At 41.2% G+C, this 55,196-nt stretch carries 66 protein-coding genes and 1 tRNA gene (1 of these 67 cut by a window edge); 29 read left to right on the forward strand and 38 right to left on the reverse strand.

The genetic code is table 11. From position 1 onward, the window contains the following. Positions 1-29 precede the first annotated feature (29 nt). Both TERMP_RS04155 and TERMP_RS04160 read right to left on the reverse strand, forming a co-directional pair. Positions 30-755: an electron transporter gene (locus TERMP_RS04155; protein ID WP_013467108.1), complete on the reverse strand. Its 726-nt coding sequence runs from the start codon at positions 753-755 to the stop codon at positions 30-32. Then, complete coding sequence (locus tag TERMP_RS04160; RefSeq protein WP_048159755.1) at positions 745-1,296, reverse strand: glutaredoxin family protein; 552 nt, start codon at positions 1,294-1,296, stop codon at positions 745-747. Before TERMP_RS04160 ends, TERMP_RS04155 begins: the two co-directional genes overlap by 11 nt. 134 nt (positions 1,297-1,430) lie before the next feature. Here TERMP_RS04160 and TERMP_RS04165 point away from each other — a divergent pair, with 134 nt between their 5' ends. Then, positions 1,431-1,955: a CBS domain-containing protein gene (locus TERMP_RS04165; RefSeq protein WP_013467111.1), complete on the forward strand. Its 525-nt coding sequence runs from the start codon at positions 1,431-1,433 to the stop codon at positions 1,953-1,955. After that, positions 1,919-3,175 (forward strand): cation:proton antiporter, encoded by a 1,257-nt coding sequence (locus tag TERMP_RS04170; RefSeq protein ID WP_013467112.1) that lies wholly within the window; start codon positions 1,919-1,921, stop codon positions 3,173-3,175. The genes TERMP_RS04165 and TERMP_RS04170 overlap by 37 nt, the downstream gene beginning before the upstream one ends. On the opposite strand, the gene TERMP_RS04175 is transcribed toward TERMP_RS04170, so the two are convergent. From TERMP_RS04175 to TERMP_RS04195, 5 genes are all read right to left on the reverse strand, one after another. Continuing rightward, the gene (locus TERMP_RS04175; RefSeq protein WP_013467113.1) at positions 3,162-3,512 is read right to left on the reverse strand and encodes a thioredoxin family protein; all 351 of its coding nucleotides are present in this window, start codon (positions 3,510-3,512) and stop codon (positions 3,162-3,164) included. The genes TERMP_RS04170 and TERMP_RS04175 overlap by 14 nt on opposite strands. 57 nt (positions 3,513-3,569) lie before the next feature. Then, positions 3,570-4,220, reverse strand: a complete 651-nt coding sequence (locus tag TERMP_RS04180; protein ID WP_013467114.1) for an iron-sulfur cluster assembly scaffold protein — start codon at positions 4,218-4,220, stop codon at positions 3,570-3,572. Next, positions 4,221-4,442 carry a sulfurtransferase TusA family protein gene (locus TERMP_RS04185; RefSeq protein ID WP_013467115.1) on the reverse strand — a complete coding sequence of 74 codons (222 nt, stop codon included), beginning with the start codon at positions 4,440-4,442 and terminating at the stop codon, positions 4,221-4,223. It abuts the gene before it with no gap. Next, entirely contained in the window at positions 4,439-5,587 is a 1,149-nt protein-coding gene (locus TERMP_RS04190; protein ID WP_013467116.1) for a cysteine desulfurase family protein, read from the reverse strand. Before TERMP_RS04190 ends, TERMP_RS04185 begins: the two co-directional genes overlap by 4 nt. Positions 5,588-5,651: 64 nt before the next feature. Continuing rightward, positions 5,652-6,041, reverse strand: a complete 390-nt coding sequence (locus tag TERMP_RS04195; RefSeq protein ID WP_013467117.1) for a transcriptional regulator — start codon at positions 6,039-6,041, stop codon at positions 5,652-5,654. Between the two features lie 380 nt (positions 6,042-6,421). Here TERMP_RS04195 and hcp point away from each other — a divergent pair, with 380 nt between their 5' ends. Next, the gene (gene hcp, locus TERMP_RS04200; protein WP_048159921.1) at positions 6,422-7,762 is read left to right on the forward strand and encodes a hydroxylamine reductase; all 1,341 of its coding nucleotides are present in this window, start codon (positions 6,422-6,424) and stop codon (positions 7,760-7,762) included. Between the two features lie 2 nt (positions 7,763-7,764). Here hcp and TERMP_RS04205 read toward each other — a convergent pair whose 3' ends face one another. Beyond that, the gene (locus tag TERMP_RS04205) at positions 7,765-8,250 is read right to left on the reverse strand and encodes a DUF1858 domain-containing protein (protein ID WP_013467119.1); all 486 of its coding nucleotides are present in this window, start codon (positions 8,248-8,250) and stop codon (positions 7,765-7,767) included. 112 nt (positions 8,251-8,362) lie between these two features. On the opposite strand from TERMP_RS04205, the gene TERMP_RS04210 reads away from it, so the two are divergent. From TERMP_RS04210 to TERMP_RS04225, 4 genes are read left to right on the forward strand one after another with little or no spacing between them, the layout of a single operon-like run. Continuing rightward, complete coding sequence (locus TERMP_RS04210; protein WP_013467120.1) at positions 8,363-9,544, forward strand: FprA family A-type flavoprotein; 1,182 nt, start codon at positions 8,363-8,365, stop codon at positions 9,542-9,544. Then, on the forward strand, positions 9,541-10,878 hold the full coding sequence (locus TERMP_RS04215; RefSeq protein ID WP_013467121.1) for a DUF438 domain-containing protein: 1,338 nt from the start codon (positions 9,541-9,543) through the stop codon (positions 10,876-10,878). The genes TERMP_RS04210 and TERMP_RS04215 overlap by 4 nt, the downstream gene beginning before the upstream one ends. A 2-nt stretch (positions 10,879-10,880) precedes the next feature. Beyond that, positions 10,881-11,192 carry a cupin domain-containing protein gene (locus tag TERMP_RS04220; RefSeq protein ID WP_013467122.1) on the forward strand — a complete coding sequence of 104 codons (312 nt, stop codon included), beginning with the start codon at positions 10,881-10,883 and terminating at the stop codon, positions 11,190-11,192. After that, positions 11,193-12,290 (forward strand): M24 family metallopeptidase, encoded by a 1,098-nt coding sequence (locus tag TERMP_RS04225; RefSeq protein ID WP_013467123.1) that lies wholly within the window; start codon positions 11,193-11,195, stop codon positions 12,288-12,290. Between the two features lie 64 nt (positions 12,291-12,354). Here the strand turns inward: TERMP_RS04225 and TERMP_RS04230 are convergent, their stop codons facing one another. The 18 genes from TERMP_RS04230 to TERMP_RS04320 all read right to left on the reverse strand — a co-directional run bounded on the left by TERMP_RS04230 (position 12,355) and on the right by TERMP_RS04320 (position 25,684). Beyond that, positions 12,355-12,921, reverse strand: a complete 567-nt coding sequence (locus tag TERMP_RS04230) for a hypothetical protein (protein ID WP_013467124.1) — start codon at positions 12,919-12,921, stop codon at positions 12,355-12,357. Positions 12,922-12,973: 52 nt separating this feature from the next. Then, positions 12,974-13,789, reverse strand: a complete 816-nt coding sequence (locus TERMP_RS04235; protein WP_013467125.1) for a PD-(D/E)XK nuclease family protein — start codon at positions 13,787-13,789, stop codon at positions 12,974-12,976. Between the two features lie 272 nt (positions 13,790-14,061). Continuing rightward, positions 14,062-14,700, reverse strand: coding sequence for a DUF257 family protein (locus TERMP_RS04240; protein ID WP_013467126.1), 639 nt, complete (start codon positions 14,698-14,700; stop codon positions 14,062-14,064). A 169-nt stretch (positions 14,701-14,869) separates the two neighbouring features. Continuing rightward, the gene (locus TERMP_RS04245; RefSeq protein WP_013467127.1) at positions 14,870-15,091 is read right to left on the reverse strand and encodes a hypothetical protein; all 222 of its coding nucleotides are present in this window, start codon (positions 15,089-15,091) and stop codon (positions 14,870-14,872) included. A gap of 141 nt (positions 15,092-15,232) precedes the next feature. Next, a complete protein-coding gene (gene nuoI, locus TERMP_RS04250; protein WP_013467128.1) occupies positions 15,233-15,874 on the reverse strand; it encodes an NADH-quinone oxidoreductase subunit NuoI in 642 nt (213 codons plus the stop codon). Positions 15,875-15,879: 5 nt separating this feature from the next. Next, a complete protein-coding gene (locus tag TERMP_RS04255; protein ID WP_013467129.1) occupies positions 15,880-17,055 on the reverse strand; it encodes an NADH-quinone oxidoreductase subunit D in 1,176 nt (391 codons plus the stop codon). A gap of 10 nt (positions 17,056-17,065) precedes the next feature. After that, positions 17,066-17,587 (reverse strand): NADH-quinone oxidoreductase subunit C, encoded by a 522-nt coding sequence (locus TERMP_RS04260; RefSeq protein ID WP_013467130.1) that lies wholly within the window; start codon positions 17,585-17,587, stop codon positions 17,066-17,068. Further along, positions 17,584-18,156: a NuoB/complex I 20 kDa subunit family protein gene (locus TERMP_RS04265; protein ID WP_013467131.1), complete on the reverse strand. Its 573-nt coding sequence runs from the start codon at positions 18,154-18,156 to the stop codon at positions 17,584-17,586. Before TERMP_RS04265 ends, TERMP_RS04260 begins: the two co-directional genes overlap by 4 nt. A 10-nt stretch (positions 18,157-18,166) precedes the next feature. Next, positions 18,167-19,096: a respiratory chain complex I subunit 1 family protein gene (locus TERMP_RS04270; protein WP_013467132.1), complete on the reverse strand. Its 930-nt coding sequence runs from the start codon at positions 19,094-19,096 to the stop codon at positions 18,167-18,169. Between the two features lie 3 nt (positions 19,097-19,099). Next, a complete protein-coding gene (locus tag TERMP_RS04275; RefSeq protein WP_013467133.1) occupies positions 19,100-20,962 on the reverse strand; it encodes a proton-conducting transporter transmembrane domain-containing protein in 1,863 nt (620 codons plus the stop codon). Next, positions 20,959-22,449, reverse strand: a complete 1,491-nt coding sequence (locus tag TERMP_RS04280; RefSeq protein ID WP_013467134.1) for a proton-conducting transporter transmembrane domain-containing protein — start codon at positions 22,447-22,449, stop codon at positions 20,959-20,961. The genes TERMP_RS04275 and TERMP_RS04280 overlap by 4 nt, the downstream gene beginning before the upstream one ends. Then, a complete protein-coding gene (locus TERMP_RS04285) occupies positions 22,446-22,790 on the reverse strand; it encodes an NADH-quinone oxidoreductase subunit K (protein WP_013467135.1) in 345 nt (114 codons plus the stop codon). The genes TERMP_RS04280 and TERMP_RS04285 overlap by 4 nt, the downstream gene beginning before the upstream one ends. After that, complete coding sequence (locus TERMP_RS04290) at positions 22,787-23,500, reverse strand: Na(+)/H(+) antiporter subunit B (protein ID WP_013467136.1); 714 nt, start codon at positions 23,498-23,500, stop codon at positions 22,787-22,789. Before TERMP_RS04290 ends, TERMP_RS04285 begins: the two co-directional genes overlap by 4 nt. Next, positions 23,494-23,775 carry a DUF4040 domain-containing protein gene (locus TERMP_RS04295; RefSeq protein ID WP_048159923.1) on the reverse strand — a complete coding sequence of 94 codons (282 nt, stop codon included), beginning with the start codon at positions 23,773-23,775 and terminating at the stop codon, positions 23,494-23,496. The genes TERMP_RS04290 and TERMP_RS04295 overlap by 7 nt, the downstream gene beginning before the upstream one ends. Continuing rightward, positions 23,775-24,158 (reverse strand): monovalent cation/H(+) antiporter subunit G, encoded by a 384-nt coding sequence (mnhG, locus tag TERMP_RS04300; RefSeq protein WP_013467138.1) that lies wholly within the window; start codon positions 24,156-24,158, stop codon positions 23,775-23,777. Before mnhG ends, TERMP_RS04295 begins: the two co-directional genes overlap by 1 nt. Beyond that, positions 24,155-24,409: a monovalent cation/H+ antiporter complex subunit F gene (locus tag TERMP_RS04305; protein WP_013467139.1), complete on the reverse strand. Its 255-nt coding sequence runs from the start codon at positions 24,407-24,409 to the stop codon at positions 24,155-24,157. The genes mnhG and TERMP_RS04305 overlap by 4 nt, the downstream gene beginning before the upstream one ends. After that, positions 24,406-24,912, reverse strand: a complete 507-nt coding sequence (locus TERMP_RS04310; protein ID WP_013467140.1) for a Na+/H+ antiporter subunit E — start codon at positions 24,910-24,912, stop codon at positions 24,406-24,408. Before TERMP_RS04310 ends, TERMP_RS04305 begins: the two co-directional genes overlap by 4 nt. Positions 24,913-25,183: 271 nt before the next feature. Beyond that, entirely contained in the window at positions 25,184-25,684 is a 501-nt protein-coding gene (locus tag TERMP_RS04320) for an ACT domain-containing protein (protein WP_013467141.1), read from the reverse strand. A 152-nt stretch (positions 25,685-25,836) separates the two neighbouring features. On the opposite strand from TERMP_RS04320, the gene TERMP_RS04325 reads away from it, so the two are divergent. After that, on the forward strand, positions 25,837-27,102 hold the full coding sequence (locus TERMP_RS04325; RefSeq protein WP_048159757.1) for a radical SAM protein: 1,266 nt from the start codon (positions 25,837-25,839) through the stop codon (positions 27,100-27,102). Here TERMP_RS04325 and wecB read toward each other — a convergent pair. Beyond that, the gene (gene wecB, locus TERMP_RS04330; RefSeq protein ID WP_013467143.1) at positions 27,095-28,228 is read right to left on the reverse strand and encodes a non-hydrolyzing UDP-N-acetylglucosamine 2-epimerase; all 1,134 of its coding nucleotides are present in this window, start codon (positions 28,226-28,228) and stop codon (positions 27,095-27,097) included. The genes TERMP_RS04325 and wecB overlap by 8 nt on opposite strands. Further along, the gene (locus tag TERMP_RS04335; RefSeq protein WP_013467144.1) at positions 28,225-29,511 is read right to left on the reverse strand and encodes a UDP-N-acetyl-D-mannosamine dehydrogenase; all 1,287 of its coding nucleotides are present in this window, start codon (positions 29,509-29,511) and stop codon (positions 28,225-28,227) included. The genes wecB and TERMP_RS04335 overlap by 4 nt, the downstream gene beginning before the upstream one ends. 300 nt (positions 29,512-29,811) lie before the next feature. Between TERMP_RS04335 and TERMP_RS04340 the strand changes: the two genes are divergently transcribed. Next, on the forward strand, positions 29,812-30,891 hold the full coding sequence (locus TERMP_RS04340; RefSeq protein ID WP_013467145.1) for a DUF354 domain-containing protein: 1,080 nt from the start codon (positions 29,812-29,814) through the stop codon (positions 30,889-30,891). Here the strand turns inward: TERMP_RS04340 and TERMP_RS04345 are convergent. Both TERMP_RS04345 and TERMP_RS04350 read right to left on the reverse strand, forming a co-directional pair. Next, the gene (locus TERMP_RS04345) at positions 30,871-31,431 is read right to left on the reverse strand and encodes a stage II sporulation protein M (protein WP_013467146.1); all 561 of its coding nucleotides are present in this window, start codon (positions 31,429-31,431) and stop codon (positions 30,871-30,873) included. The two genes, TERMP_RS04340 and TERMP_RS04345, sit on opposite strands and share 21 nt — an antisense overlap. Next, positions 31,424-31,708: a lipoate protein ligase C-terminal domain-containing protein gene (locus TERMP_RS04350; RefSeq protein ID WP_013467147.1), complete on the reverse strand. Its 285-nt coding sequence runs from the start codon at positions 31,706-31,708 to the stop codon at positions 31,424-31,426. Before TERMP_RS04350 ends, TERMP_RS04345 begins: the two co-directional genes overlap by 8 nt. Before the next feature lie 71 nt (positions 31,709-31,779). Between TERMP_RS04350 and TERMP_RS04355 the strand changes: the two genes are divergently transcribed. After that, on the forward strand, positions 31,780-33,723 hold the full coding sequence (locus TERMP_RS04355) for an arginine--tRNA ligase (protein WP_013467148.1): 1,944 nt from the start codon (positions 31,780-31,782) through the stop codon (positions 33,721-33,723). Here the strand turns inward: TERMP_RS04355 and TERMP_RS04360 are convergent, their stop codons facing one another. Further along, entirely contained in the window at positions 33,724-34,161 is a 438-nt protein-coding gene (locus TERMP_RS04360) for a hypothetical protein (RefSeq protein WP_013467149.1), read from the reverse strand. 118 nt (positions 34,162-34,279) lie between these two features. On the opposite strand from TERMP_RS04360, the gene TERMP_RS04365 reads away from it, so the two are divergent. Next, a complete protein-coding gene (locus TERMP_RS04365; RefSeq protein WP_013467150.1) occupies positions 34,280-35,164 on the forward strand; it encodes a dihydrodipicolinate synthase family protein in 885 nt (294 codons plus the stop codon). Here TERMP_RS04365 and prf1 read toward each other — a convergent pair. From prf1 to TERMP_RS04380, 3 genes are all read right to left on the reverse strand, one after another. Continuing rightward, entirely contained in the window at positions 35,144-36,391 is a 1,248-nt protein-coding gene (prf1, locus tag TERMP_RS04370; RefSeq protein WP_013467151.1) for a peptide chain release factor aRF-1, read from the reverse strand. The two genes, TERMP_RS04365 and prf1, sit on opposite strands and share 21 nt — an antisense overlap. Before the next feature lie 83 nt (positions 36,392-36,474). Further along, positions 36,475-36,711, reverse strand: coding sequence for a pro-sigmaK processing inhibitor BofA family protein (locus TERMP_RS04375; RefSeq protein WP_013467152.1), 237 nt, complete (start codon positions 36,709-36,711; stop codon positions 36,475-36,477). Positions 36,712-36,716: 5 nt separating this feature from the next. Continuing rightward, positions 36,717-37,283, reverse strand: a complete 567-nt coding sequence (locus tag TERMP_RS04380) for a hypothetical protein (RefSeq protein WP_013467153.1) — start codon at positions 37,281-37,283, stop codon at positions 36,717-36,719. 165 nt (positions 37,284-37,448) lie between these two features. Between TERMP_RS04380 and TERMP_RS04385 the strand changes: the two genes are divergently transcribed. The 10 genes from TERMP_RS04385 (at position 37,449) to TERMP_RS04425 (ending at position 47,696) form a co-directional block, all read left to right on the forward strand. Continuing rightward, on the forward strand, positions 37,449-37,739 hold the full coding sequence (locus tag TERMP_RS04385) for a MazG nucleotide pyrophosphohydrolase domain-containing protein (RefSeq protein ID WP_013467154.1): 291 nt from the start codon (positions 37,449-37,451) through the stop codon (positions 37,737-37,739). Between the two features lie 117 nt (positions 37,740-37,856). Then, positions 37,857-38,012 carry a hypothetical protein gene (locus tag TERMP_RS11575; RefSeq protein WP_013467155.1) on the forward strand — a complete coding sequence of 52 codons (156 nt, stop codon included), beginning with the start codon at positions 37,857-37,859 and terminating at the stop codon, positions 38,010-38,012. Then, positions 38,009-39,313 carry an RNA-guided endonuclease InsQ/TnpB family protein gene (locus TERMP_RS04390; RefSeq protein WP_013467156.1) on the forward strand — a complete coding sequence of 435 codons (1,305 nt, stop codon included), beginning with the start codon at positions 38,009-38,011 and terminating at the stop codon, positions 39,311-39,313. Before TERMP_RS11575 ends, TERMP_RS04390 begins: the two co-directional genes overlap by 4 nt. Positions 39,314-39,392: 79 nt before the next feature. Beyond that, the gene (locus TERMP_RS04395) at positions 39,393-39,869 is read left to right on the forward strand and encodes a class III signal peptide-containing protein (protein ID WP_145973180.1); all 477 of its coding nucleotides are present in this window, start codon (positions 39,393-39,395) and stop codon (positions 39,867-39,869) included. A 64-nt stretch (positions 39,870-39,933) separates the two neighbouring features. Next, positions 39,934-42,234: an ArnT family glycosyltransferase gene (locus TERMP_RS04400; RefSeq protein WP_081452202.1), complete on the forward strand. Its 2,301-nt coding sequence runs from the start codon at positions 39,934-39,936 to the stop codon at positions 42,232-42,234. Beyond that, positions 42,231-43,478, forward strand: a complete 1,248-nt coding sequence (locus TERMP_RS04405) for an oligosaccharide flippase family protein (protein WP_013467159.1) — start codon at positions 42,231-42,233, stop codon at positions 43,476-43,478. Before TERMP_RS04400 ends, TERMP_RS04405 begins: the two co-directional genes overlap by 4 nt. After that, positions 43,475-44,191, forward strand: coding sequence for a dolichyl-phosphate beta-glucosyltransferase (locus TERMP_RS04410; protein ID WP_013467160.1), 717 nt, complete (start codon positions 43,475-43,477; stop codon positions 44,189-44,191). The genes TERMP_RS04405 and TERMP_RS04410 overlap by 4 nt, the downstream gene beginning before the upstream one ends. Before the next feature lie 4 nt (positions 44,192-44,195). Continuing rightward, complete coding sequence (locus TERMP_RS04415) at positions 44,196-45,296, forward strand: glycosyltransferase family 4 protein (RefSeq protein ID WP_013467161.1); 1,101 nt, start codon at positions 44,196-44,198, stop codon at positions 45,294-45,296. Further along, the gene (locus TERMP_RS11255; RefSeq protein ID WP_148221065.1) at positions 45,248-46,234 is read left to right on the forward strand and encodes a glycosyltransferase family 2 protein; all 987 of its coding nucleotides are present in this window, start codon (positions 45,248-45,250) and stop codon (positions 46,232-46,234) included. Before TERMP_RS04415 ends, TERMP_RS11255 begins: the two co-directional genes overlap by 49 nt. Continuing rightward, positions 46,227-47,696 (forward strand): DUF2079 domain-containing protein, encoded by a 1,470-nt coding sequence (locus TERMP_RS04425; protein ID WP_013467163.1) that lies wholly within the window; start codon positions 46,227-46,229, stop codon positions 47,694-47,696. The genes TERMP_RS11255 and TERMP_RS04425 overlap by 8 nt, the downstream gene beginning before the upstream one ends. A 32-nt stretch (positions 47,697-47,728) precedes the next feature. On the opposite strand, the gene TERMP_RS04430 is transcribed toward TERMP_RS04425, so the two are convergent. Beyond that, positions 47,729-47,914 carry a class III signal peptide-containing protein gene (locus TERMP_RS04430; RefSeq protein WP_013467164.1) on the reverse strand — a complete coding sequence of 62 codons (186 nt, stop codon included), beginning with the start codon at positions 47,912-47,914 and terminating at the stop codon, positions 47,729-47,731. Positions 47,915-48,027: 113 nt separating this feature from the next. Here TERMP_RS04430 and TERMP_RS04435 point away from each other — a divergent pair, with 113 nt between their 5' ends. Further along, the gene (locus TERMP_RS04435; protein WP_013467165.1) at positions 48,028-48,594 is read left to right on the forward strand and encodes a hypothetical protein; all 567 of its coding nucleotides are present in this window, start codon (positions 48,028-48,030) and stop codon (positions 48,592-48,594) included. Here TERMP_RS04435 and TERMP_RS04440 read toward each other — a convergent pair. From TERMP_RS04440 to TERMP_RS04450, 3 genes are read right to left on the reverse strand one after another with little or no spacing between them, the layout of a single operon-like run. Beyond that, on the reverse strand, positions 48,580-49,809 hold the full coding sequence (locus TERMP_RS04440; RefSeq protein WP_013467166.1) for a site-2 protease family protein: 1,230 nt from the start codon (positions 49,807-49,809) through the stop codon (positions 48,580-48,582). The genes TERMP_RS04435 and TERMP_RS04440 overlap by 15 nt on opposite strands. 35 nt (positions 49,810-49,844) lie before the next feature. Beyond that, on the reverse strand, positions 49,845-50,249 hold the full coding sequence (locus tag TERMP_RS04445; RefSeq protein ID WP_013467167.1) for a DUF126 domain-containing protein: 405 nt from the start codon (positions 50,247-50,249) through the stop codon (positions 49,845-49,847). A 10-nt stretch (positions 50,250-50,259) separates the two neighbouring features. Continuing rightward, positions 50,260-51,420, reverse strand: coding sequence for an aconitase X catalytic domain-containing protein (locus TERMP_RS04450; RefSeq protein WP_013467168.1), 1,161 nt, complete (start codon positions 51,418-51,420; stop codon positions 50,260-50,262). Positions 51,421-51,609: 189 nt separating this feature from the next. On the opposite strand from TERMP_RS04450, the gene TERMP_RS04455 reads away from it, so the two are divergent. The 7 genes from TERMP_RS04455 to TERMP_RS04480 all read left to right on the forward strand — a co-directional run. Beyond that, positions 51,610-51,687, forward strand: a tRNA-Met gene (locus tag TERMP_RS04455). Positions 51,688-51,762: 75 nt separating this feature from the next. Next, positions 51,763-52,074 carry a hypothetical protein gene (locus TERMP_RS11665; protein WP_237702872.1) on the forward strand — a complete coding sequence of 104 codons (312 nt, stop codon included), beginning with the start codon at positions 51,763-51,765 and terminating at the stop codon, positions 52,072-52,074. A 109-nt stretch (positions 52,075-52,183) separates the two neighbouring features. Beyond that, positions 52,184-52,669: an LAGLIDADG family homing endonuclease gene (locus TERMP_RS11670; protein ID WP_237702874.1), complete on the forward strand. Its 486-nt coding sequence runs from the start codon at positions 52,184-52,186 to the stop codon at positions 52,667-52,669. A gap of 79 nt (positions 52,670-52,748) precedes the next feature. After that, positions 52,749-53,204 carry a 30S ribosomal protein S15 gene (locus tag TERMP_RS04465; protein WP_013467170.1) on the forward strand — a complete coding sequence of 152 codons (456 nt, stop codon included), beginning with the start codon at positions 52,749-52,751 and terminating at the stop codon, positions 53,202-53,204. A gap of 31 nt (positions 53,205-53,235) precedes the next feature. Continuing rightward, entirely contained in the window at positions 53,236-54,654 is a 1,419-nt protein-coding gene (locus TERMP_RS04470; protein ID WP_013467171.1) for a DHHA1 domain-containing protein, read from the forward strand. Then, positions 54,644-54,889 carry a KEOPS complex subunit Pcc1 gene (locus tag TERMP_RS04475; RefSeq protein ID WP_013467172.1) on the forward strand — a complete coding sequence of 82 codons (246 nt, stop codon included), beginning with the start codon at positions 54,644-54,646 and terminating at the stop codon, positions 54,887-54,889. Before TERMP_RS04470 ends, TERMP_RS04475 begins: the two co-directional genes overlap by 11 nt. 18 nt (positions 54,890-54,907) lie before the next feature. Continuing rightward, positions 54,908-55,196 carry the start of a 30S ribosomal protein S3ae gene (locus TERMP_RS04480; protein WP_013467173.1) on the forward strand. Its footprint extends 314 nt past the window's final position, so the window shows 289 of its 603 coding nt (coding positions 1-289); the start codon lies at positions 54,908-54,910; its stop codon lies off the right edge, out of view.

A 55,196-nucleotide genomic window follows, 5' to 3' on the forward strand; every position in this document is an offset into this window, starting at 1 on the left:
TAAATTTAAGCTTTCTCAAGATTTGAGAGTTAATAAAAGAATAGAACATAAACACCGAGGAGCATTAAGACAAAACCAGCTATCATTGAAAGTTCCCTTGACCTTCTAACGATTTTTTGGGATAGACTTTTACTTTCGGCTATACTGCTCACTGTAAAAAGGATTATAAGGAGCGGCAGAACAAATATGAGGTTATAGAGCCCCAGTAGAATCCAGGTCAATGTTCTTCCAATCTTTGAGATCAAAATCGCATATATAAGATAGCTTCCAGCAGAACACGGCAGGAGAGTAAATGAAACCATCACACCTAAGGCAAATGCCCCAAACAACGTTGCTTCCTGTCTGAAGATAGATTTTCTGACATTTTTCTTTCCTGCAACTCTTGACTTCTCAAAGTATCCGGTAAAGAATGTGTAAAAACCGAAAATTAGAGATACAACTCCCGCTATCCATGTTGGAATGCTCCTTGTAAACACAACAAGTCCAATTCCAAGGATGTAGTAGGATATGTAAATCGCAACTACAAACGCCATGCCTATTTCATAAATTTTCCTTTTTGAAATTCCCTCTTTGAGCGACAAGGCAATGAGAAACATGGTATAGATGACAAAGGTGCATGGGTTTATGGAATCTGACACCGCCAGAGAGATAAGGGGGAATATCATCGATTGAAGGTTTACGAGAAAAAGCACCAGAATAGTTAGTCCAAAAGATAAAGAAATTATCAACAGAAGGGTTTTGATTTCATCCTTCACTTGGCTCACCATTCATGAAAATATTTTCAAGCTTCTTAATAGTTTCTGTTTGATTTAACGGTATTAAATATGTTTTATCAGTTATGAAAAGAACTCCTTTCTCCTTTATTGCAGTCTCCACGATTATTGGGACATTTTTGGAAGGTTCTGGGATTTCTCCTTCGACAATAGCCACCAAGCGGTTATCATAGAATATTCCTATAACAGGAACTCCAGTAACACCGAGCATAGAATACAGCTCAGAAAAAAGATTGCTGTTGTGATCATTCCCTTGAAGCTCATAGTAGGTGAGTGAGTTTTTTCCAAAAGCCTCTGGCAATAACTGTTTCATTTTCTTACAGTGGGGGCATGTTGCAAGTCCAAACATGTAAAAGTGGAGCTTTGAAACATCAATTTGATTTTGTGACTGAGTTTGTGTATTCACAGATGAACTCTGCATGGCTGATGGGGAGGTCATAGTATTATTATTTGAAATACACAGACTGGCAAACACACCGAGGATAACCACAGCGAAAACTACTCCAGCAACAATCCTTTTCATTAAAATCACCTATGGATGAGTATCGGGATATGCTAATTTAAGTATTTGGGTATTGCATATAAACGCCCACGAATGCATGTCTTTTTACAAAAACCATTAAATAGCTGGAAAACTTAGAGCTGGTTGGTGATAGGATGAGTGAGGTTGAAAAGGCACTTCAGACATTCCACTCATTGAAAGTTAAGCAGGTGATGCCTCCATTAGCTTCAATGCCAATTGTAACAAAGGACTCCCCAGTAGTTGACGTCTTAAAATTGCTCAGAACCCGACATCATGTGTGGGTGGTCAATAACAGAGATGATATGAAGCTTGAGGGAGTTATCAGATACATCAACATTGTGGATGTTCTCCTACCTCCCGAGCTTCAGAAAGCAAGACTTGGAAACATCAGTCATCTCTTTAAGTCGATCCTTGGAGGGGCAGATCGGGCAGAACATGTGATGGAGCGCAACGTTCTTACAATAAACGAGGATGCAAGTGTCCTTGAAGCATTAACAAAGATGAAACGATATAAAGTGCCTTTACTGGCAATCATTGACGAAAATGGGAAACTTGTAGGAGAAATAAGCCTCAGGATACTGGTCAACGAGTTTATGAGACTGATGCGCATAGGTGGTGCCCAATGGAGCCAGAGTGGATCCTCTTCACAATCGGAGTAGCACTAATTGTGGGAAAGATCGGCGACAACATAATGGAGCGTTTTGAGCTTCCAGGTGTTTTGGGAGAAATTCTGATGGGTATGATTTTGGGGAATCTGATATATTTTGGAGTTATCAGTCCAGAGTACTTAACTTTACATTCAAATGAAACTTTCGAGTTTTTGGCAAAGCTTGGGATAATCTTCCTGCTCTTCTTGGGAGGTCTTGACACTGACATGGAAATGATCAAGAGAACTGGGAAAGTTGCCACGGTCTCCACGCTTATGGGTGTATTTGCTCCCTTAATAATGGGATATTTTGGGCTTAAATTAATGGGATACCCCTCCAGAGAGGCATTTGCTGGCGGTGTTCTGCTTACAGCAACGAGCATTGGGATAACAGTTAGGGTCATGATGGATTTGGGTGTCTTGAGGAGCGAAGTGGGTGCAGCGTCGCTGAGTGCAAGTGTTATGGATGACTTTCTGGGCATAGCACTGATAATATTTGCCGTTGGAACAGGTAGCATTTTGGGGTTAATTGGAAAGATGACTGCCTTCTTTATAATCACAGGTGTCGTTGCATGGTATTCCATCGATAAATACATCCGATTCTCTGAATGGCTTCATGTAGAAAAAGGTGTCCTGGCTATGGTTCTGGCGTTAATGTTCCTCTTCTCCGCACTTGCTGAAAAATGGTTCGCAGCTGCAATTGAAGGTGCATTTATGGCGGGCCTTGTTTTATCAAAGCTTCCAGAAGGGAGAAAAATAGCAGAAGACGTTAAAGCCATCGGATATGGCTTTTTAATCCCAATATTTTTCGTGTACACGGGGGCAATGCTTGATTTAAAGGTTTTCATGAGTAGAGATGCACTGGCACTGGCAGCAGTTCTAACAAGTATAGCTGTAATAGGAAAGGTAGTCGGAAGGGGAATCGGAGCAATGATGATGGGCTGGAACTTTAAGAAATCTCTTCAGATGGGAATAGGATCAATCCCAAGAACTGAAGTTGCTCTCGTTGATCTCATGGTTGCAATTCACGGAGGTGCAATACCCCAAAGCGATGCACAAAAGTTTATAGCCGCAACGCTTATTTTCATCACCGTTTCTGTGCTGATAACTCCCCCACTGCTGAAGTGGGCATTTAAAGAGGATGTTGAGAAAATGAAAAAGGAGAAAGCAGAAATTAGGAAAGAGAAAGTTAAAGAGACTAAAAGAAAAATTGCGGAGATCAGGCAGAGCTGAGCTTTTCTTTCACTTTTCTTTCAAATTCCACAAATGGAGGAACTCCAATAAATTCCACCTTGTTGTTTATTAGAATTGTTGGTGTTCCCAAGATGTTATGTTCCATTGCCTTTTTTCTTCCTTCTGGAGTCGCAACGCTCAGCTCTTTTACTATCACTCCAGGATGCCTCCTCGCTATCTCTTTAGCCATTTGAAGTGCTATTGGACAGTAAGGACATGTTGGTGAGGTAATAACTTCAATAACAACTCTTGGTCCCTTTGGTTTAACCTCAACCATCCCCATCCTCTTCATGAGCTCAAGCATCTTTTTTCTCCTAATCATCTCAAGCTCGTCCATGTTCTCACCGAGAAGAGCTTAGAAAAAGGGTTTAAAAAGAAATTGTTGAAGAAAATTTCATGATTCCGTAAATTCAATCTCTAAATCAACATCAAGTCCTTCAAAAGCTTCTCTTATCTGTTCTTCGAAAACTTCAGCCTCTGGACTGTCCTTGGGAATATTAAGCATTATCTTAACTTTTCTGCCTTCAATCTTACATCCCTTATACTTATCCCCCCTAAGAACGCTTTCCCCAGTAAGCGGATCAATAACCGCTGCAAGAATAAGCTTGACAAATTTCTCATCGATCTGTCTCTTTCCCGTAATAACGTCCCATTTAGCCAATGCCTGCTTAAGTCCTTCAGCTGCTAAAACTGCACAGTGATATTTGATCTGCGGCAAACCCCCAAGCTCCTCCACAATGTCTTTAAATTTAATTTTCTTAGCTTCTTCAACAGTCTTTCCTATGATCATTTCCGTAAGCACTGAGGCAGTTGCAATATTTGCAGCACAACCATAGCTCCTAAATTTAGCATCAACTATTTTATCATTTTCAATCTTTAAATAGAGCTTTATCATGTCTCCACATGCTGGACTTCCTGCTTTTGCCGTGACGCTTGGATTCTCTATTTCTCCAACATTTTTTGGATGAAGAAAATAGTAAAGAACCTTTCTTGAGTAGCCTATCCTCTTTTTCTCGTCCCATTTTCTACCATCAAATCTTTCCATTTATCTCACCTTTTTTACGACAATTCTCCAAATACCGTCCTTCTCATCAATTTCGAGGATTTCCTGCCCAGTTTCGTCTGCTGCCAGTGCTATCTCCCCCTTGCTCAGCTCATGAGTTCCGACAATTTCTATTACTTCTCCAACCTTGGCTTTTCTCAGCGCCTTTCTGAATTCATTAAGCGGAATTGGACATTCCTTCCCGATGACATTGATTTTTATCATCTCTTCCCACCATAAATACTGATTTCCCTCAGTTTTTCAACGACATCCCTTATAATCTCGTATGCTTTTACTATCTCCTCTTCAGTCGTCCACTTGCTTAGGCTCAGCCTCACTGAACCGTGGGCATCTTCAAATGAACCTCCAATGGCTCTAATCACATGACTCGGCAAAAGTTCTTGCGAATAGCATGCGGAACCAGTTGAGAACACTAACCCCCTTAGATCACAGTGAAGCAAAATGCTCTCTCCTTCAACGTAAGCGAATGAAACGTTTACATTATTGGGAAGCCTTTTCTCTCCTCTTGGGCCGTTGAGCTTTGTATCGGGGATGCCTAAGAGCAGATCAATTAGCTTATCTCTAAGCTTTGCCATTCTCTTAGCGTCATCATAGTTTATCAGCTCTACAGCCTTTCCAAAGCCAGCTATTGCTGGAACATTTATCATTCCCGGTCTTATTCCCCTTTCTCTCACATCTCCATCGAGAAGAGGTTTGAGCTTAACCCCATCCCTTATATAAAGTGCGGCAATTCCCTTAGGGCCGTGGATTAAGTGGGCAGTAATGCTCATTAAGTCAACATCCAGCTTTTTGACATCAATTTTGACTTTACCAAAGGCATGATTTGCGTCCAGATAAAGGAGAGCACCTTTATCGTGGACTATCTCAGATATTGCTTTGATATCTTGAATAGTTCCAATTTCAAAGTTTCCTAAGTGAGTGGCGAAGAGAATTGCGTCTTTTAAGTTGCCCTGGAGATTATCAAGGTTGATAAAACCCTCTTTATCAACACTAACTTCATAAGCTTGGAAGCCCCACTCTCCCAATCTTTTGACTGTGTTAAGAATTGCTTTTCTCTCAATTTTGCTTGCCAGGACTTTTCCTTTACCCTTAGCCCATGCTACACCTTTTATCGCCAAATTATCTGCTTCAGTTTCATCGGAGACAAAGATAATTTCCTCTGGAGAGGCATTTATTTCCCTCGCTATTTTTTCCCTCGCTTCTTCAACAGCTTCTCTGGATTCTTCGTCAAATATATGCCCAAATTCCCCTCCAGGAGTTCCATATTTTCTCTCAAAATATTCAAGCATTACCCTAATTACCTCGGGGTCTGGCTTAGTCGTGTTTGCATTGTCTAAATAAATAACCATCTTTTCCACCCGCTTATCACTAAACAAAGACCACTTTTAAGTATTGCTGGACAGAGCTGTATAGCTACCCAAATAAATCTATGCATATCCTGCATTTTGATGGGTCTAATTCGGGATCAATCTTCTCATGAATAGGGCAGAGATACCCTTTTCCAAGCATTTTAAGGGCAATTTCAACGAGTTCTGCATGTATTTGGTATTCTGTAAGCTTTTCTTTTATTATTTTATCTGCAAGTTCTTTCAGGTAATTATCTATATCCTGAAAATTGGAGATGTCAATAAAACTTCCCCTGTTCATTCTTAAATACCTTGAAACAGCTGATTGGGTAATATGTAGAAGTTCAGCGACTTGAGTTTGAGTCAATTTATGATCTCTGTACAGAATCTCAACTAATCTCCTCCTCAGTGAGGGGTATACATACTTTGAAGCAACTTCGAAAGCATTTATCTTCATAGTTGTTTATTATGACACATGACATATATAAGGGTTTCGAAAAGAGGGTAAATTTATCCTTTATGAAAATCAAGACAAAATTTGAGACTTCTGCTAAAGCAAGAGAGTACTTGTTAGTTTATCAAAGATATTATGACACTTGTCATATCAGACAGCACGTTAATTAATGTTTTGTTATATTATATTCCATAAAAATTCACTTTTTGCTAAATAGATGTCGGATTTTTGTTCTATAAGTTCCATTTACACACGGAAATTTTCTCTTTATGTTAAACAACCAAAAAGTTTTTATGAAGAGAAATTCATAGATAATCTTGAAATTATGACACATGTCATAGAAGGAGGGATTGAAAGTGATAAAGGTACCTGAGAATTTAGATATGCTCTGCAACCAGTGTTCGATGAGTTTGGCGGGAGGGTGTACTATAAGGGGAGTCTGCGGCAAGGATCCTGACCTCAACTCGCTCCAGGAGGCCCTGCTCTACGGCATAAAGGGAACATCGGCCTACTACTACCACGCCCTTGAGGTCGGCTACGACGACCCGAGGATAGGCCACTTTTTGGCTGAGGCCCTCTACTCGACCCTGACCAACGTCAACTTCGACAAGAACCGCTTCCTTGAGCTCATCCTTGAGAACGGAAGGGTTCACCTTGAGGCGATGAAGCTCCTCGATAAGGCCTACGTTGAGACCTTCGGAAGGCCGGAGCCGGTTGAAGTCCCGACCGGAACTGCGGAGGGACACAGCATACTCGTCACCGGCCACAGCTACAAAGCTCTCTATGAACTCCTCAGGCAGATCGAGGAGATGAGCCTTGAGGATGAGCTCAAGGTCTACACCCACGCGGAGATGTTTCCGGCACATGCATACCCCGAGCTGAGGAAGTTCAAAGCGCTCTACGGCAACTGGGGAGGCTCATGGCTCTACCAGAAGAAGGAATTCGCGGAGTTCCCGGGCGTCATTCTGGGCACAAGCAACTGTGTCCAGCAGCCGACGAAGGCTTACGCCGACAGAATCTTCACCGTTGGGATAGCGGGCCTTGAAGGGGTTCGCCACATCGAGGACTACAACTTCGAGCCGCTCATAAAGCGCGCCCTTGAAACCCCCAGGATGGAGGCTTACGACGGCGGAAAGCTCCTCACCGGCTTCCACCACGCCAACGTCCTTGCCATGAAGGATAAGCTCATCGAACTCATTCAGGAGGGCAAGATAAGGCACATCTTCGTCGTGGGCGGTTGTGACACCCCGCACAAGGGTATGGGGTACTATGAAAAGCTAACCGAGCTGATTCCAAAGGATGCGCTGATACTCTCTGCGGCATGCGGCAAGTTCCGCTACAACGCGAGGGACTACGGCACCATTGAGGGCATTCCGCGCTTTTTGGACTTCGGCCAGTGCAACAACGTGTACTCGATAATCGAGATTGCAATAGCACTCGCCAATGAACTCGGGACGGATGTGAACTCCCTGCCGGTGAGCATAGTCCTGAGCTGGATGGAGCAGAAAGCCATAGCGATACTCTACTCGCTCCTCTACCTGGGAATCAAGGGCATCTACATCGGACCAAGGCCGCCAGAGTTCCTGACTCCCAATGTGTTTGAGATCCTCAGGAGGCAGTTTGACCTCAGATTAATAAGCGATCCAGAAAGAGATTTAAGAGAGATGCTCAACAAAGGTGTAAAAATAGAAGAGGGCTCACCTCTTGCGGAGGAGCTCGACTGAGCTCATTCTTTCAATTTTTTAAGCTTTTCTAATAGTTCCCCGAACTTCTCATCTGAAAGATTGCCCAGTTCTTTGGCCTCTTTCAGTGTTATTGTCTTTGCCAGGGTCTTTCTCAGGGTCTCATCTTTGAGCGGTGTGAAGCCGTACTCGATGAGCACTTCAAGAGCTTCGGGATACCTCTCTATGAGCATCCCGACGTTTGTGTTCTCGTTTATCTCGATTTCTTTTGCACACTCCACATCGTCAAGTCCTGAAATTTCCCCGGCACTCCCATCGTTCCATATCCTCAAGATGTAGGCATCTCCAGCTTTTTTCAGCTCGTGTCTATAGCTCGCCTCCTCAAGCTTTGGGAGGATGCCTTTGAACGGTTTGTCACCTATTGCCTCGATGCCCTCTCCTTCTTTCAGATCCTTCAATGCCTCAACTATCCTTACAGCAGGTTCCGGGGGGTTTAGCCCCCTCAGGTCCAGCACAGCTTTAATCTCCATTCGCTTCACCATAAACCTATAATGACAAGTGTCATATAAACTTTGCTGGACATGAATGGGTAGAAAGGTTTAAAAGTATTGAATATGACATACGTCATGAAGGTGTGTAATTATGAAAGCTGTAAAAATTGTTGAAGATGTTTACTGGGTTGGAGTTAAAGACTGGAACAGGAGAATTTTTGATTCTCTAATTCCCCTTCCAGAAGGAACTTCATATAATGCCTATCTGGTAGTAGGAAGAGAAAAAACCGCCCTCATAGACACCGTAAATCCCGGTTTTGAGAGGGAGCTTGAGGAAAAAATAAACGAAATCGTAGATGTAGCCGATATTGATTACATAGTGATGAATCACGCCGAGCCCGATCATTCCGGTGCAATTCCATACCTACTGGAGAGAAACAAAAAGGTCATCCTCATTGCAACCGAAAAAGGCGCGAACATGGCTAAAGCATACTATGATGTCCCCGATGAGAGGATTATGGTAGTGAAGGATGGCGACACCGTCTCGCTGGGAGGGAAGACCCTCAGGTTCATAGAGGCACCTTGGCTTCACTGGCCGGAGACAATGTTTACCTACCTCGTCGAGGACAAAATACTCTTTCCCTGTGACTTCTTTGGGGCTCACCTTGCTGGGGGCTTTTACGACGATGACGTGCCCGACCTTCTAACGCACGCCCAGAGGTACTTCGGGGAGATAATGATGCCCTTCTCGGCCATGGCGAAGAAAGCACTCAAAAAGATCGAGGGGCTTGAGATTAAGATAATCGCCCCGAGCCACGGCCCGATATACAGGAATCCCAGGAGGATAATCGAGGCGTATAAAAAGTGGAGCAGTGGAGAGACGAAGGAGAAGGTTATCATAGCCTATGTCAGCATGTGGGGGGCAAACGAGACAATGGTGAGGGAGCTCGCAGCTCTCCTGACCGCTGAGGGGATAGATGTTAAGGTCTACAACCTCGTGAGCTCGGATATAGGGGAAATCGCTAAAGACCTCGTGGACTCGAGGGTGATAGTTTTAGCAGCTCCCACAGTCCTTGGAGGTGCCCACCCTCTTGCAATTTATGCCGCATACCTCGTAAAGGCACTTAGACCGCCTGCAAAATATGCAGTGATAATGGGCTCCTATGGGTGGCACGGGCGAAGTAAAGATTCCCTCCTTGAAGTGCTGAAAGGCTCAAATATAGAGCTCCTCGGGAGCCTTGAGGTTCGTGCGAGGCCGAAGAATGAAGATTATGAAAAGCTCCGCAGGCTTGCGCTTCTTATTCAAGAAAAGGTTAGGGGTGATGCTGAATGACCGAACTCCTAAAAAACCGTGAATATAAGAAAGAAAAAATGAAAGAACTTTTGAAGAAAATCCACAGCGGCGAGGATGTTGAAAAGCTCAAGGAGGAGTTTAAGGAACTCTTAAGGAGCATTTCTCCCCTTGAAATACCTCTCATTGAACAGGAGCTCGTTAAGGAAGGCATTTCAGCGAGGGACATAGCTAAGATGTGCGACATCCATGTTGAGCTCTTCAGAGAAGCAGTCGCTGGTGTTGAAAAGGAGGAAATAAAGGATATCCCCCCTGGACATCCTCTCCATACGCTCTATGAGGAGAACAGGGAAATAATGAAAGATGCGGAAATGCTGAATCTCTATGCATCCACTCTCGCAAACACGAAGGATGAGAAGATGAGACAGGAAATTCTTGGTGTTCTCAAAGGAATAGCCAACCAACTCAGAGCTGTTGGTTTTACCCACTACAACAGGGAAGAGATGCTTATCTTCCCATACCTTGAGAGGAGAGGGATTACAGCTGTTCCAACAGTACTCTGGACAAAGCATGATGAGATAAGAGCAATGATAAAGCAGCTAATCGAAATATTAAACAGAGAAAACGAAATGGAGTGGGAGCAATTTGTAAGTAAAGTGAAAGAAAAAGCCTCAGAACTTTCAAGAGCTTTAGTTGACATGGTGTTCAGGGAAAACAACATACTGTATCCAACATTGAAAGCCCTGCTCTCCGAGGGAGAGTGGGTTGCCATTAAGCAGCAGGAAGAGGCAATAGGGTATTACAAAGTTAAGCCCGGAGATGAGTGGAAGCCAAGGGCAAAGCCTCTTCATCCTTATGAGATTGACCCAACCTTAACAGCTGAACAGATTTTGAGCCTACCAAAGGAAGTTCAGATGGCACTGAGGGGACAGAAGCTTGAAGGAGACAGAACTAAAGTAAAGAGGGAAGGCGACTTGGAGTTAGACACTGGCTATCTCTCACCAAAAGAAATAAACGCGATTTTCAAGCATCTTCCAGTTGATATAACCTTCATAGACAAAGATGATAGGGTGAGGTTTTTCTCAGGCGGGGACAGAATATTCACAAGAACACCCTCAGTTATCGGAAGACCTGTACAGCTCTGCCATCCACCGAAAAGTGTTCATGTAGTAAACAAGATTCTTAGGGCTTTTAAGGAGGGCAAAAAAGACGTTGCAGAGTTTTGGATTCAGATGGGGGGGAGATTTATACATATCCGCTATTTTGCGGTCAGAGATGAAAATGGAGAGTACTTGGGAACACTTGAAGTTGTTCAAGATGTGACTGAAATCAGAAAACTTGAAGGAGAGAAAAGGCTTTTAGACTGGAGGGACTAAATGTGATTGTTGTAAAAGTGGGAGAGGCTGAGCGAATTGACAACCCTCATGGGGTTGATGTTAAAAAGCTGATTGGTATGGAGAATGTCCAGATACTCCACGTAACCCTGAAGCCTGGGGAGGGGCTTAAAAAGCACGCCACTCCTGTGGATGCCTTCCTGTACGTCATAAAGGGCAAAGGGATGGTTGAAGTTGGGGATGAAAAAGAAGAGGTTAGGAAGGCAACCCTCGTTTACCTTCCAAAGGAGGTCCCCCACAGCGTTGAGAACACGGGAAGTCTGGAGATGAAGTTCCTTGTGATTAAGGTGGGGTAAATGAGGGAAAAAGCAGAGATATTTAAAAAGAGAGTTGAGAAGTTTCAAAGGCTCTTAAAGGAAAACGAGATAGATGGAGCCGTTATAAGGACACTCTCCACCTTTATTTACTTTACAGGTACCAAATGGCTTCGCCCGAGCCTCCTCATTCCTGCAGAAGGGGAGCCGGTAGTTATTGTTGCCAAAGGTGAAAAGGAACTATTTATGCAAAAGAGCTGGATTGAGAACGTTAAGGAGTTCCAAAAGACGGAAGACCTGATGGCAATGGTGACGATGTGGATTGCAAAGAACGGCTACAGCACCATCGGCATGGAGTTCTCCATCGAGAGGGATGCCTACATTCTGTTCTATGAGCTTTTCAAAAAGCTCAATCCGGGAGTGCAGATCGAAGACATCAGGCACCTTTCAATGCAGCTGAGGATGATAAAGGACGACTGGGAGCTTGAGAACATAAGAAAAGCGGGAAAAATTGCGGTAAAGGGAATGGAAGTGGCAATGGAGGAGATAAAGCCCGGGAAGAGCGAGCTTGAGATAGCTGCCGAGATTTACCGTGAGCTGATGCTCAACGGGAGCGAGGACCCGAAGGTCTATGTATCCGCAACACCGAGGGCACATGCCGAGCCCTTTAGAGACGTTAGGGTTGAGAAGGGCAGGTTTGTAACCGTGGTAATTGGCGCCGACTACAACCATTATTATGCAAACCTGACGAGGAGCTTTTTCATCGGAGAGCCAAACGAGAGAGCAAAGAACGCCATTGAGGCAATGGAAGAAGTTCACAAAATCGCTTTGGAAAAGACCCTGCCAGGAGTAACTTTTTCCAGAGTGGAGAGAGACATAGCTGCGGTTTACAGGGAGAAGGGACTCCAAGAATACTATATAACAGGATACACACACGGAGTTGGACTGCTGATTGAGGAGGACCCAATAACAACCATAGTAGTTCCCCACAGGGCAATGAAAGCACGAGAAGGAATGGCGCTGGCGATTGTGCATGCACCGCTCATGGTTCCAGAGGGTGCAGTAAAGAAGGAAGACACTGTGATACTTGGCAAAAAGGTTGAAAATGTTACTCCTTTTGAGGCACCCGTGTTTCTTTAGTTTTCTATTGCTTAAATTCCATTTTCAGGAAGAATAGAAATAGTTGGAGGGAGTATTTGAAAGATTAATCTACAAAGATAACATGGAGCACAAGAATAATGTACATGACAACAGTCCAAGCGATGTGGAACTCCCTCCACCTTCTGAATTTTTTTAACGCTTCTTTCAGGTAGGGGTTACTGATTTCTCTCCTCAGCTTTTCAACCTTCGCATGAAGATAACGCCCATAGAAACCACTTATGTTTTCAATGAGCAGTATGAAACCGAGTAAAAGACCGGTTAGGCCAGCAGGTGTGCTGTAGTCCTGGCACGATATGAAGTGAGGTAGGGTCATGAGCGAGCCCAGAATCACTAATAGGTGGTGTATGTCGAGCAGGGAAAGCGGGGCACGGAGCCTTAAAAAGGGCATTTCCGGATTCACAGCAATGAAAAAATGCCCCTTTTTGTATTCTATGAAAGGTGTTCTCTTGACTACAGAATAGAGGACTATTCCAGCGGTTATCACAGCAAATCCCACCTCTGCAAGTCCTCCAAATTGGGCTTCCTCACTCTCATAATCATCGTCTGCAGCGACCAGCGGCAGAACTATGAGCATAATAAAGAGTACCACTATCATCTTGTTTTTTTGCATGATCCTCACCAGATTGTTACCTTGAGGTACCTCAATAAATTTGAAGAAGAGACTAAAAAGCTCCGCTTCCGATTCCACAGATTTTTGCAAATGGACAGTTCTCACAGTTCTCAGTGTAAGGCTTAAGGTAGGGTTCTCCCTTTATCTGCTTCGTGATTTCCTTGGCTTTCTTCATGTCCTCATCGTCACCTTCCAAAACCAAAGTTACGCTCCCTTCTGCTCCTCCCGCTCCTCCAGCAGCTATTGGAATTGCATCAACGTTAGCCAAGATGTCATATGCTTCAACCTCAGTTACTGGAACTGCATGGGGAATTGGCACCAGTGCAGAGTAAAGCCCAGTTCCCCAATCAAATGAGTGAATTCCTGTTATTTTTGCACTGTATTCAACGGGAGTTGGAACAAACTTCTCAAGGCTTATTGGGGTAATCGTTAAGACGCCTTTTGTTATTGTCCACCCAAATGTCCTGCCTATTGTTCCTCCATCTGGAGCTGCTGCGAAAACTGCGACGTTCCAGTTCGGATCAATTGCGTTTGCCCCTTTAATGAAAACATCTTCTGGTCCCATCTCTTTCAGCGCCTCCACTGGATCGCCTTCAAAGGGTTTCCCTTTGTAGAGGACAAGATGCTTGGGCCAGGTTTTCTTCGGCGTGACACATGTTCTCCCTTTGCTTATAACTCCAACAGTCCACTTCTCCTTCTCAATTTTCTTCCCCAAAATCTCCTCTGCAATGTATGCCGCTGTAGTACCTGTTGCAATGTAAACAAAGCCGTGCTTTAATGCATATTGAACTTCATCTAAGGCAACAACCGCTTTGGCAATTAAGCGCTTGCTTTCTGGAGGAGTAAGAGTCACCAGCGCTCTCATCATCTCTATCACCATGTCAAAATTGGTGAGCAGGTTTTATTAATATTGTGAAAAAACTTTCAAAGCAATCAGGAGGTATATGGTATTTTGTCAAGTTATTTGAACTTCTTCATCCAAAAATCAGCTTTTTATATTTCCTTCAAATGAAAATTAAAATTCTGACTTAATCTTTGGCAAGACTCTGAAATAAAAAGCCTCTAAAAATAAAAAATGTAAATAGTTGTAAACAAAGCGGTTGATGATTTCCTTCATATACCATGGGCTCCCAGCATGTCCTACACTTTTATCTCCATGCCGTCAATTTCGTTGTTTATGGACTTCACAACTGCAAATCTGAAGCTCCTTCCGTCTTTCGTTATCCTAACAACGGTCGTTGCAATTTCCTCCAGCAATGGCAAAACCCTTGGAGTTATGCTCTCCAGCACGTCAACATTTATGAAGTAAAACGCTATCCTTCTCTCATCCCCAACAAAGGAGAGAATGTTATTTAGGGTCGTTATGATTTCCCTCTTGGAATTAGTCAGAAGAAGCAATTTCTCAAAGCCCACAACTGGATTAACAACTTTTGTCTCTTCCAACAGAGGACCAAAGACCCTCCTATACTCCTGCTCCTGAATTACCGGCTCTTTTATTGAGAGCCTTTCGATGACTTTTCCAACCTCCAGCCTGCCGCCGGTTTTGATAACTCTAACATTGTCCAAGATTTCGTCTCCACATCCAGAGAGTTTCATGTGCATCTTGTACAGGTAAAGAGAGTCGAGAATGTCATCTATCAATACGTCATACTCCTTTCCTTTAGCCCATTTTATCAGGTGGCACAACCCCAGAGCAGTGGGGGTTGTTGCAGAATGCTCTAACAAGACAGTTTCTCCAAACTTGAGGCTGTCCCAAATCCTCCCAAGCATTATCTTCATATACCTGCACCTCAGCGTTATTTAATCATCAGGTACACTTAACATAAAAACAGATATTTATTTTTTGCGCTTTGTATCAAAAATTTTTGATGAGAATAACAGAGTTTTTAACAACAAAATGTTACTTTCAATGAACAGCATAAAATTGAAATCGCTATAGAGAGCATTGTTATTTGGCTATTTTAACCCCCTCCAAAGCCTTTATGAAATCGTCAAAGTTCTCAACGGAAATTTCTTTTTCTCCTATTTTAACGTTAATCCTCCCGCAGCCATATTTGGCACACAAACCGATGCACTTAATGATTTCAACTCCATACTTCTTTTCCTCTAAGAGGGCTTTTATTTCGTTAAGATGCCTACCCGCACAGTACTCACAGACCTGAGCCTCCATGACCGTCACCAAACTGAGAGAACTCATCTGTGTTTATAGGGTTCACTCTTGACAAAATGGACAATTGGCATCTCAGAGTTTTTCAGGATAAAAAGGATTTTTTCTCATGTAAGAAAAGCCTAAGAAAAGAGAAAAAGATAATCAACCCTGCTCTTTCTTTGCTTCTCCTGTTTTTGGAGCTGCTGGTTTGGGCTTAGCTGCTGCCGGTGGTCTAACTCCATAGCCAAGAATCCTAAACTTGAACACCTCGCCATCCCTGAGGTAGTATGTTACCTCTTTGGTCTCCTTGTTGAATTCAATTTTTGAAACTGGAAATCTATAGTCCGGATACTTTTCGTTGATTTCTTTGATTTTGTCGGGATGAATAGGAACCCAGTCATAAAGCAACAGTTCCTCTTCTCTCCATTCCGTTGTAAGCATGTAATTTGAGACAAAGCCAAGTGCCCCCGTTGGACAAACATCCACACAGAACTGGCAGAAGGTGCATCTTCCATAATCAATCTTCGGATGCGGTCTCTTTTCAGCTTTGCCGTTAACTTCAATCCATGTCATCTCAATTGCCCTCGCCGGGCATATCTGGCCACAGAAGTTACAGCCAATGCACTTTTTCCAGTCAAGTGAATGGAATCCTCTGTATTTTTCAGCGATTTGAGTTTTCTCATAGGGTATTTTGATTGTCACGGGCTTTTTGAAGAGGTACTTTAACCCAAGCCAAGGCTTAATATATGAGGGTTTTTTCTTGATTTTGCTCTCAGGTGCAACCTTAAAATCAATCTCTTCCATTTTCATCACCTGTCAATGTCGGGTGGACAGTTATCAAGGCTAACCAATATGACTGGAACATCTGCTATTCTCGCCCCGACTAACAGCTGTTCAAGGACTCTGATACCATGGGCAATGCTCGGTCCTCTTATCTGCACTCTGTATGGTTTGTTACCCCCATCACTAACCACATATGCGCCAAAGTCTCCTTTTGTAGATTCAACATGGGCAAAAGCATCGCCCGCTGGAACTTTGAACCTCGGTAAGTTCTTCAGCCTCGGATCTTGGATCTTATAAGGTCCGCTTGGTGGCCCCATTTCAAGGAGCTGCTCAAGAATGTAGAGATCCTGTTCAAGCTCATACCTCCTGATCAAAGCCCTTGATAGAGCATCTCCTTCTTTTAACACAGGAACCTCAAAGTCAAGTTCTGGATAAAGGAGGTATGGATCAGCTCTTCTTACATCATACGGCACTCCAGTGGCTCTCAGGTTTGGCCCGGTCACACCTTCCTCTAACGCAAATTTTTTATCCATAACGCCGATACCTTCCATTCTTCTAAATGTTATGTAGTTCTCGAATATTAAATGGTCAAAATCAGGCAGCTTGCTCTTTACGTATTCAACAGTATCCTTCAGTTGGCGGAGCCACTTATCTCCAGGGATATCTCTTCTAACTCCTCCAGGAATCGTGTAGATGTGATAAACTCTTGCTCCAGTTAGCTCTTCGAAGAGTGCCATAAACCTCTCTCTGTATGCTGCAGCCCATTGACCTGCAGTGTAGACACCAAGTTTAAATGCCATACCCATTGTCCAGAAGAGATAAGCAGAGACCCTTGCCATTTCAAGTACAACAGTTCTTATCCACTGCGCCCTTTCGGGAACTTCCCATCCCATTATCTCCTCAACTGCCATGGAATATATCATCTCGGGGACATCCGGTTCGGGAACGCAGATTCTCAGGAGTAGGGCAATGTTTGTGTACCACGGTCTGAGCTCCGCTAATTTTTCAAAGCCTCTATGCAAAAAGCCAGGATTTGCTATCGCCTTAACAACCCTGTGACCATCCATCTTCAGAATTATGCTGAAGTTTTCGGTTGCCATGTGCTGGGGACCGAAGAATAATTCATAGGTGTCTTTATCCAGAGGCAACAGATCCATACCGTTTTCTCTCGCTTCTTTAATCAATTCACTTTGTGAAACCATTTCTCCCACCTCAAATCACATAATTGTCTTTGTTCTCATCAAACCTGTCAAGGATTTTGTACTTCTTTTTGACATAGCTCAGCATGTCAAAGTCTTTTCTAAGTGGATAAGTTCCACGCTCAGTGTCGTCAAGTATCCAAGGCATTTCCATCTTTTCATTTCCCTCAAAGTAGACTCCAAAGAATTCATGTGCATCTCTCTCATATGTTTCAGCGGCTGGATAAATGTCCTTGACAGTTGGCATTCTTGCCTTCTCAAGCTCCCTTGGAATCCTTGTTTTGACCATTGCATGAATTTTGTGGGTAACACTCCATATCTGGTATATAAGCTCAATCTCTCCCTCTTTGATCCAATCGACCGGTGTTATCTGGAGCATGAGTTCAAACCCACTCTCTTTCATTAGGGTCAAAAAATCTCTTATCCTATCTGCTGGAACTTTAAATTCAATCCTCCGCTCTCTTCTAACCTTCCCCTCTGCATATGGAGCTTTTTTAAGGATCATCTCAACAATTTCCTGCTCCTTCATGGTCATTCCTCCCTCCTCTTGTCCATCAGCCATGGTATCCATTTTCTCGCCTCTTTCTCACGCCATCCCTCTCCAAACAGCTCATCTTGGTTTTTCTTGTAGTATTCATAGTTCTCCTTGTATCTTTTCCACCCATCTGCAGTTCCGTTTTCGATCATCTCCATGATCTTTTTGATCCCATCCATTACTGCCTCTGGCCTTGGCATGCAACCGGCTATGTAAACATCCACTGGAATGTACTTATCAAGATGCTTGATTGCATTGTATGCATCCCAGTAGATACCTCCATTCAACGGACATGAACCGTGAGCCATCACGTATTTCGGATCAGGCTGCATTTCATACGTAATTATTATTCTCTTCAGCGTCTTTGGAGTCACATATCCAGTAATAAGGAACAGATCTGCCATTCTTGGGGCTGGATTTGGCATCATACCAAATCTTTCGAGGTCGTATCTTGAGGTCATTAAAGGCGGCATCTCTATTCCACCGCATCCTGTACAAAATGCCACAATCCACAGACTTCTCTTTCTCGCGAATTCAAAGAGAGGTTCAAATAAACGCCAGTCTACCATCTTCATCACCTCACAGAGCTGCTAATATAGCTCCCGTAGCCGCTATTATGGTTGGCCACTTCCAGTAGAATCTTGCAGCTTGGTCGATTGTGAATCTTGGGAATATTGCCCCGATGAATATGGCAATCATCAGCACTGCAATTTGCTTGATCAAGAGCACTGCTAAGCTCGCTATGGTGTTGAGGATTGGGCTTGCAAATGCCGTGATAACTGCACCCCCGAGGAATATATTTGAGAAGAATAATGTTTCAGCGAAGAGTGCTATAGCATGCTGTATCTGGAGGATTCCCATGTGCTTGCCCCCAAATTCAACCATTGGACCCAATGAGATTTCACCCGGAGCAATCATGATGTCAAATGGCTCTTTACCAAACATTGCCTGCAGAACGATGTCATAGGCTATTGCCGCCAAGAGCAGGGGCAGATGGGTTATGCTCCATCCCATGCTCTGCTGAGCCATCACTATCTGGTAAGTGCTGAATGTTCCGTAGAATTCTGCCAAGGCTACTATTGCAAAACCTAATGGAACTTGAATTGCCAGCAGCGTAAGTAAAGCTCTCTGTGCTCCTAAGCCAGCCCAAGGGTTACCGGAGCTCATGGCGGCAAACATTATGCCAAGCATTGGGATTTCAAGGAGGAATGTGATGAGGATTAAGTCACCATATGCCCTGAGGATGCTTATGCTTCCAAGGGGTATGAACATCAGGGCGAGTATTGTTGCTCCTAATGCATAGATGATTCCAAAGTCATAGATGAGTCCGTGTGTTATGTTGCTCTTCTTCGAAAGGAGCTTTATTGTATCAAGGATAGGCTGATAAATTGGCGGCCCAACTCTTCTGTGAATTCTTGCAGTGACAATCCTAATTATTCCCATGAACATGAAACCTACAAAAGTTGCATAAAGCAGGATTAAAAACGCTTTCAAGACTGTTTCGAGCATCTTTCACACCCCCCATAATGCAAGGATTAACAGAATTATCGCCAGATACCAAGCGTAGGCTTGAACATTCCCATTGTACACATAGTGCCTCAGTGTTTCTGCCAAGTCTTCAACCCAGTTTCCAATGTCCTGATAAAGCCTGTCAAAACTCATTCTGAGCCAGAATGCCAGGGTTTCCTTCAATGGAAGGAAAAAGTTTCTTCTGATTGTTAAGTTGTACTCCATTGTTACGGGATTACCTGCTTGGTAGGTGTCTGTAACCGGGACTTTCCTCACCTTTGCTCCGAGGAAGTAGATTATTGCAGCAATCACTATGCCAACTACAAGCCATATTGTAATGAACAGACCATTGTATCTACCAAAGCCGAGGTTAAGCTCGTATATAGTTCCCCCAATGACCTCCTTGCCAAATATCTTGTTGAGCTCTTTAGCGACTAAGCCCGGTGCAATTCCAAAGACAACGTTGAGCAATGCAAGAATTCCCATAGCTATTGCAAGCGGAAGCGGAGCATCCTTCGTGTCATCCAACTCTGTGGGTCTCTGACCGAACCACACCGCATAGGTGAACCTGATTAGGTAAACGAAACCTATCGCACTGCCGAAGAAGATCATGCCACCAAGGATTGGCATGTTCTCGTGAATTACTGCTTCAAAGAGCAGCCACTTGCTTGCAAATCCAACGAGTGGGGGAATTCCAGCTAAGCTAAGGATTGCAACGAATGCCATTGCAAAGGTTATCGGCATCTTTTCAGCTAAACCGCCCATGTCTTTAAACTCTGTCTTACCGGTTCTCAGCACTATCGTTGCCACTATGAGGAAGAAGAGCCCCTTGAAGAGTGCGTGACTTATTGCGTGATAGATTGCAGCTTCAATGCTCAGTGCTGTTCCAACTCCTATACCTACAAGGATATATCCAATCTGACTTATGCTTGAATAAGCGAAGAGCTTTCTAATGTCTTCCTGCAGAGCAGCTAAAAGACCACCGACTATTATGGTGAGACCTCCAAGAAGGGCTATTATATAGCCGAACTTTGGAGCTGCACCAATTCTTCCAAATTGATAAACAAGCCTTGTTCCAAGGAGAATGTATATCACAAGCATTCCATAAACTCCAGCTTTGCTTAAAACACCGCTGAACATTGCCGTATAGCTCTGGTTGGTTTCGCTGTACGCATCAGGCGCCCATACATGAAGCGGGAACATTCCAGCCTTGACACCAAATGCTACAAGGAACAGCCCAAAGACCAGCAGCATATCATTTCTGCTGAAGAGGGTATCAGCTCCAAAAGTTCCCCTCATGGCGTCTTGATAAAACGCCTGTTGAATTGTCGCGAAGTCTAAAGCGCCAACCTTTGCATAGATAATACCTATTGCTATGAGCATGGCGTAGGCTCCAAAGACGCTGAGCAGGAAGTATTTAAGAGAGGCTTTCCTGTTGTACTTGAGCACCATCATAAATGATCCAAATGTCATTATTTCCCAGAAGATGAAAAAGCTCGCCAGATCATCAGCAAGGAATACTCCATAGACACCTGTTAGGCTCATCAAAGCAAACAGCCACTCGTAGCTGTCCCTTGCTGTGGATACCATTCCCAGCACTGCGGCAAAGCCTACAACTCCAGCAATCATTGCAAATATCCAGTTGATTTGATAGAGGAGGAACTCAAACTTGAATCCTGCGAGGAGTATTGAATACTGGATGCTCGATTGGGTTCCTAAGGTCTGATATGCCTGGATGAGATATGCCAAGGGGAGTGCAGCACCAATGACTCCCAAGCCTTCTCTGACTCCCTTGATGTCAAGCAACCATGCCAGAACTCCAGCCAACAATGGTGCGAAAATTATTATCATGAGCTCGTTGATCATGGGCTCACCCCCTGCAGAAGGGGAACATTTTTGACATATTGAGCCACATCATAAAGATCAGCCGATGCCTTCTGAACGATTCCCCATACGAAATCTGGATAAACTCCTATGACAACTATTAGAGCAACTAACAGGAGCATTATGACACCCAACGCCAAGTCCTCCTCAACTTTTTCTCCCTTCCCTTCTTCAAACCACATTAAGTGGAGCAATCTAAAGTAATAAACCGCCTCAACCAGACTTGCACCAAGAATTAATGCCACTATGCCAGTCTTCCCCACTTGAAGTGCTGCGAGTAAGAGCTTGAACTTGCTCCAGAATATGTTGAACAGTGGTATTCCTACAATGCTTATTGCTCCAACTGTGATGGCAAAAGCAGTTAGTGGCATTCTCTTCCCCAAACCTCGGAAGTTTTCTATTTGTGGGCTTCCAAATTTTACTGCAACATAGCCAACAGCCAAGAACATCAATGTTTTGACTATTGCATGGTTGAGCATGTGGAATACGGCAGCATCAATGGCTTGAGGCGTTGCAACTCCAAAGCCCACTGCTATGAGACCAATCTGAGCTATACTCGAGTAGGCAAGCATTCTCTTAACGTTTGTTTGCCTCAGTGCAGAAAGCTCACCGACAATGACTGTGAGGGTACCGAGTATTAGGAGCAGACTGAGTATTCCCATAAATGCCTGGGTATCCTTAAAGAGATAGACAATTCTGATCATTGCATATATGCCGGCTTTAACGACAAAGGCTGAAAACATTACTGTTACTGGATGAGGGGATGCCTGATAAGCATCTGGTGCCCAAGCGTTAAGCGGAAATAGTTCGGCTTCAACTGCCAATCCAAAGACAAGCAATGCCAATGCTGCCTGAGCCACTGTAGGATTGATCTTTGAAGCAAGCATGGCAATTTGCGCTAAGTTTAATGTACCTAAGCTCCCGTAGAGCAATGCTATACCAACCAAGAAGAAGCTTGAACCAATACCACCCAGAACTATATACTTCATTGCAGCTTCGCTGGCTTCTCCGGTCTTGTTATAACCCGTCAGGGCATAAGCGCTGATGGCTGTGATCTCCATGAATACGAAGAGGTTGAATATATCCCCTGTTGCGATCATTCCAGTTGAACCGAGCATCAAGAGAAGGAACAGCATCGCATATTTGTCAATTGGTTCAACAGCAATCGCTTTAATGCTGAACACTGTCATGAAAAAGCTCACTATTGCGATAATTAGGATAAACAGTGCTGCAAAGTGTCCAATATAGAGGTTTATTCCAACGGGTGGCTTAAATCCACCAGCAATGACTATTATCGGCTTTCCGGTTGTGTAAACCTCCTTGAAGACCCAAGCTGCTATCCCTGTCTGGATTAGAGTTACTAAACTCAGGTAATACAAGATGACTTTTTTGCCTGCCCTCTTAATAAGCGGAACGAGGAATGCACTGAAGAGAGGTAAAGCTATGAGAAGTGAAGCGTACTGCATCATCCTCTCAACCCCCTAATCTTTTCGATATCCAAAGTCTTGTACTTCTCGTAGAGGTTTATAGCAACGGTTAAAGCTAAAGCCATGGTTGCGACTCCAATAACAATTGCCGTGAGAACAAGTGCCTGCGGTATTGGATCGACTGTCGTTTGAGGTGTTGCTCCTTCCGTTAGAATAGGTGCAGTTCTACCGCTTACATATCCAACGCTTATTAGGAGCAAGTTCACACCAGTCTCCATTATGCTAAGTCCTACGAGGATTTTAAGCAGATTCCTCTTTGTCAAAACAGCATAAAGCCCAATCAAAATGAGTGAGATTGCTCCGAAGTAATAGGCACTGATCATTGCCCTCCCTCCTTGGGCTCTTTAACCATGTTGTCAACGATTCCAGTAAGCTCGGTTCCAACCTTGAGACCAATCAGCGTGTAGATTATCGGTATGAAGCCAGCACTGAAGAGCCTCCCTATGTTGGCATGACCGAGTTGCCACGTTTGCCATATCCAATCAAAGAGGAAGTACCCACCAATTATCAAGCCAATAAGACCAACTGCAACGTATCCCATTCCAGCCAAACCTTCAAGAGGCTCAAAGACGTTGTGCGGAATTTCATACTCCCTGAACGCTAAGTAGAGCATTAAGAATGCAGTTGCAATTGTTGCCCCACCTGGAAATCCTCCTCCCGGTGTTAAGTGACCATGAATGAATATGTAAGCACCGAAGAGCATTATGAATGGCAACAGCAGTTTTGAACCGGTCTGGAGGACAACACTGCCTTCGCTCTTGGCTGTTCTCTCCCTTTTCTTCCTCCAGAGCAGAGCAGCAACCCCTGTAGCTGCTATGAACAGAACAGTGACCTCACCAAGTGTATCGAGACCTCTGTAGTTAACGACAACAGCTGTAACGGCATTTACGGCACCAGTCTGTTCCTTCACATTCTCAAGGTAATACTTTCCAACGAGCATCTTATCAGCACCAAAGGGAACCTGAGCAAGTGCATTTGCAAGCCAGTATCCAGTAATCAGTATAAGGATGATAGCCAGTACCCTCTTCACCATCTAACCCACCACCCTGTTCCTTCTTCCTCGCTCTCATACCTCTCGGTCCTCTTTATTGCAAAGATAAACACGGCAGCGCTCATTGCTGCACCTATAGCTGCCTCAACCATGGCAACATCTGGAGCTTGGAGCAGGAAGAAAGCGATTGACGCGAATAAGCTCACTGCAGCCATTCCAACCACTGCTGCCAATAAATCCCTCCACTCTACTGCGAAAATTGCTGAAACTATCATGAGGATGACAATTAGATACTCAATACATTGAACACAATTAATCATTGCTCTCCCTCCTTTGTCTCCTCAGAAGCCTCTTTCTCCTTTTTTAGATACTCCCCGTACTTATCAACAATGCTGCCTTCCCACAGGGGAATTCCGCTCTTATATGCCGCTCTGATTAATGCATGTGCACTTATCGGGTTAGTTAACAGCAGAAACACTGCAATCACGAGGGTTTTTGGGAGCCATGCATAGGAACCAACATATCCAATTGCCCAAATGCCAACTCCAATGATGACGCCAAGTGAACCAAGTGTAGCACTCTTAGTTGCAGTCTGCATTCTGTTGTAAACATCGGGCATTCTGATAAGACCAAGAGATGACAGGAAGTAGAATATCGTTCCAAAGAGAACTAAAAACTCCCCAACAATTTCCGCGATCATATCCCTCCCTCCAAGTATCTTGCGAATGCTATGACACCTAAAAACGCTAAAACTGCATAGACCAGTGCGACATCAAGGAATATTGCTCTCCTGTAGTAAAGTGCAAACAGAACCATTAGTCCAGTCGTTATTGTGGTCATGATATCAACAGCAACCAGTCTGTCAACTGTCGTCGGTCCTCTAAAAAATCTGTACATACTGAGGAGCGTCGCTACTACTATAACCGCAAGATAAACGTTAATTCCTATCATTCGAAGATCACCTTTAAGAATTTTTCAAATGGTTTTGTGATATTCTCAGATGCTCCTTCAACAGTGGCATCTTTAACATCAATCCAGTGAATGAAGTAGCGATCCCCTTTTACGTCCAAGGTTATCGTACCTGGGGTTAAGGTTATCGAGTTAGCCAGGGTGAGCTTGCCAACGTTGTTCCTTAGAACCGTTTTGCACTCAACAATTCCCGGGTTTATTGGTCTCTTTGGATGCAGCACTCTGTAGGCAACATCCAGATTTGCCATTATCATTGCCCAAAGAAAATAGGGCACATATGCTACAGCATATGCAATCCTCTTAGGGTGAAGATTTGCAAGACCCTTCTCCGTGAATACTTCGTAAGTTAGCGCTGCCACAATTAGGGAAAACAATGCGCCTATTATCAATTCTTGCGGATCAAGGCTGCTCGTCAGGAAAAGCCAAATCACAAAAAGCACAATCACGGTGTATAGGTAACGGCTTATTCTGCTTGCCTCTTCCATTACCAACCCTCCAAGAGTTTAAACTTGAAAGTTTTTACATCCTTAACTTTTGGTTCAAAATTGATATTTATAAACTTTATCAAACAAACTTTTAGTTTCAAACAGAAAGTTAAAAATGGAGGTAGCAAAAATGTCCTTTGGTGTAATAGAGGAGCCTTCAAAGTGCACAGCATGCCATCAATGCTTAGAGACATTTTTAAGTTGCGGAGACAACATGGCAAAGTTACACCGCCCAGCATAACATAAAAAGTTAAGCAGAAAAAGCTTGAAATTAGTATATTGAGATCCTCTTGACTCCTTCAAGTTTTGAAAGCTCGTTAATAAGGTCTCCTGGAATTGGCTTCTCTGTGATTATAGTTAAGGTAGCTTCTGGATAAAGTTCTGGATCTTCGGCCACAACTTGAATAATGTTTATTCCCCTCTCTGCGATTTTGCCTGCTATTTTTGCCAGAATTCCAATAGCTCTCGGCTCTGGCTCAATTTCAATAACTCCGTAACCCACGTGCCTGCCGACGAATTTCATGTGAACTGTTGGCTCCAAGTTTGTGTATATTTCTCTAAGCTCTGGTATCTTGAGGATCATTGCTACAGTTTCTTTAACGACCCTTCTGTCAACGTCAAGAGCTTTCGCTATCTTTGTATATGGTACTTCAATATTGCCGCATTTGATTTTCATGTCGTCTGAGACCTTAAGTCCGTATTTCAAAAGTGTCTTTGCTATTTGCTTTCTAACAGGATATTCATCAAAGTAATGCTCAATCTTTCCCCACATAGGTACCACCTTGGGCAATCCAGTTCAGCATTATACTTTAAGCGACAATAATATTAAAATGTTTCCATGTCCACATTTATCGCTGAGAATGTACGAATTAGACATTTAAAATTTACTCAAGATTTTTAAACCATCGTTTATGAATGGCAAACATGATCAAAATTAAGCTTCCCCACTCATATTTTGAAGATTTGGGAGAAAGCGTGAGGTTAGTCTGGAGAAACACTCTTTATGCAGATTTTGAGAAGAAGATCCTTGCAAAGGTTATAAAAAAGAAATACAGAGTTAGACCGGAAATTACAGCCGAGAAGGGTTATCTCATCATTGATAACATTGATGACCCAGACGTTGAAAAATTTGTTGAATTTTTTATCTCAAACAATCTTGGGGCATTTCTCAAAAGTCGATATACACGAAGAGAGGTAATTTATATTCATGAAGGAATGAATGTCCCATTGCTGGGATATAATGCATTTGGGCTGATAGACAGGGGAACAAACCTTATCCAAGTAAGGGGCTCGAGTGGATGCAATCTGTCATGCATTTTCTGCTCGGTTGATGAGGGTCCTTACTCCAGAACCAGAAGGATCGATTATGTTGTTGATATTGACTACCTCATGAAGTGGTTTGATGAAGTTGCAAGGTTTAAGGGCAAGGGTCTTGAGGCACACTTAGATGGACAAGGTGAACCCTTGCTCTATCCATTCATAGTTGAGCTTGTGCAGGCATTGAAGGAGCATCCAAATGTTGATGTCGTATCAATGCAGAGCAATGGTGTTCTTTTGAATGACAAGTTAGTTGAGGAGTTAGCTGAGGCTGGATTAGACAGGATAAATCTTTCGGTGCACTCCCTTGATCCCGAAAAGGCAAAGATGCTCATGGGAATGAAAAATTACGATCTGAATCATGTTTTAGAGATGGCAGAGGCTTTGGTAAATGCTGGAATTGATGTACTCCTTGCCCCAGTGATTATCTTTGGAGTGAATGACAACGAAGCCGAGGCATTCATAGAGTTTGCGAGAAAGATTGGGGCTGGAAAGAGATGGCCTGCGTTGGGTTTTCAGAACTATATGCCTTATAAGTTTGGCAGAAATCCAGCAATAGCCAGGCTTGTACCGTTTAAGAAGTTTTATGAATGGTTAAGGGAGCTTGAAAAAAAGACTGGAATGAAGCCCCTTGTCCTGAGACCAGAGCACTTTGGAATGCATAGGAGAAAATTTATTCCTTTGGCATTTAGAACAGGGGAAGTGGTAAAAGCCGAAGTTGTATTACCAGGGAGAATTGAGGGTGAGATGCTTGCAGTTGCAAGGAACAGGCTGATTGAGGTAATAAACACCAATGCCAGAGTAGGAGACAAGATAAGGGTTAAGATCGTGAGGACAAGACACGGGATTTATGTAGGGACGCCAGTTAAATAAACCTCGAGCTTCTAACTTTCAGCTCTCCCCTTTCATAAAGCTCAAGCAAAATCTTCACAATCCTCTCCCCAGCTTTTCCATCGCCGAAGGGATTCTCTGCGGATGCCATCTTTTCGTAGAATTCCTTATTATTCAAAAGCTTGTTAACATAATACAGTGCCCTATCCTTCTCAAGACCAACTAAAATATTGCCACCAGCTTTAACTGTCTCGGGTCTCTCCGTATTATAGCGCAAAGTTAAGCAGGGCACATTTAGGATTATGCTTTCCTCCTGTACTCCGCCAGAATCCGTCATTACAATCTTGGCATTCTTCTGCAGCTTTAGAAAGTCAAGATATCCTAAAGGTTGGGTAATTATGAGGTTTTCAATTTTCTTAACTCTCTCCCACAGCCCAAACTCTTTAAGCCTGTTTCTTGTTCTCGGATGCATTGGGTAAACTGCTTTTATTGGAAGGGCTTCAAGGATTTCAACCAATTTTTTGAGATTTTCTTTGCTGTCAGTGTTCTCCGCCCTGTGAGCCGTAATGAGGATATACTCTTTTGGTGTAAGATTGAATCTATCAAGAACATCACTCTTTCGCTCAGCTATCTCTGAATTCTGGAGAACTGCGTCAACTATTGTGTTTCCAACAACATAAACGCCTTCTCTAATACCCTCATTCTCCAAATTTTTCTTGGCTTCCTCTGTTGGAGCGAAGAGGACTTCACTTGCATGATCCGCCAAAATTCTGTTTATTTCTTCAGGCATTGTCCTATCAAAGCTCCTCAGCCCAGCTTCAACATGTGCCACGGGAATTTTCAATTTAACGCTGGCTAAAGCTCCAGCCAAAACCGTGTTCGTATCTCCCTGAACGAGTGTAACATCTGGCTTCTCTTTCATCAAAACCTTTTCGATTTTAATCATGGCAATTCCTGTTTGCTCCGCCTGAGTTCCAGAGCCGACTTCAAGATGATAATCAATGCTGTTAAGCTCAAGCTCCTCTAAGAAAATGCGGCTCATCTCGTAGTCGTAATGCTGTCCCGTATGAATCAGGAGGGGCTTAATACCTCTTTTCTCGAATTCTCTAATAACCGGGGCAAGCTTTATGATCTCAGGACGTGTTCCGAAGACAAATGCTGGCTTCAATACTCGCCCCTCCCAATGCCCTTAAATATGAAGCCCTTGGGGGGCTTGTCTATTACATGCCTACCATCAATGAGGATTTTATTTCTCATCAGCTTCCCCAGCTCCTCCCAATTGAGTTTTTTAAACTGTGAATGATCAGTTGCAATTACAATTGCGTCAGAATCTTTTACTGCCTCCTCCAAGGTTTCGTGCGTCCCGCTAACATATGGATCATAAGAGCGAACCTCTTTAACATCATCTTGGATAGCTTCAATAAACACATATGCGGGTGAATTCCTTGTGTCATCAGAATTCCCTTTGTATGCCAAACCAAGGACTGTTACAACAGCTTCCTCTGGAGGCAAGTTTATCATTTTAAATGCTTCAAACAGCAAATCTTTTGCCATCAAAGGCATGTCTTCATTGATTTCTCTCGCTTTCTTAATCAGTCCAAAATCCTCTTTTGCTGAACTAAGCAATAAATATGGATCTTTCGGCAAACAGTGCCCGCCAACGCCTATCCCAGGAATGTGTATTTTAACCCTTGGATGGGTGTTCGCCAGCTCAATAGCTTCAAATATGTTAATCCCATACTGGTGAGCCAAAAATGCGAATTCATTTGCAAGTGCAATGTTCACATCCCTAAATGTATTCTCCATGAGCTTTACCATTTCACTTGTGGTTGGATCTGTTTTAAAAATCTGCCCTTTAACAAAGGTTCTATACAAAATTTCAGCCAAATCGGCGCTTTCTCTGGTTATTCCCCCGAGAATTCTTGAGTTGTATACAAGTTCCTTAAAGATCCTTCCCGGCATTACCCTTTCCGGGGCATGAACCATGTAAAAGTCCTCTCCAGCTTTAAGTCCTGTAAGGGTCTCAATTAATCTTGCCATTCTCACAGTTGTTAGGGGAGGAACCGTGCTCTCAATTATCACCATGGAGCCTTTTTTCATAGCTCTTGCTACTGTTTTTACAGCACTTTCAAGATACTCTAAATTAGGTGTTTTGTCTTCTCTGAGTGGGGTTTGAACACAGATTATATAGACGTCTTTATTTTTTATATCCTCTGGGTTTGAAGTTGCCCTGAGTTTCCCACTCTTAATCGCCTCCTGAAGAAGCTTATTTATTTCAGGCTCCACTATATGTGCAGTTCCGGAATTAAGCTTCTTTACTACCTCTTCTCTTATTTCATACCCAGTTACGTTAAATCCAGAATTTGCGAACATTATAGCAGTAGGGAGACCTATGTATCCCAAACCAATAACAGCGATTTCCACGTTCCTGTTCTGTATCCTCTCCCTCATCTTCTTCCCCCTCAGAATAAGGAGTAAAGAAGTAAATTTAAGGCTTTTCCAAGTAACGATTTCAGATATCAATATGATGCGGTTGATACAAAATTTTAATTTCAACAACAACATCAGATCCCTCTTGCTGCATTTTCCGAATATATCCATCTACACCTGCGAAATCATCCCTTGAAAACGTAATAAACATTAAAACATTGAAATCAACGATAAGAAATCTTAAAAAAGAAGCCTTCACAACCGTTTTACGGAAACCCTTTTAATGGACAAAGCTGCTCATTATAATTAGGTGGGAATACTATGAAGATATGGATTGACATTGTAAATTCGCCTCATGCTCACTTCTTCAAGGGTATAATTAAAGAGCTTGAAAAAAGGGGTCATGAAATTCTGGTTACGACGAGAGAGTTTGATGGGCTAACTGATATTCTCGACATGCTTGGGATCGACTATTATGTTGTTGGCAAGCATGGTGGATCAACTTTAGAGGGTAAGCTTCTTGCAAGCGCTGAGAGACAGTACAAGCTGGCAAAGCTTATAATTGAAGAAAAACCAGATCTCTGTGCTCATAAGAATTCTCCAGAGGCTCCAAGAATAGCTTATGGGTTGGGAATCCCAACTATTGGATTTGTGGACAATGATACCTCAATTCCTGTTAACAAGCTCATGCTACCTTTTACAAATAGGGTGATTTATCCCAAAGCTATTGATGCTTATGACTTAATTAGATGTGGTGCCGATGCGAACTCCCTGAGACCAATTAATGGATTTCCAGAAATAGCTCACTTATATGGATTCAAACCCAACACAGCGCCCTTAAAAGAGCTTGGGATTGAGAAATACAGTTATATCGTTATGAGAACTGAGCCCATAAAAGCCAACTACTTTAACGGAGATGCCGAAAAAAGCATTCTTGAGGACATCATCCCCCTTCTCCCGGATCTCCCGATAGTCTTATTCCCCAGAACAGAAGAACAGGCTAAGAGATTTAAACGGTTTGATAATGTCATAATTCCTGATCATGTAACCGACAGTTTGAGCCTTCTCTATTATGCAAAGCTCATGATAGGAGCGGGGGGAACCATGAACAGAGAAGCATTGGCACTGGGCACACCGACCATTTCAACATATCCTGGAAAGCTCTTAGCAGTTACAAAATGGCTCATAAGCTTGGGAATTAAATACCATTCAACTAACCCAATTGAAGTTGCAAGCAAGGCTTGGGAAATGGTCAGGAAAAATGGCACATACAGAAATTACATTCGCAGTGTTGTTTCAACCCTTGAGAATCCTGTTGAAGTAATGATTGAAGAAATAGAGACATATGAGGAGCTTGGAACATTTCCCCCACTGCAAAACTCAAAAGCTGTAACCAGCTAAGGAAGGAGTAACATATGCTTCAATGAGCGCCGCAATTAAAAGCAAGAAAATAGCAATGCCAAGCATTTTCATAGCTGTTTTAAATCCTCTTCTGAATCTATCACCAAGAGTTCCTCTCCCTTTAATAATCTCCAGATACCATTCAATTCCTCCCAAACCTGCAATTGCAAATGCAGGGATTTCAACAATCCCATGGGGCAGAATTGAGAGCAGGATTTTTGTTAAGCTTTCACCCTGGAGATAAGAATATTCCATGACGATTCCCACTAAGAAGCCATTAAAGAAGAGAATCCCCAAGGGCACGACCCCAAACAGTACACCACCAAAAGCCGCCAAAATCGCCACTCGTGTATTGTTTAGAAATATCAATTTAAAAAGGGTAAAACTGTCTGGAACGCCATTAAGTTTGCCACTAAAAATCTGTTTTAAATTCAAGAATAGATTTTCTGCAAACTGGGGATTTAAAACTGTAAAGACCACTCCCAATGAAACTCCAATCAAAAATGTTCCGAGAAGAGCCAAGAAGATTTTCTTATTCATGCTCTCCCCTCAATGCATTCTTTAATGCTATTTTGAAATCTTCAACATTTATGTAAGGCATTTCCACATCAAGCCTCATTGCAAAAAATTCATCAATTATATGCTCAAGCTCTTCAAGTTTATGCCCTTTGAGTTTTTTCTCAAGCTCCTCGATAGTATTTTCGGGATATATAAAGAAATCCCCCGTAATTTTAACATTCTCAGCAATACCATCTTTTTCTTCAATTTCAAATCTTATCAGCCCCTTCCTTGCCTTGTGTTCTCCTATCTTCTTCATTGCCCTCACGTAAAAATTTAAAGTGGAGAAGTTTTTAAAGGTTAAGCTCAACTCACGTTAGGTGGTGACGTATGGCTTACGATGACATAAAAGAGGAGGTAAAACTAATTCTTAAGGAGATAATCAGTGATATGCTCGAAAAGGAGGGAAAAAGTTGGGATGGCGAGATATTGTTCGATGAGACGCCAAGTATGGAACTTGGTGATTTCGCAACTACAGTTGCTTTTCAGCTGGCAAAGGTTTTTAGAAAGGCTCCACGCATAATAGCCCAGGAAATCGTGGAAAAAACCAAAAACAAGCTGCCAGAATATATTTCGAAAGTTGAAGTTGCTGGAGCAGGTTATATAAACTTCTTCCTTGATTATGAAAAATTTGGAAAGCTCATCATAGAAGAAATCCTCACAAAAGGAGAAAAGTATGGAAAAAGCAATATTGGGAAAGGAAAGAAGGTTGTCATAGAACACACCTCGGTAAATCCAACCAAGCCGCTTCACATGGGACACGCGAGGAACTCGATTCTCGGAGACACTATGGCAAGGGTTATGAGAACCTTGGGTTATAACGTTGAAGTTCAGAACTACATTGATGACTTGGGAATTCAATTTGCTCAGGTAATGTGGGGATATTTAAACCTGAAAGAGGAGTTTGAAAAAATCAAAGCTGAAATTGAAGAACGGTGCATAAAAGAAAATAGTATAGACCACGTCCTTGGATTGCTTTATGTTGAGGTTCACAGAAAAATGGAAGAAAATCCTGAAGTCGAGAAAGAGGTTAGAGAACTCATGAAAAAACTTGAAGAGGGAGATAACGAAATAGCAGAACTTGGAAGGAGATTAGCAGAGGAAGTTGTTAAAGCCCAAATGCAGACAACGTACCGCCTAAATATTGCCTATGATTTGCTTTCGTGGGAAAGCGATATAGTTAGAAGTGGTATTTTCGAAGAAGCTTATAGGAAAATAGAACAAAATGAGCACTTTGAATGGGCCAAAGAGGGCAAATACAAAGGAGCGTTCATAATGAAGCTTGGCGATCTCTTCCCAGACATGGAGAATCCAGACATGGTTCTCATAAGAAGCGACGGAACAGCCACATATACTGGAAAGGATATAGCATACCACATGTGGAAATTTGGGCTTGTAAGTGCAGACATGCTTTACAAAATTTGGGATAGGATAATGTTTGAGAAGAAAGAGCACGAGACATGGACAACTGCAAGAGATGGCAAACCAATGCCTGGAAAATTTGGACATGCTGACATCGTTATAAATGTCATCGGCGCTGAACAGAGGTATCCTCAAAAAGTTGTTGCTTATGCACTCAAACTTTTGGGATATGAGGAAGCTTACAGGAACTTCCATCACTTAGCCTATGAACATGTGGTGAGACCAGAGGGGAAGTTCAGCGGAAGGAAAGGAACATGGATCGGATTCACTGTCGATGAAGTTGTGAATGAGGCTGTAAAGAGGGCAAAAGAACTTGTCGAAGAAAAGAATCCCAACTTAAGCGAAGAAGAAAAGAAGAAAATAGCAGAGGCTGTAGGAATTGGAGCAATAAGGTACAACATGCTTAAGTATTCTCCGGAAAAGATAATTACATTCCGATGGGAAGATGTACTCAACTTTGAAGGAGAGAGCGCTCCCTATATCCAGTACGCACATGCAAGATGCGCATCAATATTGAGAAAAGCCATGGAAAAGGGCATTGATCTGAGATTCAACAACCTCTTAGAAAATGCAGACTTCTCAAATCTTGACAGGAAAGAAAAAGATTTAATAAAACTGCTCTCAAGATTTCCCGAAATAGTTAAGGAAGTGGGGACTGAAATAAAACCACATCTTCTGGCATGGTATGCCAATGAAGTTGCAATGGTATTTAATAAGTTCTACATGGCACTGCCAGTGCTTAAAGCAGAGAGAGGGACACTTGAAGAGCGTTTGCTGCTGGTTATGGCAACAAAGCAGGTTCTAAGGAATGTGCTCTATTTGATGGGGATAGAAGCTCCGGAAAGAATGTAATCACAAAATTGGTTTTCCTGTGTTTACTTCAATCTTTTGCTCTTCTTTTTCACTTACTAATATCAAAGACCCAGCCCCTATCAGAACTAAAGAAATTGCGTATTTTATAATTGAGGGATGCTGCCTAAGTTCAACATAAACTATGCACTCCTGGTTGCTTTCAACTTCTATTAAATGTTCGCCCTTAAATCTTGCAGAATACATTTTGAATTCTCCTACTCTCTCCCCATCAATTTTCACTGTAAATGGTGTATCAGAAGTCAACTTTACTGAAATATCTCCATTTAAATAGAGAGCATCTGTAAATTGATTGGAGTGTGTAAGAATCATCTGCTCTCCTCCACCGTACCCACCTACGAGGTGTGGATACATCGTGAGGAGGAAAACAAGGTAAAGTGTTCCCCCTATTATCAAGCCACTCCCAAAGAGTTTTCTCATGCTCTCACCTATTTTGATTATCATTATTTAGCTATATAACTTTTACTCAAAAATCAAGTATTAACAAACTTTGGAAAACCCTAAAAACCTCAAAAACTAAGGGGGTATGGTGAGCTTCATGAGGGGTGTAATTGTTCCATTAGTTACTCCGTTTAATGAAGACTACTCATTGGACTTCCAAGCTTTAGAGGAGCATATAGGGTATCTCGAGAAAGTGGGGGTTCATGGGATTTTTGTAAATGCAACTACGGGAGAGTTCACAAGCCTCACCAAGGAAGAAAGAAAGCTCTTAGCTGAAAGAGGGCGGGAACTTGTAAATGCATCGTTTTATCTTGTGGGAACTGCCTCGACAAACACATTTGAAGTGGTAGAGCTAACCAAACATGCTGAAGATATCGGCGCAGATTATGCAGTAATAGCCCCACCATATTACTGTCCGCTAAATGACGAGGCACTATTCATTCATTATTCAATGATAGCCGAGAGAACGGATATCCCAATAATTCTCTACAACATTCCAAGCTGTGCAAATCCTTTAAGTGTTTCATTGATAAAGAAGCTGGCTCTTGAGTACAGCAACATAGCCGGAGTTAAAGAAACAATAGACAGCATAAGTCATGTGAGAGACGTTATCTTTGAAGTCAAAGGAGAAAGAAAAGACTTCAAGGTATTTACAGGATTGGATCATCACTTCCTAAACACATTAATCCTTGGAGGCGATGGGGGCATAATGGCATGTGCAAATTTTGCTCCTGAAATCCATCTCAAGCTCTTTAAGGCATTTGAAGATAAGAAGCCAGAAATGTTTGAATACGCCAGAAAACTGGCAAAACTCTCACAAGTTTATAATTTGGCATCTTCTTTCGGTTCTGCGATAAAAATCGCAATGCAGCTTAGAGGTTTTCCAGTAAAACCAGTGCTAAGACCCCCATACGTGATAGATGGAAAAGAAACAAGAGAAAAGATAAAAGAACTGTTATCCTTACTGGAGCTTATACCTTAAGAATGCACCTAATCCGCCAAAGGCTTTGTAGAACTGCTGCCCCTCCTCAGTGTCAAGCGAAATAATCTCAACTCTTGCCCCTATCCCCTCCGCCATCTTTATTAGCTCCTCTGCAACATCCCATTTTTCAAAGCTGATGTTCTGGCTGCCACATTTTGGGCATGTCTTAAGTTTCCTTCTATAAACCTCAAACTCCTGCTCGTTCATTGTTTTGAGCTCTTCCCAACCGCAGTTGTTGCACTTGGCTTTAACCCTAACCTTATCATACCCCTCGCTGATCAGCAAAATATCAACGGCACCAAGTTCTAAAGCTCTCCTTACTTCTTTCTCTCCGTATGTTATCATCCCTGTGTCCTTAACAAGATGTCTGAAGAAATCCTGGATCAGCTTCTTCTCTTTGATCGCTTCGTGTTCTGAGAGAATGTCACTTGCTTTTTCAACAAGCTCTCTCAGACCATACTCACCGTGATAGCTTATGTCAACGACTCCAATTATTTTCTTTCTGAGCTCATGATGGAGGTAGTCCCCTTCGATAAATTCCTCCTTTGTTGGCCCCGGCCCTCCGACTATGATCCCTTTAAGCTCACCTTTTTCAAGAAGGGGTAAAAACGCTTTATTGGCGTGTTCTCCAATTCTCTTCATAAATTCATGAGTTTCCTGTTCTCTAATTCGCTCATATCTTCGAGCAGACTGTCCTCCAGCTCTTGTCTTTCCAGGGACGTTTGATGTAAGCTCATCAACGACTTCGATTCTCTTCCCTCGGAGAATACCTATTGTGGCTTCATTTTTTTCAACAGTTATGAGACCATAAGCATCTTTAACTCGGAGCATCTCTTCTAAGGGTTCTGTGACAAAAGTTTGATCACATCGATAAAGCCTTACTTTTAAAGGTTCTGGCGGAATGACCGCAAACACCCTGATATCACTTACACCTTCCTGCTCGCTTACATTGCCAACGAATAACGCCAATCCCGTGGGAGGGGTCTGCTTGTAAAGCTTGAGATGCTGCATTGCTCTTTCCAAAGCCCCAAGAACGTTCTTTCTGGTTGATTTTGATTTGATGTTCTGGGCAGTTCCGTACTCCTCCCTAAGCTGCTGCATGACCTTATTGAGATCATAACCGGCAGGAATATACAGAGAGACAAGTTCAGTTGCTCTCCCCCTGAACTTTTTCAGCTCTTCCACTTTTTTCTTTAACTCATACATTTCAGCTGAAGTGTGAGACATGAGCATCACCTCAAAACCGCTCTCGCTAACGACTTAAAAGAATTCGAATTTATAAAGATTTGGTCATGAAAAAGCCAGAAGAATTATATGAAAGACAACACCAGCAAAATAAAAACTCCAACAACTCCACCCACAGCTATTATTAGGAGATTAACGAGGTTCAGTTCAATATGTGCAATGCCAAGGAAATTAATTATGCCTACTAAGATCAATCCTATTATTGTATTCATAGCCATCCACTTCAGTATTGCCAGTGTCAGTTTCAAAACCAGATAACCTGCCAGGATTAACAAGACTAAAAATATCAACCATTGGAACACCTAAATCACCCCTCAAGCCTTCTTAACACATCTTTTGCTATCTCACCAAGAGGTACCCATTTCATACCCTCAAAGGGCAGTATGACTTTTTCTTGAACAGATATCAGCTCTTCTACGTATGGTCTCAGCTCTGCTATTCTGAACTCCCTGATCATTAAAAGGGCAAAAGCTTTGTCATTTTTGTCTCCAGAGAGAAGAACATCCTTGGTTTTGGCAATAACATCATTTTTAAATTCCGTAAATAAGCTTGGGTTTTCTTTAATTAAAAAGCTGAGGAACACCATTGCATTTTCTTTTACATAGGAATTTCTTGACTTGACAAGATCAAAACTTTTGAGGAAATGCTCTATTCTGAGGTTTCTGATGATTAAGTTTTTATCCCGTTCAAGAATGTTCGTAAGAGCCAACAAAGAATCCCCAACAATACCAGGATTTTTTTCATTAAGAAGCTCAAAGAGGGCATTAATAACTTTTCTATCCTTTAATGCTTGCTCCACCACCGCCTCAATTTGGTTAGTCTCAAGCATCTTTCTGACTTTATCTTTTTTAGAACCGAAGGAAAATAACCCCATATCACTCACCAGTGCTCTTTTTTAAAAAATATACTGCAAAGGTTAAAGCTTTTTTGCATAGTTAACTTTAAAACCTCAATATGGAGGTTAATTTAGGCTATGAAGAGAGCGAATTGCACTGAAGGGTGATGAACCTCCACTGCGGAGCCTTTGAGAGGTGATAAGATGAATATTAGAGAGTTTCAGCAAATGATAAGGGACATATACTTTCACAGAGATTCACAGAGAGGATTAGAGCGGACTTTCCTATGGTTTGTTGAAGAAGTGGGAGAGCTTTCTGAGGCTTTAAGGAAAGGAAAGAAAGAAGATATAGAAGAAGAGTTTGCTGATGTTTTTGCTTGGCTTGTGAGTTTAGCCAACTTAGCTGGTGTTGATCTTGAGAAAGCCGCCCTCAAGAAATACCCAAATAAGTGTCCTTACTGCGGGAAAAATCCATGTGAATGTAAGAAGGAGTGACTTTTTACAAGCCTCGCCCTTTAGAGCGGGGTTCAGTGTTCGAGAATTTGGCTCTTGAGTGGGAAAGCAAAAGAAAGATTTAAATACTTGTATGTATTAATACTTAATGGTGGGAGAGTGGGAGTCATAACTGTTTCCGTTGATGATGGGGTTGAGGAGAGGTTCAGAAAGCTCGTGGCAAAGAAGTATGGACGGATTAGGGGGGCATTGGGAGTTGCAGTAACTGAAGCAATGAAGCTCTGGATTGAAAAAGTTGAGCAGGAAGAAAAATGAAGCGTTCGGTAACGGTTAAACTTCAGCCCTCAAAAGCTCAAGAGAAGATCCTCTTCGAGTTAGCTCAAGCTACAGCCATAATCTGGAACAAAATCAATTACCAGAGACTAAAACAGTTCAAAGAATTCGGTAAGATAGACTTCTCAACGACAGAAAAAGAAGCATACCACAAGTTCAAGAACTGGATTGGCGGCTCGACAGTTCAGCAATTAGCTCGAAAAAACGCCGAAGCTTGGAGGAGCTTCTTCTCGCTCAACAGGAAGAAAAAGAAAGGAGAACTGCCCGAATGGTTCAAGCCAAGACCGCCCAAATTCGTTAGAGAAGAAAACGGCAGAAAACTCTTCATAATTCCTTTGAGAAATGACCAGTATCGGATTAATGGTAACGTTCTCGAATTGAGAAGACTCGGAAAATTTGGTAGGCTGAGAATTCAGTTCAAGGGGAGAATACACTTGAGGGGAAAACAGGGAAGACTTGAAATAATCTATGACGATGTGAAGCGGAAGTTCTACGCTCACATCAGCTACACGGTAGAAGAGAAATTAACTAAGAAGGGGTGGGTCAAGGTTCCAAGACAACCTCCGGGAAGTTTAATTGCAGGAATTGACTTGGGCGTGAACAATTTAATGGCTGTCTATGTTGAAAATTGTGAATCCCTCTTGGTCAATGGAAGGCCACTAAAATCCATAGCCTTCTATTGGCAGAAAAAGATTGCCGAGTACCAGTCTAAAATCAACAAATCAGGCTGTAAAAAGAGCAGAAAACTCAGGAGAATGCATGAGAAGGCTAAACTTCAGGCAAAACACTACATTAACACTGCCGTAAGGCAAACCGTCGAAAAACTCTACCACTTGGGCGTTTCGAGAATTGTCGTGGGTTATCCAAGAGAAATCGCAAGGAACTCTGATAAGGGCAGAAAGCAGAATTTCATTCTCTCTCATGTTTGGCGTTTCAATTACGTTATCAAACGGCTTAAGGAAGTTGCTGAGGAGTATGGTGTTACTGTTATAATCACGGATGAGGCTTTCACTTCTCAAACCTGCCCTCTCTGTGGCCAGTGCCACTCTAATGCTCGTTTCGTTAGAGGTTTGTTTAAGTGTCACAGGGAGGGCGTTGTAATGAATGCTGATTTAGTTGGAGCCTTCAACATTTTGAAGAAGGTTGTTAGAACGATAACCCTGAGCCTTGAGGGTTTGAAAGCCTTCAAGGTGAGGGGTAATGGGCTCAAGGCCGAGCCCGAGGGGCTGATTTTTGGCTTTAATGAAGCCCCTCAAACCTCCCCGCCAATGGCGAGGGGCTAAGCTAAACCCTCAGTCAAAGCAGGGAGGAGGTCAGATAAGCTAACAAAATTATTAAATATTATTTTATCTCACTCATCATTTGGGAAAGACTATGAAAAAAGGGCAAAGCTCCTTAGAGTATCTTATTTTCATCGCTGTTGCGATTATAATTGTAGCCCTTGTGATTAAATACACCGAACCTGCAGTAAAGGAAGTACCTATTACTGGGATAGTATATATTGATCCCGAGACTTCTCCTGTAGTAGAGCAGACCTCAGAGAAAATAAAATGGAAGGTCACCTATTATTACCCTCCTGGATGCCAAGCAACAAAATGCGACTTCTACGTTTCTGTTAATCTTAAGTATTATTATTCCAGCGACAAATACAGAATCGATGTCTATATTGGGGGAGAAGCTGACAGGATAAAAAAGATCAAGGTCTCAATGTGTACTGGATGGGAGAAGGTAGTGGACGCAAATGGATTTGACCGTAACTACTTTGTAGGATATTTCGCCAAAAAAGAACTTGACCCTCTTTTCCCGTGTCAAGTCACAGTAATGGCATGGATAAAGTGAAGAACTAAGTTGATTCCCAAAAGAAAAATCTAAAAATATGTGAGCAGTCAAATCAATAGGGAGGATGATGTGGAAGAGAAAAGTTAAATCAATAGATAAAAAGGTATTGGCGTTTATAATGATCTTCTTGTATTATTTTGTTACCCGTCTTTATGGGATTTCTGGTCATATGAATGAGTATTTTGATTATGATGAAGGCACATATCTCATGATTGCAAGGCTAATTAATCAAGGATATTTGCCCTATAGAGATATTTTTGCAGTTCATCCACCACTTTTTTATTACATGCTTGCTCTCTGGCTTAGGATATTTGGAGATAATTACGTGGTGGGCAGATTGTTCTCTGTGTTTCTTGGGTTTTTATCGCTAATTATTGCCTACTGTATAGGAAAAGAAGTCAAAAGCTGGGAACTGGGGGTTACGTTTACTGGGTTGCTGGCTATGGATCCGCTGTTAATTCATGTAAATCCTTTGGTTTTCCATGAAAGTTCAATTGAGTTTTTTACCTTGTTGTCTTTGTACTATTTTGTAAGATTTGTAAAAACAGAGAATCTTAAGTACGCCTATATTTCGCTCTTTTGGGCTGGACTGGGAAGTACATCCAAGTTTACAATACTTCCCTTTGCTGTTGCTTTATATCTTACAATTTTCTTCTCCCTCAATCAAGAAATTTTTGAACACGCTAAAAATGCCAGCAAAGTATTATTAAACAAAAAACAAGTGTTTATATGTTTAGTTAGTTATATCCTAATAACTATTATCTCTATGTCAACAATTTTTATGTGGCCATCCGAGTTAGTAAGAAAGCTGATGATCGTTCCAGGTTTGCATAAAATAGAGGTTTATGGGCAGATAATCCCCTCTGCATTTTTGCTTGCAATATGGGGAATTTTGACGATATATGTATTCAGGATATCCTATGTAGACAAACTTATTAGATTTGCAATCTTTTCAATAAAAAACATAAGATCCGCAATTTTACTCGCTTTGGCTTTTTTACTTCCCAAACTTATTATTGAGGGGATATTGGGTGTTATGATAAGCAGAGACTACATCTATCAAACATATCTTGCTCAAGGGGGGAGAGGTTTTCCAATTATAAATCTTTTTATGTATATCGGAGATAAATTTGGTCATATCTACAACAACACGCTGGAGCTCATGATCGCAAATGTTCCGCTAATACTACTAGTCGCCGTTATCCTCCTTGTATGGACACTTGACCTAAGTTCTGAGCCAAATCCCGTTAGTCAGCACCTAAGGGTACTGTTTATTGTTAGCTTTTTTATGTATTTTTTCGTATCCCCAACCCTGCCAAATGACAGATTTTTAATTTCTTTGTGGCTTGTGCTATATTTACTTCTACTTGAGTTTTTAAGCTCTGTTAAATTTACCAAGAAACAACTATACGGCATGTTGTCTATCTTCATAGTCTTTCTGCTAATTGCGGATTATGGAATGGTTTATCAGTACCCCCAAGGAAAGCTAAAGTTTATCTGGGCGGTGCATAGCAAAGAAATGAGGGACGAATTAAAAGAGTACATTCTAAAAAACAATCTGTCAAACGAGAAGTTCTATGCTGTAAATCCTATGAATACATACTATTTGGGTCTTCAAACCGAGCCATATTACATTGATACTTTTGGTCTGATACTCTTGAAAGATACGAACACCACCGAAATTCTCTCGGCACTTTCTAGGAGAGATGTTAAATACTATATCCTAAGCACTTGGATATATTACAAATGGCCTGAACCTGCTAATAAAGAGTTTAACAATCTAATCTCATATATTAACAAAAATGGATATTTACTCTACGGAGATTCATATAAAAATGGAGACATAATTGAAATCTACAAATTAAAAGAATTCCCAAGATGGAACAACTCAGAAATTGCTCTCTTTTCATACACTGGAGCTATACTCATAGAGAATCATTCAGAATACATAGCCAAGATTTATGCCACTAGAAACAATAAACACTACAACCTTAGGACTAAAATTAAAATATCCTCCATCAATCCATTAATATATGATGTAACTCAGTACTCTACAGATACTCAAGTTAAATTTTCGCTATCTATAGCTTCAGATTCACTAAAGTTCGTTCTTCCATCTGATAGTGAGTTGATAATGGAATTCTATGCTCCAGTAACAGTTGGATATTCTCTAACCTCCAATCCCAATGTAGAAAAAATACTCACCAAAAATCACAGTGTGCATGCCACAAAAGTCAATATCTACTATAAGGACTACATCCTTTCGCTGAGTGGAGATAACATAAAATTAACAAAAATCTCAGAAGATACCGTTGAGATTATTGGGAATAACATAACAATCAAAATCACGAGGGAAAGATTATGAAAACAAAAATAATCTCAATACTCAATGACAAATTTGTAAAAGATGCCGCAATAATGACATTAGCAACTACATTTGCAAACTTTTTCAATTACCTTTATCAATTAATAATGGGAAGACTGTTAGTTCCCTCCGAGTACGGGGATCTTTTTAGTCTATTATCGCTGTTTTACATCTTCTCAGTTATATTCGCAGTGATCAATGTATCAACAGCAAAGTTTACAACAATCTACTCACTAAGAGGAGAATATGAAAAGATAAAAGGTTTTCTAATAGAGATTTCTAAAAAACTTTGTGTTATAGGATTTATTATTGCTATTTTGGCAATTTTTATCTCGGACTTATTGGCGAGTTTTTTAAATATTAACACAAATCTTGCCCTTATATACCTCTCCTTGGCAATTCCCTTTGCGCTATTATTCACCCTCCATCAAGGCATACTGAGGGGCTTGCAAAGATTTACAGCACTGGGACTTAGCATAGTCGGATGGGCATTTTTAAAACTTTTATTTGGGATACTGTTGGTATTAATTTGGAAAAACTTTCTTGGGGGAATAGCAGGGTTTACACTAGCGTATGTCATCATCTTGGCTCTTACATTTTTTTATCTTAGAGATATTCTAAAGTTTCCGAAAATGCATCATGTCGATTTAAAAGGGTTTATAAAGTACAGCTGGATAAGTTTTTTAGCGCTGTTTTCATATTCTCTAATGTGGAATATTGATGTCATTTTGGTGAAACACTATTTTCCCCCATTTCAGGCTGGAATATATGCCGCAATTTCAGTTCTCGGAAAAATTGTTCTGTTTGCTTCGGTTTCAATTGGAATAGTGCTATTTCCAGAAAGTGCCCAAAGATATGAAAAAAATGAGTCACATCTCCAAATATTCCTGCGAGCATTAGGATTAACCGCGGCAATTGGATTTGGTATAATAGCTGTCTATGTGTTTTTCCCTTATACAATTGTCAAGATCATCTATGGTGAGGGATACATGATGATTGCTGAATACCTATGGAAATATGGAACTGCAATGTTGTTGCTATCTCTTGTTAATGTGACACTGAACTATGCGCTCTCAATAAATATAAAAGAAATAGCGTATTCGCTTCTATTGGGAAATTGTTTGGAAATTATATTTATATATACATTTAGAACCTCTATAGACTACATAATCAACAGCTTGGTTACGGTAATGCTTATAACCTTAATAGTTTCCTTACTTCAAATTTGGAGGCATAGAAAGTGAAGTTTTCTCTAATTATTCCAGCATACAATGAAGAAAAAAGAATCCTAAGGACTCTAAATGAGTACTATGCAGCTCTAAAAGCAACATTTAATGAGGACTTTGAGATTATTATTGAGATGGATGGTTGTACTGATAGAACCCCTCAGGTAGTTAGGAATTTTGCACAAGACAAAGAGAATGTAAAAATCTTAGAATTTCCAAAACGACTTGGCAAAGGAGGAGGACTTCTTCAGGCATTTAAGGTTGCAAAAGGAGAAATTATTGGATTCACTGATGCTGACGGCTCTACACCAGCAAAGGAATATATTAGGCTGATTCGTACTATCAACAAAGGGTATGATGTGATTATAGGGTCCAGATGGCTCCCTGAAAGTAAAGTTACCATTCCCCAACCACTAATCCGGAGAATATTAAGCAGGGGGTTTAATCTATTAGTACGGCTCTTATTTAACCTTAATATTAGAGATACACAGTGTGGAGCTAAAGTTTTTAGGCGAGAAGTCATCGAGAGTGCTATTCCTTATATAAAAATTGGAGGCTTTGCTTTTGATGTGGAATTGTTATACATTGCCAAAACAATGGGATTCAAAATCAAAGAGGAACCTATAGAATGGCACAATGAAAAAGAATCAAAGCTGAATCTAAAATCTGTAGTTCCAAGAATGTTCATAGATATAATAAAACTGAGAATCCGAACAATAAGATTTAGGTGAGACAATGAGGATATTAATCCTAAACTGGAGAGAAATTAACGATCCGCTAGCAGGAGGAGCAGAAAAATATCTATATGAAATTGGAAAAAGAATAGCAAAGATGGGACACTCTGTTGTATTTTTTGGGAGAGAATACTACCCACAAATCCCAAAGAAAGACAAGATTAATGAAATTAAAATTGTAAGGGGAGGCAACAAGTTTACAGTATACCTCTGGGCTCTCTGGTATCTCGCCAAAAACAGGAAGAAATTTGATGTGGTAATCGACTCTGAAAATGGAATTCCCTTCTTTTCTCCATTAGTATTCAACAATGTTATATGTGTCATGCACCATGTACACTTAGATGTCTTTGATAAAGAGCTTTCATTTCCTCTTAATCTGGTAGGAAAGTTTCTGGAAGGCAGACTAATGCCGTATATTTATAAGAATAAACTTTTTGTTAGTGTCTCACCTTCTACAAAAAAAGAAATTATAGAGAGATTAAAAATTAAGCCTGAACAAATAAAGATTGTGTACAATGGTGTTGATTATGAAAAACTATCCACCCAGTCTATCATAAGCAAGTTCAAAGACCCAACTGTCATTTATTTCGGCAGGGTAAAAAGATACAAACGGATTGATCACGTGATAAGGGCACTTGCTTTAACTAAGAGAAAAATTAAAAATGTAAAACTAATAATAGCTGGAAAAATGGATAATAATATTTGTAATGAACTGAAAAAACTCGCAGATGAACTAAATGTTTACGTAGAATGGTACAGCAATGTGGAAAATTCTTTAAAAAATGAACTTCTGAGTAAATCGTGGATATATGTGATAACATCGCTAAAGGAGGGATGGGGGATAAGTGTTATTGAAGCAAATGCCTGTGGTACTCCTGTGGTCAGCTATGATGTACCAGGATTAAGGGACTCAGTAAGAAATAGTTACAATGGGATATTGGTGAGAAACGGGAACATTAAAGCACTTAGTAAAGTTATAATTTGCCTCTTAGAAAATCCCAAAGTTAGAAAGAAGCTTTCTCATAATGCCAGGAAATGGGCGAAAAGATTTAGTTGGGAGAGAAGTATGCAATATATAATCCAAATAATCTCAGAAAGGTGATTCTAGTAATGTACTTCCCACGTATTTCAATAGGGATCCCTGTTTATAACGAACAAGAAAATATTCAAAAATTATTATTGTCAATTCTTTGCCAAAAGGGAGTTAATATACGTGAAATAATTATCATTAATGACGGATCCACTGATAATACTCTTAAAAAAATTATGGAGATTAGCTCGATTATCGAGAGAGACATAGTTTTAAAGGTGATAAATTTACGGCATAATATAGGCAAGGCTAATGCTCTAAATATAATTTTTAGAATAGCTTCATCTGAATATTTAGTGTTACTCGATTCAGATGTCATTTTAATGGATGAATATACTCTAAAAAGATTGGTATATCCCTTGATTAAGAATGAAGACATTGGTCTAGTTAGTGGATGGTACGAAATTTCTTCGTACTCTTCAATAAATATGTCTGTCTTTAATAAAATTATTACATGGGCATATAAATTTTCTGCCAAACTATTAAAAGAGATAGGTTCGAATTTTGGAGTATATGGTGCTACCGGTGCTATTATGGCAGTTCCAAGGAATATTTATAAAGAGCTACAACTTCCAACTAATATGCTTAGAGATGACCTTTATGTTTACCTTGATGTTCTTAGTAAAAATAAGAAGTTTGTCTTTCAACCCAATGCAAAAGTAATTGTTCATATTAATCCAACTCTTAAAAATTACTTGAGATATCAGGTGAGAGTTAGAAGTATACCCAAAGATATTATAATAGGATTTGGTAATATTGCACAGGAAGAATTAAGAAAACCTCCTTATAGCATGTTACTATTAACCCTACTAAGATTATCTATAAAGTACCCCCTAGAAGGCATAAGTTGGGTTTTATTAAAAGTAATCTCACTAATATATATCAAATATCTCAAAAATATAAAAATATCAGTTAGATGGAGAGCTCGTAAGGAGGGCATAAATGAGTGAGAATTCAACAAAAGATAGAAAAAAAGTTGCTAAATATATCCTAATTTGTGCCTTTATTTTTATATTACAACTTATTTATTCGATTCTAAGATACCATGTATTTTTTACGTCAGCTTTTGATTTAGGCATATATATTAGGAAAATATCCCACTATGGGGCAAAGAGAATAGCATTTTTAGGGCACTCAGAACCAATTCTCCTCCTTATCCTCCCACTTTACGAACTCTTCCCATATGCAGAAACCCTTCTCATCTTGCAAGCTCTTTCTGTAGCATTAAGTGGTTTAATTTTCTACAAGTTTGCAAACGAAATCTTAAAGAACAGAGACATCTCTTTCGGATTAATGTTGCTCTATTTCCTAAATCCCTTTTTGCTTGGCTTAATTAGATACGACTTTCATCCAGTCTCTCTCGCGCTTCCATTTATTTTTCTAACTGCATACTACTTAGAAAAGAGAAAATATAAAAAAGCTCTTATAGCATCTCTCTTTATTCTTTCTGTTAAGGAAGATGCTGGAATAGCACTAGTGAGCTTAGGCTCATACTACTTATTAAAATCAAATAACTTCTCATTAAAAGTCACAATAAAAAAAGGACTTAAACTGAGATTCAAAAGAGAAGAATGGCCGTTAATAATTCTAACACTCTTAGGAATCTTATGGATTCTGCTCTCAATCTTTATCTTAATTCCCCATTATAGTGCTAGAAGACATTATGGATACACAAACAGATACTCAAATCCCCTCTCCTATTTGCCTGAAAAAATAGCATATATCCTACTACACGGGGTCTTTGTTGGATTCATTCCCTATACCTTTCCTCCAAATATATTCCTTTTTGGAGTTCCAATGCTCGAAAACCTTCTTTCTTCGAGGATATATCAAATAGCCATTGGATATCAGTACCAGTATATGGTTGTGCCATTGCTGTTCATAGCTACAACATACGCAATAAAAATAAAAAAGTTGGACTGGGAAAGCATAAAGAAAATTATTTTGACAAGTCTTCTTATAAGCGTGCTTTTCTCTCCGCTAATACCACCATATGGAATCGAGGAATACTTCCCAATACTGTACAAGGATCCACGCTTTCCAATTCCAAGCGAACATGATAGGATGTTAAAAAATGTCATCGATATTATCTCAGTCACAAACTTAACAGTCCTACCCCAACCAACAATATACCCACACATGGCAAATAGAAAAGAAACCTACCTATTTTATAACCAGACAAATCCACCAGATATACTCCTACTTGATCCCTACATACCTCTATATTGTATACAAAAAGACGATACTTGGTGCTATGACGTTCACTATTTCTTTGAACTATTCAATATCTCCAAGAAATATAAACTATACACATTCAAAGGAATCGAGATATATGTAAGATACGACAAAGTTAACAGTGATAATATTCAGAAGTTACTGGCAAAAATCAGACAGGTAACGAGTAAAAATTAAAAGCTACAATAAGATACGAAGAAAAATACCCATCAAGCACTTGCAGCCGCACTTAGTTCACTTGCAACCTGGCTTGTAAGTGCACTTGCAGCACTGCTAACTGCACTACCTGTTGAGCTCCCAGTTCCCTTCAGGTATCTTAACACGATAGCGATTATAATCAAAGCCGCAGCAATCATGAACAGGTATTCAATTGCTCCCTGTGCCTTCCTCCTCATTTACATCACCTCCGTATGCTTCTTTCATCATTCCTACTAAAGAAAAAGTTATATATCTTTTTACTCAAATTTGAGATGATTATACTCAATAATGATTATGCAAGGTGTCCCAAATGGTGTTAAAAATTTTCCAAGCAGAGTCTGCGAATATTGAAGAATGCTTAAATCATATTAAAACAACATCAAAAGAAGAATTTCTAAAAACTCCAGGTAAAATAGAAAAATCAAAAATTTCTTTAAATTTTGGAGCTTTTATGAACGTCATAATAGCTTTGGACATCGACGAAAGCCAGCCGGCTGAAAAAGGTCTGATAACTGCATATGCCAGTGCGAGAAACAAGAGGGATGCATTAAAAAAACTCCAAGATGCCCTTAACAAACAGATAAAAAGCACTATGGAAATAGTAGATTTCGAAATTGGAACTTATACAACCCCAGTAACAAGAAGGACATATGCTGTGGGCATTATCGTGTACAATATCCCCCTCCACGAAGTCGAGTTTAGCAAATTAAGCATAAAGGAAAGGAGGAAGATACTTGCCAAAGCTTTAGAGCTATTCAACTACAATCCCAAAGTTCTAAACATCTCAGAAGTTGCAAGAACATTTGGAGTTTCAAGGGACTCAATTTATTATGATATAGAGCAGATACTAAAAGAAAGAAGGCTAAGAAGTGGATAATGGAACCGGAGTTGCAGAAAGAACAAAAATCAGCAAAGCAATTACTGCAAGTATTTTTCTTTTAAATGAAATGGGAGACACTTCATCAAGAGCTCCGGGATTCCCTATTCTTCCCATCAGGAGAATTATTCCTCCCCATATTAGCCAGCCTACCCAAAGGTAACTCAGCGCTATTAATGCAAAACCCAATCCAAAAGTTAAATATGCATGCATCTTTTCATTCAGAAATGCCCTTGCAATGTGTCCTCCATCAAGCTGTGCTGCAGGAACTAAATTCAAAAATGTTACCAAAATACCAACCCAACCAGCTATCGCAACTGGATGAAACAGAATAACATACCCCTCTCCAAGGTGAAGGAAGTACTTTTCAAGAATCATGAAAAACAAATTGGTTCCAAAAATTATGCCTCCTTCCTTAAGATTCACAATTGAAGCAGGCAGGACTAAGGAGAGCTTAAGTCCTATTATTGAAACGGGAAGAGCAACTAAAAATCCAGCAAGAGGTCCGCTAACTCCCAGATCAATAGCTGCATTCCTTGTTGGAATCGGAGATTTTACCCTGATCACAGCACCCATTGTCCCGATAAACGAGGGGAATGGTATGAAATATGGAAACGTGGACTTAACACCATGGAGTGTTGCCGCTATTTTATGCCCCATCTCATGAGTTCCAAGGATCGCCATTATGCTTATTGAAAATGCCAGGGCATTGAGGTAAATGTTTCTGATTCCGGGAAGGTTGTACTGATCTAAAGCCTGAACATAGCCAAGAGACAACAAATAGCCTGCCCCAAAAGTGCTTATGAGCGTGGCAACAAACAATAGAATCCCTATAAGAGGGTTTTCACTCTTAACATGCTGTGCAGGAAATACATAAAGTACAATTTTTCCTCCTCTTCTCTTTAAAGCCGCCCAGTATCCTAAGCTCTCAAGTTCTCTCAGCACAACCTCAAAGTTCTCTTCTTTAATTGATAGAACTTCAAAAGCAAGCAAATTAGCCTCCTGCCGAAGAACTCCTCCAATATCGTAAAATTTTTTAATTTCTTGAATCAGTTTCTGGGAAATTGGTTCTTCCACAGCTTCAATCTCTTCAGTAAACCCCACAAGAACCATGTCTCCTCCGCAGTTAGGACAAGACCTTTCAAGTAACGGTTCTGTAGATTCCCTCACTTCTCGATAACCGCAGTCAATACACTCATAAATTCCTTTCGGCATTTTTCCACCTTACCTTGTTATTTTAAAACTACTATTTAAATGCCTTCCTCTTCATGGATTATAATCTCTCCCCTATCCGCATCAACTTCAATGATCTGCCCGTTTTTAATCTTCCTTATGTCAATTCTATCCACCATCGGGATTTCTGCAATTATTGCACCAGTTGCCACTATTGTCTCTGCATCTTCCACTACAATGGCTTTTGGAGCAACGTTGTTCTTTTTGAGCTGGTAAATAATGTAAGAGCCGACAGTTGAACCTTTACCCCTGGGAAATACAAGGATTTTGTCTTTAACACTTTCTCCCCTTATATCGCTCTCCACATCAGTTATAATTCCAGTTTTTGGATCAATTCCTCCTAAAAATGAGAGAGGTCTTCGAGAAACCAGAGCAATTCCCTTAGCCTTTCCCTTTGTTATCCTTCTTCCTTTAAGCTTCATCCCTCCCACCTCACGGAGCTTCAAGAATCAGCTTATCCGTATTATCGAGTCTTACTTTCAGTCCAGCTGATGAAAAATAGAAGCTTGCCTTTCCGCTGTTCGTTGCAATTCCCTTGTACCAACTCTTGATTGGTGAAACAATTAGGCATGCATCCACAACAATCTTACCATTATAGCGCTCTATGACTTCTGTGTAGCCCAAAGAATCTGCTAAATATCTCACGACCCTGCTTGCCGTTATGAAGAGAGGAACTTTCAGAGGTTTTCCCCTCATCCTTAAAAGCTCAGCGACTTCTTTTATTTCATGAATTGAAGCATGTGGACAGCCAATTAAAATGGCATCAATCTCATCCCAGCCAGCGTTGTACTTTTCTTTAACTTCCTTGAGCTCTTTGTCATCAACCTGTATTCTTTCAAGCTTATCTGTAATGGCAGTTTTATACTCCGGGGTTTCCCCCTCAACATGATATAACGCAATTGAGCCTGTTGCAGCCATTGAGGCACCAAGCTCTTTCAAATAATCTGTCTTTTCAGGTCTTAATCCTCTAAAATAAGGAACATCATTTTTAAGTATCTTTCCAAGGTGATACCCCAAAAAACTGTAATCAACAAAGTCTTTAACTTTGGCTTGAATTTCAACAATAACCGTTGCTTTTCTGTTTTCTTCTAAGTGAAGCCCATAGTTTGGTGTTTTTCCCACAATTGCAGCCGCCAGACTTGAGGGTCCACCCTCTCTGTTCGTTCTTGCACCTATGATAGAGTTTGCAAAGCTTACGGCAGAACTTTCACTCCAAGCTAAGTGATCACCAAATTTTGGCAGATTTGCCCCATAATATGGGGTGCATGTTGAAGTTATCTCAATCCCCATCGCCTTGTAAAGCTCCAGAACCTCTCTTTGTTTTTCCATGAACTCTTCATTGCCAATTCCTGCAGGATTTAAGGTTGTATAAACACTAACTTTAGCTCCCGCATCTACAAAATCTCTCAAAAATTCTATGCCAGCATCCCCAATGTTTTTATAAGAAACTCCAGCTATTTGGGCACTTTTGATTGGAATTAGCCTATCCGCTCCATAAATCTCTCCGAGGGCAACAAGAATCTCCATGGCTTTCTGCAGAGCATATCCGTACTCTCCTGCTAAAATCAGCTCTTCTTCCTTTGTTAGATACATGCTATCACCATAAGAGATATCTCATAGAGGGTTTAAAGCTTTTACACTCTTCGAAACATCACATGTAGAGCCGTAAAGCCTTATTTTGCTATTAAGATTAGGCAAATTAAACAAAAGAGTTTTGTAATCGGAGTTTTTGAATAGTAAAGTTTATAAACTTACCATATATTAGTATGTATCGGGTTGTGCAGCGGGGTGGGGCAGCTAGGAGTGCCCGCCGGGCTCATAACCCGGAGGTCGGAGGTTCAAATCCTCCCCCCGCTACCAATGTATACATTTGTACGTCCAATTTTGGGTAATGTTTTTAGAAACGTTTTTAATGATGTATGTTTTCTTATAACTATGCGTAGTTTGAAAGAGTTATCTCCAACAGAATTGCAAATTCTTATTGAGTTTGTCATAAGTTTACGGAAAGAGGGAGTTAGTTACAAGAAGATTGTCAGCAAAGTTTCTGAAGAATTTGACGTCAAAGTTTCTAAAGCGACCGTGATTCGATGGTACAAAGGATACAGTAATCCATTCAACAAAATAAAACGCATTAACTTAAAACCTTCTCCCGAGCTTTCATACATAATTGGAGTTTATTTGGGTGATGGGAGCATTCATCGAAAATCCAACGGAAGGTATCTAATAAAACTTCAAAGTAGTGGATAAAGGATTCGCGGAGACATTTTTAAATGGTGTTAACTCAACTTTTGGCTTTGAGAGAGACACCTCACGTGTTAATAGATGGTATGTAGAAGCCAGTAACAAAGAGCTTTTTATGTTTCTCAATAAATCCATTGACAAATTAATTGAGACTGCAGGGAATTATCCAGCTGATTTCCTAAGAGGATTCTTTGACAGTGAGGGCTATCCAATAATTGAGGCCAAGAACAGATTTCGAGTTATGGTCGGTGTTGCTAACTCCAATTTGGAGACCATTGGAGCTGTGAAGGATATGCTTGCTCAGTTGGGGATAAGTTCAACTATTAGAAGGTCTAATCTCATCGGACAAGAAGTTGTAATCCGCGGCATTAAATACACGTCTAATGTCGATATGTATACTCTAACAGTAAGTCGAAAAGCAGACGTGAAACGCTTTGCTGAGCTCGTGGGATTTTCTTCATCAACAAAAATGAAGAAGCTCCAATTTGCTATTCAACTCATGGATCTACCTGATGATAAGGCTATTTCTAAGTGGCATAGATTGTACTACAAAACTCCTCGCGGATACAAACTTAAAAACTCAACAGGCAAAAGTTTTTAAACACACCTTGGCAATTCCAATTGGCTATGCCATAAGGGGCGGCTGGCGGGAGCTGGCCGTCACCAAGGAGGTGTTATATATGGCAAGGATACATGCGAGAAAGAGAGGTAAATCGGGATCAAAAAGACCCCCAAGGACTGCCCCACCAACTTGGGTGGAATACACAGCTGAGGAAGTTGAGAACCTTGTCATAAAGCTTAGGAAAGAAGGCTACAGCACGGCTATGATAGGGACTATTCTCAGAGACCAGTATGGAATTCCAAGCGTTAAGCTAATTACAGGCAAAAAGATAACCAAGATCCTTGAAGAGAACGGCTTAGCACCAGAAATTCCAGAGGATTTGATGTTCCTCATTAAGAGGGCAGTTAACTTGAGAAGACATCTCGAGGAACATCCCAAGGACATACACTCAAGGAGAGGGCTTCAGCTCATTGAAAGCAAGATCAGAAGACTTGTGAAATACTACAGAAGAACAGGAAAGCTTCCACCAAAGTGGAGATACGATCCAGAGCAGGCAAAACTCTTAGTTCGCTGATTTCTCACTTTTTCCTTCTTAAGGTGATAGGATGGACAAGAGCGGCTTTTTGGAGAAGGTTAGGGAAGGTGCCGAACTGATAAAAATGCACATCGAGTTAGGGCACACTATACGCATCATTTCCCACAGAGATGCCGACGGGATAACTGCTGGCGCCATTCTTGCAAAGGCAATTGCACGGGAAGGCGGGAACTTTCATTTGAGCATTGTTAAACAGCTCAGCGAGGATTTAATCACGGAACTTGCAAATGAAAAGCAGAAAATTTACGTTTTCAGCGATTTAGGTAGTGGATCAATAAAGCTCATTGAGAAACACCTCAGTGATGCAAGTGTTGTTATAGCTGATCATCATCCACCAGAGGATGGAGAGATTAAGAACGATAACCACATCTTAGTTAACCCAACACAATTTGGAGCCGACAGCGTTAGAGATCTAAGCGGTTCTGGAGTTGCTTATTTTGTTGCAAGGGAGATTAATGAGAAGAACAGGGATTTAAGCTATTTGGCCTTAGTTGGTGCCGTTGGAGATATGCAGGAAATAGATGGGCAGTTCCACGGCATGAACTTGGACATAATAGAAGATGCAAAAGAACTTGACTTGATTGAAATACGGAAGGAGATTAGGCTTTATGGAAGGGAGACGAGGAAGCTCTACCAAATGCTCGCCTATGCCACTAATCCAGAGATTCCAGAAATTACCGGAGATGAGAGAAAGGCCATTGAATTCCTCAGGGCTAAGGGATTTGACCCAGATATGTACTACTGGCAGCTCAGAGAAGAAGAAAAGAAGAGATTCAATGACTTGATTGTAATTCATCTGATCAAACACGGAGCTGGGAAAGAAGTGATCGACAGAATAATCGGAGATGTAGTCCTAATAAAGGTCTACAAAGAAGGAGATCCAAGACACGAGGCAAGAGAATTCGCTACTCTGCTCAATGCAACTGGAAGACTAAACGCAGGCACCCTTGGAGTAGCAATATGCTTGGGAGATGATGATGCATTTAAAGCCGCACTAAAGCTGGTCGATGAGTACAAGAAAGAGCAGATTGAGGCAAGAAAATATTTAATACAAAATTGGAACAGCAGTGTTATTGAAAAGGAAAATGTCTACGTCTTTTACGCGGGTAAAAACATCAAAGATACTCTCGTGGGCATAGCAGCAAACATTGCAATAAGTTCAAGACTTGCAAGCCCAGAAAAGCCGGTGATTATTTTGGCAGACAGTGAGGAAGATGAGAGCCTCGTTAAAGGCTCAGCAAGAACTACCGAAAGAGCGTTAGCCAAGGGGTATCATCTTGGAGAGGCTTTGAGAAAAGTTGCGGAGATTATTGGCGGAGAAGGCGGAGGTCATGCGATAGCTGCTGGCATTAGATTTCCAAAGGACAAATTGGAGGAATTTGCAGAGCTTATAAACAAAGCGTTGGAGGAGCAGACAAATGGAAATTAAAGCCAATGCGGAGATAATCTGGCAGTACAACGATGAAAGAACCGCCGAGGCAATAGCGAGAGCTATTGATGTTGATAATTTAAACCTTCCAAAAAATTTAAAGGTTAAAACTTATTGGGAAGATTGTAAGGTCATAACAAAAGTTAAATACTCCGGTGAGATTGAAAGCCTTATAGTGGCTTTGGATGATTTGGTGTTTTCAATCAAGATCGCCGAAGATAGTTTAAAACTGTGAAAGTTAGGAGGTGTTAAGATGGCCAGAGCTAATCCAAGAAAAAGAGCTGCCGCTGCAAGAGATAAGTGGAAGCTCAAGCAGTGGTATATTGTTTATGCTCCCGAGTTTTTTGGAAGCCAGGAGATTGGTTTAACTCCAGCAGACGATCCTGAAAAGGTTAAGGGCAGGGTTATAGAAACAACGCTCAAAGACTTAACTGGAGACTTCACAAAGGGTCACGTTAAGCTATACTTCCAGATTTATGACGTCAAAGGGCAGAACGCTTACACAAAGTTCAAGGGACACAAGCTTGCAAGGAGCTACATTA

It is taken from the genome of Thermococcus barophilus MP (assembly GCF_000151105.2).
Lineage (GTDB): Archaea > Methanobacteriota_B > Thermococci > Thermococcales > Thermococcaceae > Thermococcus_B > Thermococcus_B barophilus.

Bases quoted from the DNA above. Each gene is read 5' to 3' on its own strand.
- TERMP_RS04160 (WP_048159755.1), bottom strand. From the start codon at position 1,296: ATGAAAAGGATTGTTGCTGGAGTAGTTTTCGCTGTGGTTATCCTCGGT.
- TERMP_RS04165 (WP_013467111.1), top strand. From the start codon at position 1,431: ATGAGTGAGGTTGAAAAGGCACTTCAGACATTCCACTCATTGAAAGTT.
- TERMP_RS04170 (WP_013467112.1), top strand. From the start codon at position 1,919: ATGGAGCCAGAGTGGATCCTCTTCACAATCGGAGTAGCACTAATTGTG.
- TERMP_RS04175 (WP_013467113.1), bottom strand. From the start codon at position 3,512: ATGGACGAGCTTGAGATGATTAGGAGAAAAAAGATGCTTGAGCTCATG.
- TERMP_RS04180 (WP_013467114.1), bottom strand. From the start codon at position 4,220: ATGGAAAGATTTGATGGTAGAAAATGGGACGAGAAAAAGAGGATAGGC.
- TERMP_RS04185 (WP_013467115.1), bottom strand. From the start codon at position 4,442: ATGATAAAAATCAATGTCATCGGGAAGGAATGTCCAATTCCGCTTAAT.
- TERMP_RS04190 (WP_013467116.1), bottom strand. From the start codon at position 5,587: ATGGTTATTTATTTAGACAATGCAAACACGACTAAGCCAGACCCCGAG.
- TERMP_RS04195 (WP_013467117.1), bottom strand. From the start codon at position 6,041: ATGAAGATAAATGCTTTCGAAGTTGCTTCAAAGTATGTATACCCCTCA.
- hcp (WP_048159921.1), top strand. From the start codon at position 6,422: ATGCTCTGCAACCAGTGTTCGATGAGTTTGGCGGGAGGGTGTACTATA.
- TERMP_RS04205 (WP_013467119.1), bottom strand. From the start codon at position 8,250: ATGGAGATTAAAGCTGTGCTGGACCTGAGGGGGCTAAACCCCCCGGAA.
- TERMP_RS04210 (WP_013467120.1), top strand. From the start codon at position 8,363: ATGAAAGCTGTAAAAATTGTTGAAGATGTTTACTGGGTTGGAGTTAAA.
- TERMP_RS04215 (WP_013467121.1), top strand. From the start codon at position 9,541: ATGACCGAACTCCTAAAAAACCGTGAATATAAGAAAGAAAAAATGAAA.
- TERMP_RS04225 (WP_013467123.1), top strand. From the start codon at position 11,193: ATGAGGGAAAAAGCAGAGATATTTAAAAAGAGAGTTGAGAAGTTTCAA.
- TERMP_RS04230 (WP_013467124.1), bottom strand. From the start codon at position 12,921: ATGCAAAAAAACAAGATGATAGTGGTACTCTTTATTATGCTCATAGTT.
- TERMP_RS04235 (WP_013467125.1), bottom strand. From the start codon at position 13,789: ATGATGAGAGCGCTGGTGACTCTTACTCCTCCAGAAAGCAAGCGCTTA.
- TERMP_RS04240 (WP_013467126.1), bottom strand. From the start codon at position 14,700: ATGAAGATAATGCTTGGGAGGATTTGGGACAGCCTCAAGTTTGGAGAA.
- TERMP_RS04245 (WP_013467127.1), bottom strand. From the start codon at position 15,091: ATGGAGGCTCAGGTCTGTGAGTACTGTGCGGGTAGGCATCTTAACGAA.
- nuoI (WP_013467128.1), bottom strand. From the start codon at position 15,874: ATGGAAGAGATTGATTTTAAGGTTGCACCTGAGAGCAAAATCAAGAAA.
- TERMP_RS04255 (WP_013467129.1), bottom strand. From the start codon at position 17,055: ATGGTTTCACAAAGTGAATTGATTAAAGAAGCGAGAGAAAACGGTATG.
- TERMP_RS04260 (WP_013467130.1), bottom strand. From the start codon at position 17,587: ATGACCATGAAGGAGCAGGAAATTGTTGAGATGATCCTTAAAAAAGCT.
- TERMP_RS04265 (WP_013467131.1), bottom strand. From the start codon at position 18,156: ATGGTAGACTGGCGTTTATTTGAACCTCTCTTTGAATTCGCGAGAAAG.
- TERMP_RS04270 (WP_013467132.1), bottom strand. From the start codon at position 19,096: ATGCTCGAAACAGTCTTGAAAGCGTTTTTAATCCTGCTTTATGCAACT.
- TERMP_RS04275 (WP_013467133.1), bottom strand. From the start codon at position 20,962: ATGATCAACGAGCTCATGATAATAATTTTCGCACCATTGTTGGCTGGA.
- TERMP_RS04280 (WP_013467134.1), bottom strand. From the start codon at position 22,449: ATGATGCAGTACGCTTCACTTCTCATAGCTTTACCTCTCTTCAGTGCA.
- TERMP_RS04285 (WP_013467135.1), bottom strand. From the start codon at position 22,790: ATGATCAGTGCCTATTACTTCGGAGCAATCTCACTCATTTTGATTGGG.
- TERMP_RS04290 (WP_013467136.1), bottom strand. From the start codon at position 23,500: ATGGTGAAGAGGGTACTGGCTATCATCCTTATACTGATTACTGGATAC.
- mnhG (WP_013467138.1), bottom strand. From the start codon at position 24,158: ATGATCGCGGAAATTGTTGGGGAGTTTTTAGTTCTCTTTGGAACGATA.
- TERMP_RS04305 (WP_013467139.1), bottom strand. From the start codon at position 24,409: ATGATAGGAATTAACGTTTATCTTGCGGTTATAGTAGTAGCGACGCTC.
- TERMP_RS04310 (WP_013467140.1), bottom strand. From the start codon at position 24,912: ATGGAAGAGGCAAGCAGAATAAGCCGTTACCTATACACCGTGATTGTG.
- TERMP_RS04320 (WP_013467141.1), bottom strand. From the start codon at position 25,684: ATGTGGGGAAAGATTGAGCATTACTTTGATGAATATCCTGTTAGAAAG.
- TERMP_RS04325 (WP_048159757.1), top strand. From the start codon at position 25,837: ATGATCAAAATTAAGCTTCCCCACTCATATTTTGAAGATTTGGGAGAA.
- TERMP_RS04335 (WP_013467144.1), bottom strand. From the start codon at position 29,511: ATGAGGGAGAGGATACAGAACAGGAACGTGGAAATCGCTGTTATTGGT.
- TERMP_RS04340 (WP_013467145.1), top strand. From the start codon at position 29,812: ATGAAGATATGGATTGACATTGTAAATTCGCCTCATGCTCACTTCTTC.
- TERMP_RS04345 (WP_013467146.1), bottom strand. From the start codon at position 31,431: ATGAATAAGAAAATCTTCTTGGCTCTTCTCGGAACATTTTTGATTGGA.
- TERMP_RS04350 (WP_013467147.1), bottom strand. From the start codon at position 31,708: ATGAAGAAGATAGGAGAACACAAGGCAAGGAAGGGGCTGATAAGATTT.
- TERMP_RS04355 (WP_013467148.1), top strand. From the start codon at position 31,780: ATGGCTTACGATGACATAAAAGAGGAGGTAAAACTAATTCTTAAGGAG.
- TERMP_RS04360 (WP_013467149.1), bottom strand. From the start codon at position 34,161: ATGAGAAAACTCTTTGGGAGTGGCTTGATAATAGGGGGAACACTTTAC.
- TERMP_RS04365 (WP_013467150.1), top strand. From the start codon at position 34,280: ATGAGGGGTGTAATTGTTCCATTAGTTACTCCGTTTAATGAAGACTAC.
- prf1 (WP_013467151.1), bottom strand. From the start codon at position 36,391: ATGTCTCACACTTCAGCTGAAATGTATGAGTTAAAGAAAAAAGTGGAA.
- TERMP_RS04380 (WP_013467153.1), bottom strand. From the start codon at position 37,283: ATGGGGTTATTTTCCTTCGGTTCTAAAAAAGATAAAGTCAGAAAGATG.
- TERMP_RS04385 (WP_013467154.1), top strand. From the start codon at position 37,449: ATGAATATTAGAGAGTTTCAGCAAATGATAAGGGACATATACTTTCAC.
- TERMP_RS04390 (WP_013467156.1), top strand. From the start codon at position 38,009: ATGAAGCGTTCGGTAACGGTTAAACTTCAGCCCTCAAAAGCTCAAGAG.
- TERMP_RS04400 (WP_081452202.1), top strand. From the start codon at position 39,934: ATGATGTGGAAGAGAAAAGTTAAATCAATAGATAAAAAGGTATTGGCG.
- TERMP_RS04405 (WP_013467159.1), top strand. From the start codon at position 42,231: ATGAAAACAAAAATAATCTCAATACTCAATGACAAATTTGTAAAAGAT.
- TERMP_RS04415 (WP_013467161.1), top strand. From the start codon at position 44,196: ATGAGGATATTAATCCTAAACTGGAGAGAAATTAACGATCCGCTAGCA.
- TERMP_RS04425 (WP_013467163.1), top strand. From the start codon at position 46,227: ATGAGTGAGAATTCAACAAAAGATAGAAAAAAAGTTGCTAAATATATC.
- TERMP_RS04430 (WP_013467164.1), bottom strand. From the start codon at position 47,914: ATGAGGAGGAAGGCACAGGGAGCAATTGAATACCTGTTCATGATTGCT.
- TERMP_RS04435 (WP_013467165.1), top strand. From the start codon at position 48,028: ATGGTGTTAAAAATTTTCCAAGCAGAGTCTGCGAATATTGAAGAATGC.
- TERMP_RS04440 (WP_013467166.1), bottom strand. From the start codon at position 49,809: ATGCCGAAAGGAATTTATGAGTGTATTGACTGCGGTTATCGAGAAGTG.
- TERMP_RS04445 (WP_013467167.1), bottom strand. From the start codon at position 50,249: ATGAAGCTTAAAGGAAGAAGGATAACAAAGGGAAAGGCTAAGGGAATT.
- TERMP_RS04450 (WP_013467168.1), bottom strand. From the start codon at position 51,420: ATGTATCTAACAAAGGAAGAAGAGCTGATTTTAGCAGGAGAGTACGGA.
- TERMP_RS11665 (WP_237702872.1), top strand. From the start codon at position 51,763: ATGCGTAGTTTGAAAGAGTTATCTCCAACAGAATTGCAAATTCTTATT.
- TERMP_RS11670 (WP_237702874.1), top strand. From the start codon at position 52,184: ATGTTTCTCAATAAATCCATTGACAAATTAATTGAGACTGCAGGGAAT.
- TERMP_RS04465 (WP_013467170.1), top strand. From the start codon at position 52,749: ATGGCAAGGATACATGCGAGAAAGAGAGGTAAATCGGGATCAAAAAGA.
- TERMP_RS04470 (WP_013467171.1), top strand. From the start codon at position 53,236: ATGGACAAGAGCGGCTTTTTGGAGAAGGTTAGGGAAGGTGCCGAACTG.
- TERMP_RS04475 (WP_013467172.1), top strand. From the start codon at position 54,644: ATGGAAATTAAAGCCAATGCGGAGATAATCTGGCAGTACAACGATGAA.